This window comes from Marinobacter sp., from assembly GCF_034669625.1.
Taxonomy (GTDB): Bacteria; Pseudomonadota; Gammaproteobacteria; order Pseudomonadales; family Oleiphilaceae; genus Marinobacter.
The window spans coordinates 1-56,595 of the sequence record NZ_JAXMOY010000018.1 but is presented as its reverse complement, the minus strand read 5'-3'; the positions used below and the strand labels follow the sequence as shown (position 1 = coordinate 56,595).

Annotated in this window: 55 protein-coding genes and 1 tRNA gene (1 of these 56 only partly in view); 42 read left to right on the top strand and 14 right to left on the bottom strand. The window is 52.7% G+C overall.

What is annotated here, in order from left to right:
* Window positions 1-624 carry the 5' portion of a M48 family metalloprotease gene (locus tag VOI14_RS13640; RefSeq protein WP_323752602.1) on the bottom strand. The gene continues 615 nt to the left of window position 1, outside the view, so the window shows 624 of its 1,239 coding nt (coding positions 1-624); its start codon is at window positions 622-624; its stop codon lies beyond the left edge, outside the window.
* Between the two features lie 221 nt (window positions 625-845).
* Here VOI14_RS13640 and VOI14_RS13635 point away from each other — a divergent pair, with 221 nt between their 5' ends.
* From VOI14_RS13635 to VOI14_RS13605, 7 genes are all read left to right on the top strand, one after another.
* Window positions 846-1,586: a DUF599 domain-containing protein gene (locus tag VOI14_RS13635; protein WP_323752593.1), complete on the top strand. Its 741-nt coding sequence runs from the start codon at window positions 846-848 to the stop codon at window positions 1,584-1,586.
* A gap of 18 nt (window positions 1,587-1,604) precedes the next feature.
* Window positions 1,605-2,075: a PaaI family thioesterase gene (locus VOI14_RS13630; protein WP_323752592.1), complete on the top strand. Its 471-nt coding sequence runs from the start codon at window positions 1,605-1,607 to the stop codon at window positions 2,073-2,075.
* The gene (locus VOI14_RS13625; protein WP_323752591.1) at window positions 2,072-2,506 is read left to right on the top strand and encodes a PaaI family thioesterase; all 435 of its coding nucleotides are present in this window, start codon (window positions 2,072-2,074) and stop codon (window positions 2,504-2,506) included. The genes VOI14_RS13630 and VOI14_RS13625 overlap by 4 nt, the downstream gene beginning before the upstream one ends.
* Before the next feature lie 141 nt (window positions 2,507-2,647).
* Window positions 2,648-4,540: a molecular chaperone HtpG gene (gene htpG / locus VOI14_RS13620; RefSeq protein ID WP_323752590.1), complete on the top strand. Its 1,893-nt coding sequence runs from the start codon at window positions 2,648-2,650 to the stop codon at window positions 4,538-4,540.
* 13 nt (window positions 4,541-4,553) lie between these two features.
* Window positions 4,554-4,772 carry a DUF2835 domain-containing protein gene (locus tag VOI14_RS13615; protein ID WP_323752589.1) on the top strand — a complete coding sequence of 73 codons (219 nt, stop codon included), beginning with the start codon at window positions 4,554-4,556 and terminating at the stop codon, window positions 4,770-4,772.
* A gap of 297 nt (window positions 4,773-5,069) precedes the next feature.
* Entirely contained in the window at window positions 5,070-7,241 is a 2,172-nt protein-coding gene (katG, locus tag VOI14_RS13610; protein ID WP_323752588.1) for a catalase/peroxidase HPI, read from the top strand.
* A 135-nt stretch (window positions 7,242-7,376) separates the two neighbouring features.
* A complete protein-coding gene (locus VOI14_RS13605; protein ID WP_323752587.1) occupies window positions 7,377-8,354 on the top strand; it encodes a tRNA dihydrouridine synthase in 978 nt (325 codons plus the stop codon).
* A 30-nt stretch (window positions 8,355-8,384) separates the two neighbouring features.
* Here VOI14_RS13605 and VOI14_RS13600 read toward each other — a convergent pair whose 3' ends face one another.
* Window positions 8,385-9,404 carry a class I fructose-bisphosphate aldolase gene (locus VOI14_RS13600; protein WP_323752586.1) on the bottom strand — a complete coding sequence of 340 codons (1,020 nt, stop codon included), beginning with the start codon at window positions 9,402-9,404 and terminating at the stop codon, window positions 8,385-8,387.
* A 149-nt stretch (window positions 9,405-9,553) separates the two neighbouring features.
* On the opposite strand from VOI14_RS13600, the gene VOI14_RS13595 reads away from it, so the two are divergent.
* Window positions 9,554-10,432 (top strand): metal-dependent hydrolase, encoded by an 879-nt coding sequence (locus tag VOI14_RS13595; RefSeq protein WP_323752585.1) that lies wholly within the window; start codon window positions 9,554-9,556, stop codon window positions 10,430-10,432.
* On the opposite strand, the gene VOI14_RS13590 is transcribed toward VOI14_RS13595, so the two are convergent.
* The 7 genes from VOI14_RS13590 to VOI14_RS13560 all read right to left on the bottom strand — a co-directional run bounded on the left by VOI14_RS13590 (window position 10,395) and on the right by VOI14_RS13560 (window position 17,648).
* Window positions 10,395-10,901 carry a methylated-DNA--[protein]-cysteine S-methyltransferase gene (locus VOI14_RS13590; protein ID WP_323752584.1) on the bottom strand — a complete coding sequence of 169 codons (507 nt, stop codon included), beginning with the start codon at window positions 10,899-10,901 and terminating at the stop codon, window positions 10,395-10,397. The two genes, VOI14_RS13595 and VOI14_RS13590, sit on opposite strands and share 38 nt — an antisense overlap.
* Window positions 10,902-10,908: 7 nt before the next feature.
* On the bottom strand, window positions 10,909-11,394 hold the full coding sequence (locus VOI14_RS13585; protein WP_323752583.1) for a GNAT family N-acetyltransferase: 486 nt from the start codon (window positions 11,392-11,394) through the stop codon (window positions 10,909-10,911).
* 180 nt (window positions 11,395-11,574) lie between these two features.
* Complete coding sequence (locus VOI14_RS13580; protein WP_323752582.1) at window positions 11,575-12,273, bottom strand: NrdJb; 699 nt, start codon at window positions 12,271-12,273, stop codon at window positions 11,575-11,577.
* Between the two features lie 30 nt (window positions 12,274-12,303).
* On the bottom strand, window positions 12,304-14,442 hold the full coding sequence (locus tag VOI14_RS13575) for an adenosylcobalamin-dependent ribonucleoside-diphosphate reductase (RefSeq protein ID WP_323752581.1): 2,139 nt from the start codon (window positions 14,440-14,442) through the stop codon (window positions 12,304-12,306).
* A 455-nt stretch (window positions 14,443-14,897) separates the two neighbouring features.
* Complete coding sequence (locus VOI14_RS13570) at window positions 14,898-15,692, bottom strand: ABC transporter ATP-binding protein (RefSeq protein WP_323752580.1); 795 nt, start codon at window positions 15,690-15,692, stop codon at window positions 14,898-14,900.
* A gap of 9 nt (window positions 15,693-15,701) precedes the next feature.
* Complete coding sequence (locus VOI14_RS13565; RefSeq protein WP_323752579.1) at window positions 15,702-16,607, bottom strand: ABC transporter permease; 906 nt, start codon at window positions 16,605-16,607, stop codon at window positions 15,702-15,704.
* Window positions 16,608-16,673: 66 nt separating this feature from the next.
* On the bottom strand, window positions 16,674-17,648 hold the full coding sequence (locus VOI14_RS13560; protein WP_323752578.1) for an ABC transporter substrate-binding protein: 975 nt from the start codon (window positions 17,646-17,648) through the stop codon (window positions 16,674-16,676).
* A gap of 255 nt (window positions 17,649-17,903) precedes the next feature.
* Between VOI14_RS13560 and VOI14_RS13555 the strand changes: the two genes are divergently transcribed.
* Complete coding sequence (locus VOI14_RS13555) at window positions 17,904-19,571, top strand: AMP-binding protein (RefSeq protein ID WP_323752577.1); 1,668 nt, start codon at window positions 17,904-17,906, stop codon at window positions 19,569-19,571.
* A 71-nt stretch (window positions 19,572-19,642) separates the two neighbouring features.
* On the opposite strand, the gene VOI14_RS13550 is transcribed toward VOI14_RS13555, so the two are convergent.
* Both VOI14_RS13550 and VOI14_RS13545 read right to left on the bottom strand, forming a co-directional pair.
* A complete protein-coding gene (locus tag VOI14_RS13550) occupies window positions 19,643-21,331 on the bottom strand; it encodes an iron ABC transporter permease (protein WP_323752576.1) in 1,689 nt (562 codons plus the stop codon).
* Between the two features lie 159 nt (window positions 21,332-21,490).
* Window positions 21,491-22,504, bottom strand: coding sequence for a Fe(3+) ABC transporter substrate-binding protein (locus VOI14_RS13545; protein ID WP_323752575.1), 1,014 nt, complete (start codon window positions 22,502-22,504; stop codon window positions 21,491-21,493).
* A 189-nt stretch (window positions 22,505-22,693) separates the two neighbouring features.
* Here VOI14_RS13545 and VOI14_RS13540 point away from each other — a divergent pair, with 189 nt between their 5' ends.
* The 3 genes from VOI14_RS13540 to VOI14_RS13530 all read left to right on the top strand — a co-directional run bounded on the left by VOI14_RS13540 (window position 22,694) and on the right by VOI14_RS13530 (window position 25,105).
* Complete coding sequence (locus tag VOI14_RS13540; RefSeq protein ID WP_323752574.1) at window positions 22,694-22,972, top strand: PilZ domain-containing protein; 279 nt, start codon at window positions 22,694-22,696, stop codon at window positions 22,970-22,972.
* Window positions 22,973-23,031: 59 nt separating this feature from the next.
* Window positions 23,032-23,625: a hypothetical protein gene (locus VOI14_RS13535; protein ID WP_323752573.1), complete on the top strand. Its 594-nt coding sequence runs from the start codon at window positions 23,032-23,034 to the stop codon at window positions 23,623-23,625.
* A 172-nt stretch (window positions 23,626-23,797) separates the two neighbouring features.
* The gene (locus VOI14_RS13530) at window positions 23,798-25,105 is read left to right on the top strand and encodes an HD-GYP domain-containing protein (protein WP_416361430.1); all 1,308 of its coding nucleotides are present in this window, start codon (window positions 23,798-23,800) and stop codon (window positions 25,103-25,105) included.
* On the opposite strand, the gene VOI14_RS13525 is transcribed toward VOI14_RS13530, so the two are convergent.
* The gene (locus tag VOI14_RS13525; protein ID WP_323752571.1) at window positions 25,095-26,219 is read right to left on the bottom strand and encodes an organic solvent ABC transporter permease; all 1,125 of its coding nucleotides are present in this window, start codon (window positions 26,217-26,219) and stop codon (window positions 25,095-25,097) included. The genes VOI14_RS13530 and VOI14_RS13525 overlap by 11 nt on opposite strands.
* 247 nt (window positions 26,220-26,466) lie before the next feature.
* Between VOI14_RS13525 and VOI14_RS13520 the strand changes: the two genes are divergently transcribed.
* Genes VOI14_RS13520 through queF form a run of 3 tightly spaced genes read left to right on the top strand, consistent with a single transcriptional unit; the run spans window position 26,467 to window position 29,025 of the window.
* Window positions 26,467-27,417, top strand: coding sequence for an ABC transporter ATP-binding protein (locus VOI14_RS13520; RefSeq protein ID WP_323752570.1), 951 nt, complete (start codon window positions 26,467-26,469; stop codon window positions 27,415-27,417).
* Window positions 27,414-28,187 (top strand): ABC transporter permease, encoded by a 774-nt coding sequence (locus VOI14_RS13515; protein ID WP_323752569.1) that lies wholly within the window; start codon window positions 27,414-27,416, stop codon window positions 28,185-28,187. Before VOI14_RS13520 ends, VOI14_RS13515 begins: the two co-directional genes overlap by 4 nt.
* 19 nt (window positions 28,188-28,206) lie before the next feature.
* Window positions 28,207-29,025, top strand: a complete 819-nt coding sequence (gene queF / locus VOI14_RS13510; protein WP_323752568.1) for an NADPH-dependent 7-cyano-7-deazaguanine reductase QueF — start codon at window positions 28,207-28,209, stop codon at window positions 29,023-29,025.
* Between the two features lie 6 nt (window positions 29,026-29,031).
* Here queF and VOI14_RS13505 read toward each other — a convergent pair whose 3' ends face one another.
* Window positions 29,032-30,471 (bottom strand): adenylate/guanylate cyclase domain-containing protein, encoded by a 1,440-nt coding sequence (locus tag VOI14_RS13505; RefSeq protein ID WP_323752567.1) that lies wholly within the window; start codon window positions 30,469-30,471, stop codon window positions 29,032-29,034.
* 210 nt (window positions 30,472-30,681) lie between these two features.
* Between VOI14_RS13505 and VOI14_RS13500 the strand changes: the two genes are divergently transcribed.
* The 19 genes from VOI14_RS13500 to secF all read left to right on the top strand — a co-directional run bounded on the left by VOI14_RS13500 (window position 30,682) and on the right by secF (window position 48,519).
* The gene (locus tag VOI14_RS13500; RefSeq protein WP_323752566.1) at window positions 30,682-31,263 is read left to right on the top strand and encodes a nitroreductase; all 582 of its coding nucleotides are present in this window, start codon (window positions 30,682-30,684) and stop codon (window positions 31,261-31,263) included.
* Window positions 31,251-31,445, top strand: coding sequence for a hypothetical protein (locus VOI14_RS13495; protein ID WP_323752565.1), 195 nt, complete (start codon window positions 31,251-31,253; stop codon window positions 31,443-31,445). The genes VOI14_RS13500 and VOI14_RS13495 overlap by 13 nt, the downstream gene beginning before the upstream one ends.
* Window positions 31,446-31,482: 37 nt before the next feature.
* On the top strand, window positions 31,483-31,884 hold the full coding sequence (gene flgB / locus VOI14_RS13490; protein ID WP_323752564.1) for a flagellar basal body rod protein FlgB: 402 nt from the start codon (window positions 31,483-31,485) through the stop codon (window positions 31,882-31,884).
* Between the two features lie 32 nt (window positions 31,885-31,916).
* Window positions 31,917-32,366 carry a flagellar basal body rod protein FlgC gene (flgC, locus tag VOI14_RS13485; protein WP_323752563.1) on the top strand — a complete coding sequence of 150 codons (450 nt, stop codon included), beginning with the start codon at window positions 31,917-31,919 and terminating at the stop codon, window positions 32,364-32,366.
* A gap of 18 nt (window positions 32,367-32,384) precedes the next feature.
* On the top strand, window positions 32,385-33,062 hold the full coding sequence (locus tag VOI14_RS13480; protein WP_323752562.1) for a flagellar hook assembly protein FlgD: 678 nt from the start codon (window positions 32,385-32,387) through the stop codon (window positions 33,060-33,062).
* Window positions 33,063-33,090: 28 nt separating this feature from the next.
* A complete protein-coding gene (locus VOI14_RS13475; RefSeq protein ID WP_323752561.1) occupies window positions 33,091-34,938 on the top strand; it encodes a flagellar hook protein FlgE in 1,848 nt (615 codons plus the stop codon).
* A gap of 73 nt (window positions 34,939-35,011) precedes the next feature.
* Window positions 35,012-35,764, top strand: a complete 753-nt coding sequence (locus VOI14_RS13470) for a flagellar basal body rod protein FlgF (RefSeq protein WP_323752560.1) — start codon at window positions 35,012-35,014, stop codon at window positions 35,762-35,764.
* 83 nt (window positions 35,765-35,847) lie between these two features.
* Window positions 35,848-36,636, top strand: coding sequence for a flagellar basal-body rod protein FlgG (flgG, locus tag VOI14_RS13465; protein ID WP_323752559.1), 789 nt, complete (start codon window positions 35,848-35,850; stop codon window positions 36,634-36,636).
* Between the two features lie 3 nt (window positions 36,637-36,639).
* Window positions 36,640-37,341, top strand: a complete 702-nt coding sequence (gene flgH, locus VOI14_RS13460; RefSeq protein WP_323752558.1) for a flagellar basal body L-ring protein FlgH — start codon at window positions 36,640-36,642, stop codon at window positions 37,339-37,341.
* Complete coding sequence (locus VOI14_RS13455; RefSeq protein WP_323752557.1) at window positions 37,338-38,432, top strand: flagellar basal body P-ring protein FlgI; 1,095 nt, start codon at window positions 37,338-37,340, stop codon at window positions 38,430-38,432. The genes flgH and VOI14_RS13455 overlap by 4 nt, the downstream gene beginning before the upstream one ends.
* An 8-nt stretch (window positions 38,433-38,440) precedes the next feature.
* Complete coding sequence (gene flgJ / locus VOI14_RS13450) at window positions 38,441-39,433, top strand: flagellar assembly peptidoglycan hydrolase FlgJ (RefSeq protein WP_323752556.1); 993 nt, start codon at window positions 38,441-38,443, stop codon at window positions 39,431-39,433.
* Window positions 39,434-39,439: 6 nt separating this feature from the next.
* Window positions 39,440-41,512: a flagellar hook-associated protein FlgK gene (flgK, locus tag VOI14_RS13445; protein WP_323752555.1), complete on the top strand. Its 2,073-nt coding sequence runs from the start codon at window positions 39,440-39,442 to the stop codon at window positions 41,510-41,512.
* Window positions 41,513-41,528: 16 nt separating this feature from the next.
* On the top strand, window positions 41,529-42,761 hold the full coding sequence (flgL, locus tag VOI14_RS13440) for a flagellar hook-associated protein FlgL (RefSeq protein WP_323752554.1): 1,233 nt from the start codon (window positions 41,529-41,531) through the stop codon (window positions 42,759-42,761).
* 82 nt (window positions 42,762-42,843) lie between these two features.
* Window positions 42,844-42,930, top strand: a tRNA-Leu gene (locus tag VOI14_RS13435).
* A 40-nt stretch (window positions 42,931-42,970) separates the two neighbouring features.
* Window positions 42,971-44,071 (top strand): tRNA preQ1(34) S-adenosylmethionine ribosyltransferase-isomerase QueA, encoded by a 1,101-nt coding sequence (queA, locus tag VOI14_RS13430; protein WP_323752553.1) that lies wholly within the window; start codon window positions 42,971-42,973, stop codon window positions 44,069-44,071.
* A gap of 14 nt (window positions 44,072-44,085) precedes the next feature.
* Window positions 44,086-45,207: a tRNA guanosine(34) transglycosylase Tgt gene (gene tgt, locus VOI14_RS13425; RefSeq protein WP_323752601.1), complete on the top strand. Its 1,122-nt coding sequence runs from the start codon at window positions 44,086-44,088 to the stop codon at window positions 45,205-45,207.
* Window positions 45,208-45,248: 41 nt separating this feature from the next.
* Entirely contained in the window at window positions 45,249-45,611 is a 363-nt protein-coding gene (gene yajC / locus VOI14_RS13420) for a preprotein translocase subunit YajC (protein WP_416361429.1), read from the top strand.
* An 87-nt stretch (window positions 45,612-45,698) separates the two neighbouring features.
* Window positions 45,699-47,573, top strand: coding sequence for a protein translocase subunit SecD (gene secD / locus VOI14_RS13415; protein WP_323752552.1), 1,875 nt, complete (start codon window positions 45,699-45,701; stop codon window positions 47,571-47,573).
* Entirely contained in the window at window positions 47,566-48,519 is a 954-nt protein-coding gene (gene secF / locus VOI14_RS13410; RefSeq protein ID WP_323752551.1) for a protein translocase subunit SecF, read from the top strand. Before secD ends, secF begins: the two co-directional genes overlap by 8 nt.
* Before the next feature lie 82 nt (window positions 48,520-48,601).
* On the opposite strand, the gene VOI14_RS13405 is transcribed toward secF, so the two are convergent.
* Window positions 48,602-49,402: an inositol monophosphatase family protein gene (locus VOI14_RS13405; protein WP_323752550.1), complete on the bottom strand. Its 801-nt coding sequence runs from the start codon at window positions 49,400-49,402 to the stop codon at window positions 48,602-48,604.
* A gap of 192 nt (window positions 49,403-49,594) precedes the next feature.
* Here VOI14_RS13405 and trmJ point away from each other — a divergent pair, with 192 nt between their 5' ends.
* The 8 genes from trmJ to VOI14_RS13365 all read left to right on the top strand — a co-directional run bounded on the left by trmJ (window position 49,595) and on the right by VOI14_RS13365 (window position 56,504).
* The gene (gene trmJ, locus VOI14_RS13400; protein WP_323752549.1) at window positions 49,595-50,455 is read left to right on the top strand and encodes a tRNA (cytosine(32)/uridine(32)-2'-O)-methyltransferase TrmJ; all 861 of its coding nucleotides are present in this window, start codon (window positions 49,595-49,597) and stop codon (window positions 50,453-50,455) included.
* A gap of 4 nt (window positions 50,456-50,459) precedes the next feature.
* On the top strand, window positions 50,460-51,245 hold the full coding sequence (cysE, locus tag VOI14_RS13395) for a serine O-acetyltransferase (protein ID WP_323752548.1): 786 nt from the start codon (window positions 50,460-50,462) through the stop codon (window positions 51,243-51,245).
* 78 nt (window positions 51,246-51,323) lie between these two features.
* A complete protein-coding gene (locus tag VOI14_RS13390; RefSeq protein ID WP_323752547.1) occupies window positions 51,324-51,821 on the top strand; it encodes an Rrf2 family transcriptional regulator in 498 nt (165 codons plus the stop codon).
* 23 nt (window positions 51,822-51,844) lie between these two features.
* Window positions 51,845-52,993, top strand: coding sequence for an IscS subfamily cysteine desulfurase (locus tag VOI14_RS13385; RefSeq protein WP_323752546.1), 1,149 nt, complete (start codon window positions 51,845-51,847; stop codon window positions 52,991-52,993).
* A gap of 68 nt (window positions 52,994-53,061) precedes the next feature.
* Window positions 53,062-53,490, top strand: a complete 429-nt coding sequence (gene ndk, locus VOI14_RS13380; protein WP_114335588.1) for a nucleoside-diphosphate kinase — start codon at window positions 53,062-53,064, stop codon at window positions 53,488-53,490.
* A 62-nt stretch (window positions 53,491-53,552) separates the two neighbouring features.
* Window positions 53,553-54,662 (top strand): 23S rRNA (adenine(2503)-C(2))-methyltransferase RlmN, encoded by a 1,110-nt coding sequence (gene rlmN, locus VOI14_RS13375; RefSeq protein ID WP_323752545.1) that lies wholly within the window; start codon window positions 53,553-53,555, stop codon window positions 54,660-54,662.
* A 38-nt stretch (window positions 54,663-54,700) separates the two neighbouring features.
* Window positions 54,701-55,504, top strand: a complete 804-nt coding sequence (gene pilW, locus VOI14_RS13370; RefSeq protein ID WP_323752544.1) for a type IV pilus biogenesis/stability protein PilW — start codon at window positions 54,701-54,703, stop codon at window positions 55,502-55,504.
* Window positions 55,494-56,504, top strand: a complete 1,011-nt coding sequence (locus VOI14_RS13365; protein ID WP_323752543.1) for a RodZ family helix-turn-helix domain-containing protein — start codon at window positions 55,494-55,496, stop codon at window positions 56,502-56,504. The genes pilW and VOI14_RS13365 overlap by 11 nt, the downstream gene beginning before the upstream one ends.
* Window positions 56,505-56,595: the final 91 nt, after the last annotated feature.

The following is a 56,595-nucleotide window of genomic DNA, read 5'->3' as shown; positions in this document are numbered from 1 at the left end:
TAAAGATAAGAAGAGCTCTTGCAGCTCGACCGCTGCTTGCGGGTCGTAACCGGCGGCTTGCATATATTTTATGCCGTAGGCGTCAGATTCCAGCTCATCGCCCTGGCCGTACTGCGCTAAGGCAAGTTGCGCACCGACAGCCGCGCCGCCCATGATCACGCCGGCCCATTCATTGTCCGAAAGTGCCATTCCGATACCCGCCACGCCGGCGCTGATCAGCATGCCCTGTTGCATGCGTTGCACGCTGTGTCGTGCCGCGGCGTGAACGATCTCGTGACCCAACACGGAGGCGAGCTGAGCTTCATCGTCTAGCTTGGCAAGTAGCCCTCTGTTAATGGCTATTTTACCGCCGGGTAAGGCCCAGGCATTGGGGACGCTGCTATTGAGGACGACAAATTCATAGGGCAGGTCGGGGCGGTCGCTCACTTGGGCGATTTTGTTGCCAACTTCCCGCACGTAGACCGTGAGCTCAGCATCTAGATAAAACTGGCCACCTTGTGTTTGTTGCGTCGGGACGTACTGCTCAGCCCCCAGTGACAGTTCCTGGCTCTCCGGTATCAAGGACAGCTGACGTTCCCCGGTAACCGGATTAACCGCGCATCCAGTAAGCATTGCCAGGACCATGAGCAGGCTGGGGAAAATGACTGATTTCACGCACGACTCCTTGATGATGTGAATGTTCGTTCCTTTTGAACGGAATGTGGCAAAGTAGACCTCAATTTATAACACAATCGCTGCATTTGCCGTAATAGCGTGGGCTGTGAAGTGGCCGGGAAAGCTGCCATGACGTATCATAGAGCAACGTTTCTACCGCATTTCTACTAGCCCGGACGTGAAAACAGTCGATGACACATTACCTCGATATAATGGCGTTGCTTTGGTTTCTGATTTGTTGGGGTGGGTATACCTGGTATTCAAAAAAGCGCGCGAATACCCGGTCTTGCCTGTCCAACTCGCTCGATTTATATCGTGAAGACTGGATGCGGGTCATGCTTAAACGCGAAAACCGCATCGCCGATACTTCGGCGGTTGGCAACCTTGAGCGAAACGGCGCGTTTTTCGCATCCAGTTGCCTTCTGATTCTGGCGGGTCTTCTCACTGCTTTGGGTTATACCAGTGAGGCTATGGAGGTTTTTGCCACCATGCCGTTTAGCTTCGCGCCTACTCGTGAAGTGTGGGAATTGAGGCTGGTGGTGTTACTGGTGGTGTTCGTTTATGCCTTCTTTAAGTTCACTTGGGCGATGCGGATGTACAATTTTGTTGCCGTGATGATTGGCAGCGCCCCTTTGCCCAGTGACAGCAAAACCAGCCCTGCCGCTCGAGAGGCCTTTGCTCGCAACGCCGGTCATATCTGTAATCTGGCGGGCGATGCGTTTAACCTGGGGCTTCGTTCTTACTATTATGCGCTGGCTGTCATCGTTGGCTTCATACATCCTCTGGTATTTATTGCCGCTTCAACTCTGGTGGTCGTCGTACTGTACCGCCGGGAATTTAAATCCGATGCTTTAAACGCCCTGCGCGACGGTAAGGTTTTTGACGAAACCAAACCGGTGCCGGCGAGTACGGATACAAAATTGAAAAACTGATCTGCAGGACCTTCCTGAATGAATGATGAAACCCGAATTGACCGGGTAACCCGGTTTTTAGGCACTCTGAACCAGGCAAAGGAGCTGGGCCTGGTCGCGAAAGAAGTGGGTGACGGATATCTGGTAATGGAACTGCCCTACAGCGATAAGATCATTGGTAATCCGGATACCGGTGTTATCCATGGGGGGGCGATCACAACCTTGATGGACACCACGTCAGGTTCCGTAATGATCTGTGCTCTGGATGATTTTGAACTGTGTCCCACTCTGGACTTGCGTGTTGACTACATGCGCCCGGCTGAACCAAGGAAACCGGTGTTTGCGCGTGCAGAAACCTACAAAGTGACGCGCCACATCGTCTTTACTCGCTGTGTTGCCTATCAGGAAGGGGATGAGATTATCGCTAACTGTGTGGGGACGTTCATGCGTATCGGCAAAGAAGCCAGCCCGAAATCTTACCGTGACCTGATTACCGGAGGTGCAGAATGACCAGTCCGGAAATCCTGAAATACACGCAGCAAACGGGCGATTTCTCACGGATGCTTGATAGCGTTCCCTACGCTAAGTGGATTGGTCTGCAGTGTGACCGTTTCGGAGATGATTTGATTTTTCGTCTACCGGTGAAGGAGGAAAATCTGGGAAATCCTATTCTTCCGGCTATTCATGGTGGCGTTATTGGCGGCTTCATGGAAATGTCCGCCGCCATTTATTTGATGATGTCCCAAGACACACTGCGCATGCCGCGGATCATCGATTTCTCCCTGGATTACCTGCGTGCAGGCCTCAATCGCGAGACTTACGCCGAATGCCACTTGACCCGGCAGGGTAATCGGGTCGCGAACGTCATGATCAGCGCCTGGCAAAAGTCCCGTTCCCAGCCCATTGCCACCGCTCGGGCGCACTTCCTGCTCGAAGACTGATTTTGCTTTTGCCGGGGTTGAAATGCCCCGGAGGGCCCCCATTTCTGAGTTCAGTCCACGCTGTATTGGTGAAAGCCCACAATAGGGCCCAAGCACCGCACCGCTCCACCGAACGTTAAATAGTAGGAGATAACACAAGCCATGACGGTAGAAACCAATAAAGAGACCCTTGGGTTCCAGACCGAAGTGAAGCAGCTGCTTCAGCTGATGATCCACTCTCTGTATTCCAATAAGGAAATCTTCCTTCGTGAGCTGATTTCCAACGCTTCAGATGCCGAAGACAAACTGCGCTTCGCTGCGTTGAAAGATGATGCGCTGTTTGAAGGTGATTCGGATCTGCAAATCCGTCTGGACTACGACAAAGACGCCGGCACCATCACCCTGACCGATAACGGTATCGGTATGACCCGTGATGATGTGGTTGCCAATCTGGGCACCATCGCCCGTTCAGGCACCGCCGAATTTCTTAAGCAGTTGTCCGGCGACGAAAAGAAAGACAGCAAGCTGATTGGTCAGTTTGGTGTAGGTTTCTATTCTGCATTTATTGTTGCTGACGAGGTGGATGTGTTCACCCGCCGTGCAGGCGCTCCGATTGAAGAAGGCGTGCATTGGTCATCCAAAGGCGACGGCGAGTTTACGATTGAGCCGATGAGTCGCGAAAAGCGCGGTACCGAGATCGTGTTGCACCTGAAACCGGATGCCACAGAATTCGCTGATGGCTGGAAGCTGCGTAGCCTGGTGAAGAAGTACTCTGACCATATCTCCTTCCCGGTAGTTATGAAATCTGAGAGCGAGGAAGAGGATAAGAAGGGCGAAGATGAAACCATCAACGATGCGACCGCTCTGTGGACTTTGCCGCGTACCGAGATCAAAGACGACGAGTACAAAGAGTTCTACAAGCACATTGCCCACGATTTCGAAGACCCACTGTCATGGTCTCACAACAAAGTGGAAGGCAAGCTGGACTACACCAGCCTGCTGTACATTCCCAAGCGTGCGCCGTTTGACCTGTACAACCGTGAAGCGCCTCGTGGCCTGAAGCTGTATGTTCAGCGCGTGTTTATCATGGACGACGCCGAGCAGTTCCTGCCTTTGTACCTGCGTTTCACCAAGGGTGTGATCGATTCCAACGATCTGTCTCTGAACGTGTCTCGTGAGATTTTGCAGAACGACAGCACGGTAGAAAGTATTCGCAGCGCCATGACCAAGCGAGTATTGGACATGCTATCCAAGCTTGCGAAGAAAAACGATGACGAATACCAGAGTTTCTGGAATGAGTTCGGTGCAGTTCTGAAGGAAGGCCCGGCTGAAGACTTTAGCAATAAAGAGAAAATTGCTGGCCTGTTGCGTTTTGCGTCCACTCATACCGGCGAAGATACGCAAGACGTGTCTCTGGATGACTACATCAGCCGCATGAAGGAAGGCCAGAAGAAGATCTACTACATTACGGCAGATAACTTTGTGGCGGCCAAGAGCAGCCCGCACCTGGAAGTCTTCCGTAAGAAGGGTATCGAGGTTCTTATTCTCTCCGATCGTATTGACGAGTGGATGATGGGATATCTCAACGAATACGACAGCAAGCAGTTCCAGGACGTTGCTCGTGGTGATCTTGACTTGGGTGAAGTGGAGACCGAGGAAGATAAAAAACAGCAGGAAGAAGCCGCCAAAGAGCACAAAGAGCTGACGGAACGCATCAAGAAAGCCTTGGAAAGCAGTGTTCAGGACGTACGGGTTACCAATCGTCTGACTGACTCTCCGGCTTGTCTGGTGACGGGTGAGTTCGATATGGGCGCACAGATGAAGAAGATCATGGAAGCAGCTGGTCAGGCAGTGCCGGACAGCAAGCCAATCTTTGAAATCAATGTGGATCATCCACTGGTTCAGCGCCTGGAAAGCGAGCAGGGCGAAGAGCGTTTTGGTGAGCTTTCTGCCGTATTGTTCGATCAGGCTACGCTGGCCAGCGGCGAGCAGCTGAAAGATCCCGGTGCTTATGTTAGCCGTCTGAACCGTTTGCTGCTTGAACTGGCTAACTGAGCCGGACCCATAGATGCAGCAAATCATTGTGGACATCGCGATCAGCCCTGATGAATGGATTAAGTTCTATCAGGGCGTAGCATCGGATGTTCATACCACGAGCCGGGACGGGCGTTCCGTCCGATTCCCGGCGCGTATCCTCTCCAGGTTTTACTTCAGCGACGGTGTACGAGGCAGTTTTCGTATTTTGTTTGACGACTCCGGCAAGTTCTCCTCCATCGAAAGGCTCTGATGAGATTTAACTGTCAGGTTACGCCTTTGATTAATAAAAACTCTCACCTATCTGCTTTTAATTAATTATCTCTTGGTTTCCCCTGAGTGTAATCTGACGTTGTCTTAATCAAAGCGGGGGGATGACCCTATGTCAGCACCAAAGGTTGATCAGCGTCTTATATCGAGTGACATCTCCCGGGTTTTGTTCGATTACTGGCAGAGCTATGCGATGGCGCAGTAAGCGCACGAGCACCTGCTATATTGATAATTAGAATCAGCGCCCATTTCAGGCAACGATGCAGTGAAGGAGAAACGTATGTCTCAAAATAACTCGAGTGGCAAGTGCCCAGTGATGCATGGTGCAAACTCGACCATGAATCGTAATGTGATGGACTGGTGGCCAGAAGGGCTGAACCTCGATATCTTGCATCAGCATGACCGAAAACCTAATCCAATGGGCGATGACTTCAATTATCGGGAAGAGGTGAAAACACTCGACGTTGCAGGCCTTAAGAAAGACCTGCACGATTTGATGACTGAGAGTCAGGACTGGTGGCCGGCAGATTGGGGCCACTACGGCGGTTTGATGATTCGTATGTCCTGGCACGCAGCAGGGACTTACCGCTTGGCTGATGGCCGTGGTGGTGCCAGCAGCGGTAACCAACGATTTGCGCCATTGAGCTCCTGGCCGGATAACGTCAGCCTCGACAAAGCACGGCGGTTGCTGTGGCCGATCAAGAAAAAGTATGGCAACAAAATCAGTTGGGCGGATTTGCTGGTGCTGGCTGGTACGGTCGCTTATGAATCGATGGGGCTACCGTCTTACGGGTTCTCTTTCGGCCGTGAGGACATCTGGCATCCTGAAAAAGACATTTATTGGGGCTCCGAGAAGGAGTGGCTGGCACCGTCTGACGAGCGTTATGAAGACGTCAATAAGCCGGACACCATGGAAAACCCTTTGGCTGCGGTACAAATGGGGTTGATTTACGTAAACCCAGAGGGCGTAAACGGCCAGCCTGATCCGCTCAAGACGGGCGAACAGGTACGCGAAACCTTTGCCCGGATGGCGATGGATGACGAGGAAACTGCAGCCTTGACTGCCGGCGGACACACCGTTGGTAAGTGCCACGGCAATGGTGACGCCTCGGTGTTGGGGCCAGATCCAGAGGCAGCCGATCTTGAGGAGCAAGGGCTGGGGTGGAGCAACCCGAATATGAAGGGCCAGGCCAGTCGTGCGGTGAGCTCCGGTATTGAAGGCGCCTGGACGACCAATCCGACCCAGTTTGATATGGGGTACTTCAAGCTTCTCTTCGGCTATGAATGGGAACTGAAAAAGAGCCCGGCCGGTGCGTGGCAGTGGGAACCCATTGATATCAAAGAAGAAGACAAACCGGTCGATGCCAGCAACCCGTCGGTTCGACATAATCCGATCATGACCGATGCGGACATGGCGATGAAAATGGACCCCAAGTATCGCGCGATCTGCGAGAAGTTCATGGCAGACCCGCAGCACTTCAGGGATACATTTGCACGGGCTTGGTTCAAGTTGACGCATCGTGACTTGGGTCCCAAAACTCGCTATATCGGCCCGGACGCTCCGGCTGAAGAGCTGATTTGGCAGGACCCGGTTCCTGCTGGTAACACCGATTACAGCGAAGAAGTCGTAAAACAGCACATCGCGGCAAGTGGTCTGAGCATTGGTGACATGGTCAGCACGGCTTGGGACAGCGCCCGTACGTTCCGGGGCTCCGACTTGCGCGGCGGTGCGAACGGCGCTCGGATTCGCCTGGCACCTCAGAAAGACTGGGAAGGCAACGAACCGGCTCGTTTGGCGAAAGTACTCAAGATTTACGAGCAAATCTCTGCGGACACCGGAGCCAGTATCGCAGATGTCATCGTGCTTGGCGGTAGTGTTGGAGTCGAACAAGCCGCGAAAGCAGCGGGCTACACCGCACGAGTTCCGTTTTTGAAAGGACGGGGCGACGCTACGGATGAGATGACTGATGCGGAGTCCTTCGAGCCACTGGAACCGGTCGCCGATGCGTTCCGGAACTGGTTGAAGAAAGACTATGTGGTCAAGCCGGAAGAGCTGCTGCTGGATCGCGCTCAATTGCTGGGGCTGACCGCGCCGGAAATGACGGTGTTGATTGGCGGGATGCGCATGCTCGGCACCAATTACGGCGATAGCGGAGCGGGTGTATTCACCGATCGTGCCGGCGTATTAAGCAACGACTTTTTCGTCAATCTGACTGATATGGGCAACACCTGGAAGTCGGTAGGTAGCAATCTCTATGAGATTCGCGACCGCAAGACCGGTGACGTGAAGTGGACTGCAACGCGGGTGGATTTGATGTTCGGTTCTCACTCAATCTTGCGTTCATACGCTGAGGTGTATGCTCAGGATGACAACCAAGAGAAGTTTGTAAAAGACTTTATTGCGGCTTGGACCAAGGTGATGAACGCTGATCGATTTGATCTGCAAAAATAAGTCGTTACCCAGCTGCAGGGCACTCCTATAGGGGAGTGTCCTGCTATCAACTTCCCGCCAAATTTCTTACAATCCTCCCCGCCTGATTTCTAAACAGCCCATAGCGATTATTGTCATTTAACTCCTGGAGTCTTCATGCGAATCATCCTTGCCCCGATGGAAGGGCTGGTCGACGCACCTATTCGTGAAACCCTGACCAAAGTCGGCGGTATCGACCGGTGTGTTACTGAGTTTATTCGTGTGACTCAGGGCATGTTGCCGCCTCGCATTTTCTACAAGTACGCTCCGGAATTGCACAATCAATCCCTGACGGAGGTTGGCGTGCCTGTGGCGGTTCAACTGTTGGGGTCAGACCCCGAAATGATGGGGCGCCACGGTGCAAAAGCAGCGGAACTTGGCGCTATGCAGGTGGATATTAACTTTGGTTGCCCCGCGAAAACGGTGAATCGGCACAAAGGCGGCTGTGTGCTTATGCGCGAGCCGGAGCTCATGTATGAAATTGCGGCCAGCGTGCGTAGAGCGGTGCCGGCCAATATACCGGTGACCGCTAAAATGCGTTTGGGTTACGACGACCGCTCCATGGGCGTTGCTTGTGGGCAAGCTTTAGAGGCCGCAGGCGCATCGGAAATCGTTATCCACGCCCGTAGCAAGGTGGATGGTTATAAGCCGCCAGCGTACTGGGAAGAGATCGCCAAAGTGCGTGAAGCGGTAAACAGCCATGTGATTGCAAACGGTGAAATCTGGACGGTTAACGACTATTGGCGTTGCCGTGAAGTATCCGGTTGTGACGATGTGATGATTGGCCGCGGGTTGATCGCTCGCCCGGATTTGGCGGCACAAATCAAAGCATCCCAGCGGGGTGAATCTTTGGCACCTATGACGTGGCATGAAGCAGTGGCGTTGGTTCGAGAATACGCCGCAGCCTTGCAAACCCGATTGGAAGACCGGTTTGTCACGGGTCGCATCAAACAGTGGCTTAACTTTCTGAGGCAAGGTTTTCCCGAGGCCGAGTTGTTGTGGCCCGAAGCGCGAAAGCTTCGTGACGTTGCCCCTATGCTGGCCTGCCTCAGTCAGCCCGCTGCGGTTTCCGCCAAAGGCCCCCGGGCCGCCTGAAGGTTTGTATTTCGGTTTTCGGTTCTGGTGTTAGTTTTCGTTTTCCAACTTAGGGGAATAACTGCCTGACCGAGCCAGGCCATTCAATCGGGCGCGTTTTATCAGTGCAGCCTGAGCTTTTTCCTCATTAGACCGTTCCCCGGCCCAAGCCTTCTGAGCCGGCCCTTGTAATGCTCGGCCATAGGAAAAGCTTAATTCCCACGGTTGAGTTCCCATACTGTTAAGGGCATTGAGGTTCGCGGTAGATTCTTCCGGTGATTGGCCGCCCGATAAAAACATAATCCCCGGCACGGCCGCTGGTACCACGCGCCGAAACACCCGAAGTGTCGCTTCCGCAATTTGTTTGGGCGTTGCTTTACCCGCACCTTTACCGGGCGTCACCATGCTCGGTTTCAGGACCATCCACTCGCATCGGACGTGGTGGCGATGCAGTGCCCCGAACACGCTCCGCAAGACCTCTTCACTGACCTCCGCCGCTCGTGTGATCGAGTGATCACCGTCGATCAGCACTTCGGGTTCGACGATGGGTACGATGCCCAGTGCCTGACAGTCAGCCGCATAGCGTGCCAACACTTCGGCGTTAGAGGCGATTGCCTGATAGGAAGGCTGTACATCCGATATATGAAAAACGCTCCGCCATTTGGCAAAGCGGGCACCAAGGGCTTTGTAATGTTCCAGTCGGGTAGCCAGCCCGTCCAGCCCGTAAGTAATTTCATCGCCGGGTGCATTGACCAACGGTCCTTTGCCTGCGTCCACTTTGATGCCGGGCACTATGCCTTGGTTTTCAAGGAGTTTCGGGATGGGAATATCATCAAGGCTCAATTGCCCCAGCGTTTCTTCGTAAAGAATAACGCCGCTAATATGTTTGCCCAGATCCGGCGTGGCAAAAATCAAGCTCCGATACTCTCGTCGAGAGTCTTCGGTAGATTGAACATCAACGGCAGCAAACCGCTTGGCAATGGTAGGCGCGCTTTCGTCCGCGGCGAGTATGCCTTTGTTGGCGTGCACCAGATCGTTGATAGTTGCTTGTAACTCGTCCTCGATGCTCATGGTGTCTCCTTGGTTTTGTTCTTTGTTCAGTCTAGTCGGTAAATTCGACCTCCATGATATGAAATTGGCCTCTAAACACCTCACGTCATCTCTCCAGGGCGGCTAGCCTGTTGGTATACCGAAAAGCATATCGGGCATGGAGGTTTGTGATGAATATGGCCACGAACAAGATTAAGGCTGCAAAACAGAGGGTTTATCAATCTTTGGCGCCGCAAGGCTTTCTGCCGGTGGTGCGCAGTCCGGATTTCGAGTTTCCGCAAGACTTGCCTAAATATTGGTGGGACAACGACCCCGCCAAGACACTGCTGTTGGCAGCGTTATCTGCCAGCTTTCCTCCCGGTGAACGATTCTTTATTGATTCCGTCCGTTACTATCAGGACCAGATTACTGACCCGGATCTTCAAAAGTCGATCCGCGCTTTTATTGGGCAGGAAGCCCACCATTCCAAAGAACACAAATTGATGAACGGATGTTTGGAAGAAAAGGGCGTTGGCCTGGCGCGAATTGAGCGTGAAATTCAGTGGTTCATGGATTGGATGCGAAAGAATTTGAGCCCCGAGCGCCAACTTGCCCACACCGTAGCCGTCGAGCACTTTACTGCAATGATGGCGGAAGAGTTTCTGCTTAAATTTGATGCGTTGGAAGAAATGGACCCCCGTATCGCGCCGGTTTGGGCTTGGCATGCGATTGAAGAATCAGAGCATAAGTCAGTGGCTTTTGACGTATACAGAACGGTGGGTGGCAGCGAATTTACTCGCATCACGGAAATGATGTATGTCAGTGTGATGTTTCCGTTCTACACCAGCCTTCATTTGTTTCAGCTAATGAAGGAAGAGGGCGAGCTGGGTAATCTGAAGTCCTGGCTGGGTGCGTTGAATTATATGTGGGGGAAACCGGGCATTTTCCGCAAGATGATTCCATCGTATCTGAAGTATTACAGCCCCAATTTTCACCCTTGGAATCAGGATGTTCGCGAGTTACTTGAAAACGCTAAGAAACGATGGCTGCCAGCTTCGCTTCACGATTAAGTAAGGCCTTTTTGCGTTCGATACCCCAGCGGTAGCCACCCAAGCCACCGTCAGACCGGACAACGCGGTGGCATGGAATAATGACCGCCAGTTTGTTCGCCCCGCACGCATTAGCCACCGCGCGCACTGCCTGTGGTTTGCCGAGCGTGTTTGCGAGCTCTGAATAGGTGGTCGTCTGTCCTGATGGGACGGCCTGAAGAGCCCCCCAGACTGTTTTCTGAAACTCAGTGCCTTCCAGTACCAGAGGGTAGTCGAGATGGCTTTCGGGGTTTTCCACCGCCTGTGCAATTTGCTTTAGCAGTGCAGTACCTTCTCCGTTTACCGGTTCTATGGCTTGATTGGGAAAGCGCGCCTTGAGCAAGGGTAATAGCTGCTCCTTGCGATCGCTCAGCTCAACCCCATAAAGGCCCCGTTCGCTCCAGACTGCAAGTAACCAGCCTACGGCGCTGTAAGTAATGCCATAACGCATCGCTCTGTTAGCCCTGCAGCTCTTTGCGCATGTTGAAGCGCAGGAAATGAGTGCCTCGAATGGTTACCTGCTGCTCTTCAAGAACTTCAAAGCCGTGCTTTTCGAAGAACGGACGTGCCACGACGCTCGCCTCGGTTCGGAGCTCTTTGACGCCTTTGTTCTGAAGTTGCTGTTCGGCTTCTTGGTAAAGGGCCGAAGCAATGCCTTGGCGGGCGTAATTTGGTGCTGTGAATACCAAATCTATGACGCCGCTTGGTTCGTAAGAAATAAAGCCCGCAAGCGCGTCACCGTCTTCAGCAACGAGTGTTTCCAGTGAGGCCAAGCGTCCCTGCCATGTGTCGAGGTTAGGCGTTCGGGAGGCCCAAGCATAGCGTTGGGTTTCGTCGTACGCGGCTGCCGTCAGTTCGTGGACAGAATCGGTAAACAGGCGAACGACCGGACTCAGGTCTTTAATTCGATAGTTGCGAATGACGATGGATGTATCTGTGGTCATGATGATTCAGTGCGCACCTGTGTTGGAGGGTGGGTAGGCGTACCCATACGCGAGTTACCCTATCAGCATACCGCTCACGTACAGAAAATCCACTGTTTCGCGTTAAGTGTCTTGCGCCAGAACAACAAAAAGCCCGACAGAGAATCTCTGCCGAGCTTTTTGTTTTGCGGTTGAGTTACCTCAGCCGCATTTGCTATCACCGCAGGACAGGCAAGTAGCACAGCCATCCATGACAATCACAGCTTTGGTGTTGCACTTGCCACACATGGTGGCATTGGCAGGGTAGTCGCTGCTGGAATCGTCGTTAGTGGCGGTAGTGTGCGATGCTTCAAATTCAGCACGCTTTTCCGCCAGGATACGCTTGGTGGTTTCGCTCATCTCGTCGCTTTCCAACAGGCCAATGGCCTTCAGGTGTTTCTCGATGACCGCGCCGATTTCGGCAACCAGCGAGGGCATGAACACGCCGCCTTTCTTGAAGTAGCCACCGTTGGGGTCGTATACGCTTCGCAGTTCTTCAACCAGGAACGTAAGGTCCCCGCCTTTGCGGAATACCGCAGAAATAACCCGGGTCAGCGCAATAACCCATTGGAAATGTTCCATCGACTTGGAGTTGATGAACACCTCGTATGGTTGGCGGCTTTCATGATCCGTATCTTCGTTCAGCAGGATGTCATTGATGGTGATGTACATCGCATGCTCCGCCACTGGCGGTTTGATCTTGTAGGTGGTGCCTAGCAAGAAGTCAGGCCGTTCGATGTATTCATTCATCTGAACCGGCTTGTTATCTGGCTGAACAGCGGCCTGTTGATCGTTGTTGGTTTCTGTGTCGGCTTTTTTCACTCGGTAGCCGACAATCTGATTGCTAATTTTAACTGTCATGTTCGTTGTCCTATCTGTCGGGTTCCGGGATCAATACTTGCCGTAAGTGCCTTCTTTGAGTGCGTCAAACAGGTTGGCGGCAGTATGAATTTCACCGTCGTATTCTACCTGTTCGTTGCCCTTCAAGGTGACTTTACTGCCGTCGTCCAGGGTAAACTCGTACAGAGTGTTCTCAAGATCTTTCTCTTTGACCAGTACGCCCTGGAAGGCTTCCGGGTTGAAGCGGAAGGTGGTGCAACCTTTCAAGCCTTGATCGTAGGCATACAGATAAATGCCCTTGAAATCCTGATATGCGAAATCCTGAGGCACGTTCGCGGTCTTGGAAATGGACGAATCTACCCATTTCTGTGCGGCGGCCTGGATGTCTACGTGTTGCTTCGGTGTGACATCATCGGAAGTCGTGAAGTAGCTTGGCAGTTTTTTGTCTTCTTCTTCGGAGAAGGGCATTGCACCTGGGTTGACCAGATGGCGGTATGCCAACAATTCGAAGGAGAAAACATCAACTTTCTCTTTGGTTTTTCGGCCTTCACGAATGATGTTACGAGCGTAGTGATGCGAGAAGCTCGGCTCGATACCGTTACTGGCGTTGTTCGCCAGCGACAAGCTGATAGTGCCGGTTGGTGCGATCGACGTGTGGTGGGTGAATCGCCCGCCTTTTTCCGCCAGTTGTTCGATCAATTCCGGTTCAACTTTGCCAATTTCCTGCATGTAACGGCTGTACTTGGCGTGCAGCAGTTTACCTTTTAACTTGTCACCAATTTTGTGGCCGTCTTTGGCCAGCTCCGGACACTTGGCTAGCATCTTCGGTGTGACTTCAAACTCATCGTCCATGATGGGAGCAGCGCCTTTTTCTTCCGCAAGAGCCAACGACTGGCGCCAACCTTCAACGGCCATCTCGCGAACAACTTCTTCGGTAAAGGCTACCGAATCATCAGAGCCGTAGGGCATGCGCAGCATTGCAAGCGTGGAGCCTAGCCCCAGAATTCCCATGCCGTGACGGCGCTTGTAGGTGATTTCATGGCGCTGTTCTGGCAACGGCAGGCCATTGATCTCAACAACATTGTCCAGCATGCGGGTGAACGTGCCCACAACCTTGCGGTATTTTTCGTAGTTGAAGCTGGCCTTCTCGGTGAACGGGTAGTCAACAAACTTGGTCAGATTCACAGAGCCCAGCAGGCAGCTACCGTACGGAGGCAGCGGCTGCTCGCCACAAGGGTTAGTGGCACGAATGTCTTCACAGAACCAGTTGTTGTTCATCTGGTTGACCTTGTCGATCAGGATGAATCCCGGCTCGGCGTAGTCGTAAGTGCTGGTCATGATGGTGTCCCAGATGAACTGGGCTTTCACCGTTTTGTAGATGCGGCAGGCCACTTTGCCTTCATCGTTCACCACATAGCTGTCCTGTACCGGGAAGTCGCGGTAGAGGAATTTGCTGGTGTCGGTCAGGTCGAGTTCTTCCTGTTCTGCTTCTTTGCGGCTGACCGGGAAAGACAGGTGCCAGTCGTCGCCGTTGCGGACCGCTTCGATGAAATCTTCGGTAATGAGCAGAGACAGGTTGAATTGACGCAAGCGGCCATCTTCGCGCTTGGCTTGAATGAACTCGATGACGTCAGGGTGGTGAACGTCAAAGGTCGCCATTTGAGCACCGCGACGCCCGCCCGCGGAAGAGACGGTAAAGCACATGCGGTCAAAGATATCCATGAACGACAGCGGGCCAGAAGTTGTTGCACCTGCGCCAGCCACGTAGGCACCACGGGGACGCAAAGTTGAAAACTCATAACCAATACCACAGCCGGCCTTGAGGGTTAGGCCTGCTTCGTGGTTTTTCTCCAGAATGTCATTCATGGAGTCCTGGATGTTGCCGGAAACGGTGCAGTTAATGGTGGAAGTTGCCGGTTTGTGCGCTTCGGCTCCAGCATTTGATGTGATCCGGCCAGCGGGAATTGCGCCATTCTGCAAGGCCCACAGGAATTCTTTCATGTACTTGTCGCGTACATTCTTCTTTTCGACTTCAGCAAGGGCTTTTGCGACCCGCTCGTAGGTTGCATCAATGTCTTTGTCTACGGACTCGCCCGTCTTGGTTTTCAGCTGATATTTGCTGGCCCAGATGTCGAGCGAAGCTTCCTGCATGGGAATCGTTGTGATCACTGCCTGTGCCTTAGCGTTCATTGCCACCCTCTGCTTTTTAAAAAACTGTCTTCTCGTCTTTAACCCTATATATGGGTTAATTTTCGATGAGTATAACAGGATATAGTGTTTTGTGAATAAGAGAGATCCTATGAGTTGAGAGGGGCACGCAAAGAAAATCAATGAAAGAAGACTTGAAAGTTCGCAATCCCGTGTGGGACATGAGCTTATGGCTGACTCGGGAAAATCAGTCTGAATTCTCAGGCTTTCAGCGCTGACTTTTTGCTGAACAACTTGGAGGTTTTGTGACCATTGCCCGTATCTGTTTGCCAGGTATCGATAAAGCGGGGGGGGGGGAGGGCTACTGACGGGTGCGACCGCAAAACGCGAGTAGAACTTATTAGATGATCTTGCGATGACCAACACCCGACTGCGCGTTTGTGGGTATTGATTGGTGGTGCAGTAAATAAAAACGGGAGCTGAGCTCCCGTTTTTATTTAACCAAGCAGCAAGCTGTCGTCATCCACGGAAATTCCTCGCTGTTTTTCGAACAGTTCGAGGAGATCCTTCACTTCCAAACCTTCACGTTCCTTGCCGCCAATATCAAAAACGACCTGACCTTGGTGGAGCATCACGGTGCGTGTGCCGACTTCCAGAGCCTGTTTCATGCTATGGGTAACCATCAACGCCGTCAGCTTTTGCTCTTCGATGATCTGGGTGGTGAGCTCAAGTACGAAGGCAGCCGTTTTAGGGTCCAGCGCTGCGGTGTGCTCATCCAGCAAAAGGATAGAAGAGGGCGTCAAGCTCGCCATCAGCAAACTGACGGCCTGACGTTGGCCGCCGGACAGAAGTCCCATCTTGTCGCCAAGACGGTTTTCCAGACCCAGTTTCAAGGTCGACAGGCTTTCCCGGAATTGTTCAAGGTACTGTCGTTTAACAGCACTGGTCAGACCCCGACTTTGGCCGCGTTTGATGGCAAGCGCCAGGTTTTCCTCAATGCTGAGGCCTTCGCAGGTACCTGCTAAAGGGTCTTGGAACACTCGTGCCACGCGACCCGCCCGTTTGTGAGTGGGGAGTCGTGTGACATCAAGATTGTCGACGACGATTTTACCACTATCGACCAAAACTTCGCCGGACAGGGCGTTCAGGAAGGTCGATTTGCCGGCGCCATTGCTGCCAATTACGGTTACGAATTCACCCTGATTGACCGTCAGGCTCATGCCACGCAAGGCAGGGTTCTCCAAAGGCGTTCCCTTGCCAAAGGTGAGCTTAAGATCGGTTGCGCTGATCATAGGGCCTCCTCAGGCTTTCTTGCGGCTAAAGCGGTTTGTAAGGTTGGTACGTACACCCGGCAAAACAATCGCCAAGGTTACCAGAACCGCTGTAATCAGGTTGAGATCTTGTGCCTGAAGCCCGAGAACATCAGCATTCAGCGCGAAGGCAATGGCCAGTCGGTAAATAATGGCACCAATCACGCAAGCAATCAGTGCGCGCATAACCGTTGAAGGGGTAATGACCGCTTCGCCGCCAATGAGCGAGGCCAGGCCGATAACGATGACGCCGACCCCCATGGTTACGTCTGCAGCGCCTTGGCTTTGAGCGAAGAGCGCGCCGGCAAGGCCGACCAGACCGTTTGAGAGCGCTACACCAAAAATGATCATGCCACCTGTGGCGATACCTTGCGCGCGAGCCATTCGCGCATTGGCGCCGGTCGCCCGCATCGCAAGGCCGGTTTCAGACTTCATGAATCGCCATAAAAGTATCAGGGATACCACCGCGACAATCGCGAAAAGCACAACCGATACCTGGTGATACTCCAGAAACTCAAGGTTGTACCAGGGGGTTAGTACCGTTTCCTCGGTTAACAACGCGAGATTAGGGCGCCCCATGATGCGCAGATTAACGGAGTAAAGCGCGATCATGGTCAGGATGGACGCCAGCAGGTTCAGAATGTTGAGTTTTACATTCAAAATGGCGGTAACTGCACCGGCTGCCATGCCTGCGAGGACGGCCATGCCGGTAGCAAGCCATGGATTCCAGCCTGAGATAATGAGAACGGCTGCTACCGCAGCGCCTAAAGGGAAGCTGCCGTCGACCGTTAGATCTGGAAAATCCAGAACGCGGAAAGAAATATAGATACCAAAAGCAACCAGACCATAAATGAGCCCGGTTTCAAGAGCACCGTAGAATGCGATTTCGCTTAGCATGGGTAATGGTTCACCGTGAAAGAAAACGGGCGGGCCCTTGTGAGGCTCGCCCGTATTGGTCAGGCATTATTTGTCGCTGTTGACGACTTCTTTGGCGTCTTTGATTAGATCTTCAGACAAGGTGATCCCCATACGCTCTCCGGCGGCAGGGTTCACGAACAGATCCAGTTCTTCCATGGTTTCGACCGGCATGGTGGCCGTGTCAGCACCTTCCAGGATTCGAACGACCATCGCACCGGTTTGGCGGCCGTGCTTGTAGTAGTCGAAGCCCAGCGCAGCAACCGCGCCGCGAGCAACCGTGGCGGTGTCAGCTGCAAATACCGGGATCTTGGAGCGCTCACCTACGGAAACGACCGCTTCGGCCGCGCTGATCACGGTGTTGTCTGTGGTCAGGTAGATGGCATCAGCCTTACCAACCAGAGAACGGGCAGCGCCGAGGACTTCGGAGGTCTTGGTGGCTGCACCTTTAACCAGTTCCAAGCCGCGAGCCGCGAGACGCTCTTCAAGCAGTTCGATCAAAGCGACAGCATTGGCTTCGCCTGGATTGTAAACCGTGCCGATGCGCTTGGCTTCGGGCAGAACACGTTGCAGCAGGTCAATGTGCTTTTCGATTGGGAGCATATCGCTGACGCCAGTGATGTTGGCGCCCGGTTCTTCCCAGCTTTTAACCAGTTTGGCCGCAACTGGATCGGTAACCGCTGAAAATACCACGGGAATTTTGCGTGCAGCCGCAGCGACGGTTTGCGCGGAAGGTGTTGCAATGGCAACGATCACATCGGGACTTTCGCCAACAAACTTACGGGCGATCTGAGTCGCAATAGCGGAGTTGCCCTGAGCACTTTCATGCATTAGGCGCAAATTTTCGCCGTCAATGTATCCGTGCTCTGCCAGTTCGTCTTTCACGCCTTGGTGAGCAGCGTCGAGCGCGGGATGCTCAACAATCTGTGTGATGGCTACAACACGGGTGTCGTCAGCCTGTACCAAGCTTGCAGCAGCCAGCAGCGAAGCTCCGAGCAGGGTGCGCAGGGTCTTTTTGGCCATATGCCCATCTCCGGTTTTTGGGGTTGTTTTCCCTTGTGTGCAGGGACGAAAACTCAAAGTTGGCCAGTTTAACACAGGCGTATGGCATTGAGGGTAGTGACTATCGACAGTTTTGGGGGTTAAAGTGTTACTACGTTGATGAAATCAAAGTGTTTGTAATGACAACATTTGAATATACACTCATGTGTTGCAATGCTCGACTAAAGTCTAATAATACGTAAGTCATCTAACTATAAAGACAATACAGGAAGATCCATGGACTCCACCCAAAAACTCCCGCTCGATATGGTCTACCACTGGGAGGCCACAAACGCTGACGCACTGTATATGACCCAGCCAATTGGTAATGGCAAGGTTGTTGAATATACTTGGGGGCGCGCGATCGATGAAGCTCGCCGGATGGCGGCGTACCTGAAATCTCTCAATCTTCCGGAAAAAAGCCGCATCGGCCTTATTTCCAAGAACTGCGCCCACTGGGTGATGACGGATTGGGCCATTTGGTTGGCCGGCCACGTTTCAGTGCCCCTTTACCCGACCTTGAATGCCGACACCGTCAATTACATTCTTGGCCACGCGGAGTGTGATGTTCTGTTCGTGGGCAAGCTGGACGATTGGGACATGATGAAGCCTGGGGTGCCGGATTCCGTTCGCTGTATTTCTTTCCCGTCGAGCCCGCCTAACGATTTCGAAACCTGGGACGATATCGTGGCGAAGTATCCGCCGCTGGAAGGCAAGCCTCAGCGCGAAGCCGGCGAACTGGCGACTATCGTATACACCTCCGGCAGCACAGGGCGCCCGAAAGGTGTCATGCTGAGTTTTGGTAATATGGCATTTTCTGCTGTTGGTGGTACCCAGACGTTGGGTGTGGGGCAAGATGAGCGTATGTTGTCATACTTGCCTTTGGCACACGTTTTCGAGCGTACGTTTGTAGAACTGGGCTCGCTGTATGCCGGCTTTGAACTGTATTTTGCCGAATCGCTGGATACCTTCGTGGCTGACCTTCAACGTGCCGAACCGACTCTGTTCTTGTCAGTGCCGCGCCTGTGGGTGAAGTTCCAGCATGGTGTACTGCAGAAGCTGCCCAAGAAAAAGCTGGAGCGTCTGCTTAAGGTTCCGCTGTTGAACAAGGTGATCAAGAAGAAGGTGCTCAAAGGTCTTGGTTTGAGCAAAGTGAAGCTGGCGGGTTCTGGCTCTGCGCCATTGTCTCACGATGTACTGGACTGGTACCGCAACCTTGGGTTGGAGCTTCTTGAAGGTTACGGCATGTCTGAAAACTTTGCCTATTCCCACATGAACAAGCCGGGCCGTACTCGTACCGGCTATGTTGGTGAGGCATTGCCGAGTGTTGAAACCAAAATCAGCGAAATTGGCGAGATTCTGGTGAAAAGCCCGGCGACGATGATGGGCTATTACAAAGATGAAGAGAAGACGGCAGAAGCCTTTACTGAAGACGGTTTTCTCCGGACCGGCGATAAAGGTGAAATTGATGAGATGGGTCGCCTGAAACTGACCGGTCGAATCAAAGAGATCTTCAAGACCAGCAAAGGTAAGTACATTGCGCCGGCACCGATCGAAAACAGCTTGATGTCACACGACGCGATCGAGATGGTTTGTGTTTCTGGTGCGAATCAGACTCAACCGCACGCTCTGGTGGTGCTGTCTGAAGAAATTCGTCCTAAATCTGCCGATGCGGCTTTCCGCGCTGATATTGAAGAAAGCTTCAAGAAGCTGATTGACGACGTTAACAAAACAGTCGATCCCCACGAACAGCTGGCATTTATTACCGTTGTGAGTGATGAGTGGTCGATCGAGAACAGCTTCCTGACCCCGACGCTGAAGCTTAAGCGTAATGTGGTTGAAGATGCCTATGAAGCGAAGGTTGATGCCTGGTACGCTCAGAAGCAGAAGGTGATTTGGCAATAACTCTGTTGCTGACAGCTTAAACAAAAAGGGCCCGACAATGTCGGGCCCTTTTTGTTTCTACCGAGTGTAAATCAACTCATGGCGCGAGAGCTGGCAATTGAGCGGCTCATTAGAATAATCGGGATGATACCGGCCAACACAATGATCAGGGCAGGCAAGGCACTGTGGTACAGCTGCTCATCGGAGGCAAATTGGTAGACGTAGGTTGCCAGAGTCTCGTAGTTGAAGGGTCTTAGAATCAGGGTCGCGGGGAGTTCCTTCATGCAGTCGACAAAGACCACGAGCGCTGCCGTCAAGAGTGTTCCTCGTAGCATGGGAAGGTGAACGTTGAGAAGCGTTTTGCCAGGGCTGTGGCCCAGAGATCGTGACGCCATGTCCATGCTGGGGGTGATTTTCTGCAGTGCACTTTCTACGCTGCCTGCCGAGACGGCCAGGAAACGAACGGTGTAAGCGAACACCAGGGCGAAGGCCGAGCCGCTTAACAGGAGGCCTGTGCTGATACCGAAATAATCCCGTATCAGTGAATCAAACCAGTTATCAAAACCGGCGAGCGGAACGATAACTCCGACCGCCAGAACGGCGCCGGGCATGGCGTAACCGAGACTGGACAGGCGCATCAGTACTTTCATGCCTTTGGTGTTATGAAGGCGTCGACTGTATGCGAGGGTCACACCGATGACCAGAGTGGTCAAGGCGGCGGTGCCGGAAAGAAACAGACTGTTCATCGTGTTGTGAACGAAATCTGGATTCCAGCTTACATCGAAGTATTCCCATGCGTAGTACCCAAGGGTGGCGCCGGGAATCAGGAAGCCGAAAAGTAGTGGGATGGTGCAGACAGCCACACAGATCAGCTGGCGCGGAAAGGACATACTAAAGCGACGAATCGGTTCTCGGTTATCGCGGGCGGCAAACTGCTGTTGGCGCCGGCGGGAATAGCGTTCCAGTGTCACCAGAATAACCACGAAAATAAGCATGGTGGTGGCTATCTGTGCGGCACCGCCGAGATTCCCAAGATTCATCCAGGTATCAAACAGGCCTCGGGTGAGGGTTTGTACCGCAAAAAAATCAACGGTGCCAAAATCGTTCAGTGTTTCCATTAACACCAGCGATAGGCCAACGGCGATGGCGGGGCGGGCAATGGGCAAGACAACTTTGAAAAATGTACTCAAAGCCGAGTGGCCGAGACTTCGGCTAACGGCAAACAGCGAAGGCGACTGCTCGAGAAACGCGGCTCGACCCAATAGATACACGTAGGGGTAGAGAACCAGGCCAATCATCAGCGTGGCGCCTTCGAGACTTCGGATTTCAGGGAACCAATACTCGCTGGCATTTTGCCAGCCAAACCACTCTCGCAGTGCTTTCTGCACCGGACCGGCATAGTCCAGCAGACTGGTATACACGTAGGCGATAACGTAGGCGGGTACGGCAAAGGGAAGCAATAGCGCCCATTCAAAAAACTTCCTGCCGGGAAAATCACACATGGTCACAGCCCAGGCAGTCGATAGGCCGATAACCAAAGTAAGTGCGCCTACGCCGACCATGAGTTGAACGGTGGTGACGAGGTAGCGGGGCAGAGTGGTGCTTATCAAATGCGGCCAGATATTTTCTTCAGGGAATAAGGCAAGAAAAACAACGGCAAGAACAGGCAACGCGACAATGGCGGTAGTGATGATGGCGCTAACGAGCCATCTTTTCGAGGTGCGTTTTGCCAGTAGGGGTTGTGAAAGCCCGGGGTCGGCACTGCTAACAACCTCAGTCATGGCGTTCCTGTATTTGATAGTGGTGATGAGAAGTGTTGCGATTTTAGATACTGAGCCAGCTCCCTGCAATGACTCGAGTCATCTTGTTGTTCGTCAATAACGAAAAAAGGGCGCATTAATCATGCACCCTTTTTATCTCTCGTGAATGAACAGTGCTGCTTAGCTGTCGTAATCCACTCGATCGACCAACTTCACTGCTGCATTACGATTCTCTGCAATTTCCTGCAGAGACAGGTCGTCAGGGTGGATCTCGCCCCATTCTGCAACCAGGCCGGATGGCTTAACTTCCGGGTTGGCAGGGTATTCGGTATTGGCTTCTGCATAGATGCGCTGAGCTTCCGGTGAGGACAAGAACTCCATCAGTTTGATGGCGTTGTCTTTGTTCGGTGCGCTCTTGGTCAGAGAAATGCCGCTGATGTTAACGTGAGTGCCGCGGCCTTCTGCGTTCGGGAAGACCAGGTTCACTTGCTCGGCGACAGGGCGCTGGTTTTCATCTTTCAGCATGTTGCCGTAGTAGTAGCTGTTGCCAATGGAGATGTCGCACTCACCTTCTGCGATGGCTTTAATTTGATCGCGGTCGCCGCCTTGAGGTTTGCGGGCGAGATTGTTTTTAACGCCTTTCAACCAAGCTTCCGTTTCAGCTTCGCCGTGGTGGGCAATCATCGAGGAGATCAGGGCAATGTTGTACGGGTGCTTGCCGCTGCGGGTACAAATGCGATCTTCCCATTTTTCATCGGCCAGTTCTTCGTAAGTCGTGATCTCGCCTTCTTTTACACGGTCTTTAGAGGCAAAAATCAGGCGTCCACGGGTGGTGAGCGCGTACCATTTACCTTCAGGGTGGTGCAGGTGTTCAGGGATGTTATGGGACAGTGTTTCTGATTTAACGCCCGCTACCAGATCTCTTTCGACCAGTTCGTTGATGCGGGAGATGTCGACTGTCATGACAACGTCAGCCGGGCTGTTACGGCCTTCACGTTCAAGGCGCTCTGCAAGGCCTTGTTTGGCAAATACGACGTTGGCTTCAATGCCGGTTTCTTTGGTGAACGCGTTCAGCAAAGGTTCGAGCAGGTATGCTTGGCGATAGGAGTAGATGTTGACTTCGCCATCGGCTGAGGCGCTGAGCGGCATGGCGGCGAGTGCCATAGCGGCGGTTGCGACTAGTTTCATACGCATAGGTGCTTTCCTTTGGTTTTGATGCAAGTGAATGCGTTTCTGTAATTGGGTATCAACAGCATTTCAGAACGACAACAATTCTCATTCATGGTGGGCGCTGAGTCAATAACTCTCTTGGCATATTCTTATAAAAATGGTGCTATGCTTCTTAACGTCATAAAAAGACGTAACTTCTTAGGAAATCCTCGAATGTCGACAAGTGATCGCAGGGAGCACAGTCGCACAGCGATGAGTGCAAAGGTAAAGGTCATCCACGAAGAATTGGGCGAGTATGTTTTTCCTACGCGTGATATTTCTGATGGCGGCATATTCATTGCACTCGAAGGTGCGTCGTTTGCGCCGACGCTGGGTGATCGAGTGATTGTTCAGGTTCAGGGCTTGCCGGTACCTGCGCCAATATTAGATATGGTGGTGGTCCGGAAGACGGACGAGGGATACGGACTTCAATTTGCCTCTGAAACTGAATAGGTTATACGCCTGCTAAACATGCTAGTGATGGATTAATGCGCATAGGAAGGCCTGCTTTCATGATTTCGTTTGATGCTTTTCGTATAAAAAACCTTGTTATCGGTTTGACCTTCCTGCTGCTTCAAGGGTGTGCCAGTTATTACACCCATTACGCCATGTTTCCCGGGGAGAACTCATCGGGCGAATCACGCCAGATAAGGGTGTCCTGGCAAACAGCAGACTATCCGGGGTGGTGGTTTATCCGCGACCAATCTACTGCTATGAAAGTAGAAACCCAGTGTAGTGATCGGGTGTGGCGTCTCGCGGATGACAGTCATGAGCAAGCTGGTATCTGTGCGAAAGGCGTGAGAGGTTGTGGTGACCCAGCACTGGATGTGAGTGCGTTTAGCGGCGACTCGGCCGGTGATGTTGCGTGCATGAAAATAGTAGGGCCCGAGCCTGTGGAACGCATTGCGGATATTGAGGCCAGGTTCCTGTTATCAGTGGCTTGTCGGCCCTCGGCGACAGACGTATCTAAAGGCGATGAAGTGGTGAACGTGGATTATCTTCGCGCTTCAACAGTCGCCTATACGGTGTATTCCCGCAAGGTGCCTCGAGGCACGCTGAACGCCCGGTTACCGGCGTTTGATGAATCTGTGTGTAAAGCGGATTGATTCTTCGCTAGTGTCTGCGTAACTGGGTTCTCATCAAAACATTTTGTTGCGAATCGATGATCAGCGTTACTGTTTGCGTCGTTTTCGTGACCGTTCTCTACAAAATCGTAACGGCAGCTAGGCACAGGCGTGCCACACTTAGTACTCTCAGGTATTTGTAGCTTAGGGGATAATGGTGGGCGTTCAGCAACGGAAACTAGCGGTTCATGATCTTGAGGTTGGCATGTTTGTGGCCGATCTGGATCGCCCGTGGCACCAAACTCCTTTCCCTGTTCAGGGTTTTTACATTCGTTCGCAAAACGACGTGCGAGCTCTCGTTTCTCACTGTAAATGGGTCATGGTTGATGAGCCGGAAACCCGAGGTTCTGTCGGTGTTGAATCCGGGAGTGTTTTGGGCTTTCGGGCACGCTCAAAATCAAGGGCTAACGGTCGTAAAAAGTTAGAGCTTCCGCCACTGAGTATTCGTGAGCCGGTGAACCATCAGGTGGTCACCACGTTAAAGAAAGAACTAAGAATCTCTAAAAAGATTCTGGGTGATGCCGAAGTTGCACTCGACAGAATGTTTGACGCTGTTCGTTCGAGAGGAGAGCTGGATGGCCGTCTGATCGCCGACGTTACGAAAAAAATGGTGAAGAGCGTCTGCAGGCAGCCAAACGCAATGTTGTGGCTGAGCCGAACCTGGCAATACGATGACTTCGTCTATCGCCATGCATTGAATACATCGGTCTGGGCGTTGGTGCTGGGACGCCAGCTAGGGCTGAATGAAGGCCTTTTGAATCATTTGGGTACCGGTTGTTTGCTATCTCAAGTAGGCAAGACTGCGCTGCCCGTAGAGATCGTTGAGCAGGAACAGCGGTTGTCTGCCGAGGATTACGAGATTTTCCGGACCTATGTGCAACGAGGTGTTGAAATTCTGAAGCCTTCAGGCATTTCCAAGGCCGTGCTCAGTGTAGTCCAAGGGCATAGGGAGCGTCACAATAGTTCGGGTTTCCCGGCCGGAGTGGGCGGAGAAAAGATTCCGCTGTTAGCAAAAGTGGCAGGCATTGCCGAATTTTTCGAATCGTTGATTGCGCCCCGTAACGGACAAGAGCCCATGACGCCGGCCAAAGCCGTAGGCTTCCTCTATGAAATGCGCGACTTCGAGTTTCAGAAGGATTTGGTCGAGGCGTTTATTCAGGCCATAGGAGTGTACCCCGCTGGAACTTTGGTCGAGCTATCGGATGGATGTCGCGGTGTGGTGGTTTCACACAGTCCGGAACGTCGGTTATGGCCAAGTGTTATGGTCATGCAGGCCTCTGACGGAAGCCCGCTCAAAAGTGGAAAGGTGGTTGATCTGGCTCGGTATAACGAGTCTAAAGCGCAAGGTGAAGCGCTAGCGGTGCGTGAGTGCTTGCCGCACGGCACGGACGGGCTTGAGCTGACGGGCTGGGGAGCGACCAATGAGTATCGCTGGCCGCTCGGTAAGCTGTTTAATCGTTGATTAGAACCCGCAGCGACTTCCGAACCCAGCGGTAATCGTTTTCTGGTTTGAAATTTATAAGGATTTCAGACTCTCCACCGGCGTCCCCGCCGACAAAATATTCGACTTCTGCCTCGTCCCAGCTCCATGAATGCACCGCGACATCCTGTGGCCGGGTGCTGATAGCTTCTACTCCGTGCTTGGTGATGGCGATATTGCCATCCACTTTCTTAATCGAAATCGTTTTTAAAGCGGTGTCGCTCGGTGGGTGTGATGCAATATGATTCGAGAGATAGTATTGCCGGCCAATGGCATTGGTGATGCCTGAAAGTTCAGCTGTCAGGTATTCTTCGGCGCTTTGCTTGTCGATGTCTTCGATGCTTCGAACGGATTGCAGAATGCGTTCACGTAATGACTTGAGATCCTGCTTGTAGCGGGTATTCGGGTCGATGTCGCTGGCATTTTCGGGGCGTTCCGGCGCACTCTCGATGTCTGCGAGAGTGGGGGGCTGGTCACACAGCTGGTCGCCCTCTTCGTGGAAACAGATGGTGGCCAGTAGTTGGTTTGCTGTGGATTCGGGTGCTTCAAAATTACTGGACGGCACGCTGAAATCTACACCAGAGGGGAGGTCAGAATCGTCGAGGGCTGCGTTTAACTGATCAATCACTCGAGGGCGAATATCGATGCCTTCGTTGTCCTGAATGGTCTCTGTCCAATTCAGTGCCATCAGGAATCGGGTGCGGTTGATCAGCTCTTGGTTATTGAAAAGCGAGGATTCCGTGAGAGCGTGGTCTTTAAGGGATTGGCTATCAACTTTTGCCGTCTTTAAGGCTTCACGGAGTTCCGGTTGAAAATCAAGAAAGCTGACAAACTCATTTGCCGGTACATTCTCCGCGACCGGCAAGGTACCAACGTTTAACGTTAAGGTTTCGCCGGGGTAGTAACGAAACGTGCCTTGCGCGTCGGTGGTACCTGTCTGGCTGGCTGTTGTATAGGTGAGCCCGCTTATCCCGCGGTTATGGATTTGCCCCGTGTTGGTGTCATCGGAACCTGAGCTCCCTCCGTCAGAGCATGCAGACAGTGCGAGGGCAGTGGCGAGTGACAGTAGTAAACGGCGCAGATGAACGAGTTCCATGGTGTGTCGTACAATCCCTTCGCGATCACCTGATGTGCCAGAGGCAGTTCCAGGCTTTGTAAGTTGTTGTAACGGCATTATAAGGAGGGCGGTTCGTGTATATCGGGAAACCTGTCGCAGTTTGGATCTTTCGTGTACAGCTGATGAATATCGTGCACTGCCTTGAATTTTGACGAATTGCCTCAATCCATAGCGCACTACATATTTTCCGTTCACGCGGTGCATTTATTTAACAGCGGTTCCACTTATGACCTATGCATTGGAAATCGAAGGACTTGAGAAACGCTACGGAGACGGCTTCTACGCTCTGAAAGGGATTGACCTTCAGGTCGCTAAGGGCGATTTTTTTGCCTTATTGGGGCCTAACGGGGCCGGTAAGTCGACCACGTTAGGGATTGTGTCCTCTCTGGTGAATAAGTCCGGAGGCGTGGTCCGGGTATTCGGGAAGAATATCGACACTGAGCTTTCTGATGCCAAACTTAATCTTGGTGTGGTGCCTCAAGAATTCAATTTCAATCAGTTTGAGAAAGTGTTTGATATCGTCACTACTCAGGCTGGCTACTATGGCATTCCGTTGAAGAAAGCGAGAGTCTCCACTGAAAAATACCTGAAAAAGCTGGGGTTATGGGACAAACGCAACACACCGGCGCGGATGTTGTCGGGGGGGATGAAGCGGCGCCTTATGATTGCGCGGGCTTTGGTGCATGAACCCCAATTGTTGATACTGGATGAACCGACCGCCGGCGTTGATATCGAATTGCGCCGCTCTATGTGGCAGTTTCTTGAAGACATTAACCGGCAAGGCACCACCATTATCCTCACCACTCATTATCTGGAAGAGGCCGAGGCTCTGTGTCGGAATATTGCGATCATTGATCATGGCGAAATTATCCGCCACACCAGCAAGCGGGAGCTGCTCCAGCAATTGAGTGTTGAAGCCTTTATTCTGGATACCGAGCAAGCCTTGGATGGTGCGCCGGAGTTGGAAGGTTTCAAGTGTCTGATCAATGACGACGGCGCCTTGGAAGTCGAGGTCGCGAAAGGGCAGGGGTTAAATGCTCTGTTCAAGGAATTGGAAAGTAAAAACATTAAGGTCAGCAGTATGCGCACTAAGGCAAACCGCCTGGAGGAATTGTTTGTGCGGATGGTTGAGCAGAACGCCACTGAAACCCAAAAAGCGAAGGAGGGTTCGGTATGACGCCTATCGCTCTTTGGACGGCATTTCAGACCATTGTTCTGCGTGAAATTCGTCGGTTTACTCGGATCTGGCCCCAGACGCTGCTGCCGCCAGCGGTCACCATGACCCTCTATTTCATTATCTTCGGGAATTTGATCGGGTCTCGCATTGGCGATATGGGTGGCTTTGACTACATGCAGTTCATTGTACCGGGTCTGATCATGATGTCGGTGATCACGAGCTCCTATGCCAACGTGGTGTCATCGTTCTTCTCCATGAAGTTTCAGCGAAGTATTGAAGAATTGCTCGTGTCGCCGGTACCCAATTGGACCATTCTGGCCGGATATGTGGTCGGAGGAATGTCCAGAGGGCTGATTATCGGATTGATCGTTACCTTGTTGTCACTGGCGTTCACGCAGCTTGCGATCCATAACCTTCCTATGGTGATCATTACGGTGTTCCTCACGTCGGCGCTGTTCTCGCTCGGTGGCTTTATTAATGCCATGTTAGCGACCAAGTTCGATGACATCTCCATAGTGCCTACGTTTGTGCTGACGCCGCTCACCTATCTCGGCGGGGTGTTTTACAGCATCGATTTGCTGCCTGCATTATGGCAAAACGTGTCGTTGGCCAATCCGATTCTGTATATGGTCAATGGCTTCCGCTTCGGCATACTGGGTGTTTCGGATGTTAATCCGTTCGTTTCGCTTGGTATGATTCTGGTGTTTATTGTTCTGCTTACAGCCATTGCTCTGCGCATGCTGGCGCGCGGCAAAGGCATTCGACATTAACTGGGTTCCGGTACGATTTATGGCACTTGATAATGCTCCGCTGGGTAAATCCAGCGATTACCCGGATCAGTACGATCCTTCGTTGTTGTTTCCGGTGGCCCGAGAAGAAAACCGTCGACGTATTGGTCTTGAGGATGGACGTTGGCCCTGGTTCGGGGAAGATATGTGGCAGGCTTGGGAGTTGTCCTGGCTGCGCCCCGGTGGTGTGCCGGTGGTTGCTTGGGCTGAGATTCGGTTTCCCGCCGCATCGCCTTCGATTGTTGAGAGTAAATCATTAAAATTGTATCTCAATTCGCTGAATCAGCACGTTTTTTCCTCCGAAGGTCAAGTTGCTGAGACGATCACTCGGGATTTGTCCAAGGTGTGTGGTGGTGCCGTTCATGTGCGCATGCAGAGTGTGGATGTCTCCTCGGCAGCGGTTGGTCGGCCAGAAGAGTACGAGTTGATCGATGACGAGACGGTGGAGGATGTGGTGTATGAATACGCTCCGGACTCCCTGTCAGCAGAAGGGCCGGAGGTAACGGAGGGGCTGTGTTCCCACTTATTGAAGAGTAATTGTCCGGTCACCGGTCAGCCAGATTGGGCTACGATTTTCATTCGATACACGGGCCCGGCAGTCAAGCGGGCCGGACTGCTTCGCTACATTGTCAGTTTTCGCCAGAAGCAAGATTTCCATGAGCACTGTGTCGAAACGGTGTTTACGGATTTGATGCAGCGTTGTCAGCCAACGGAGCTGATGGTTTGTGCGCGTTACACTCGCCGGGGCGGATTGGATATTAACCCTTGGCGAAGCACCAGCCCTCAAGAAGGGTTGGGGCCGAGGTTGGTTCGGCAGTAGCGGGGGTTACTCTGTATCGTCTTCTTGGCGAAGACGATCAGCAGCGTCTTCGAGCGCTGTGAGTATGGCGGTGCGCTCACGCTCGGTGATCTTGTCCGAATCCAGGTACATGGCAAAGCCGCTATGTTCGTGTTCAAGGAAGCTGCGGTTTGGCCCCATGTCTCGACGGAAGTCGACCACTTCGTAGATCGGTACTGGCTTGCCGAAACCTTTAACGGTGATTTCGCCTTTGTCGCGACACATGATGCGGTCTTTGATCAACGAGAAGGTCTCGTAGGAAATCAGAATCTCGCCAGCCTCGGCCAGTGACTCCAGCCGGCTGGCCAGATTCACTTCCTTGCCGATAATGGTGTAGTCCATGCGGTTCTCTGCGCCGAAGTTACCGACAGTGGTGTAGCCGGTGCTGATGCCCATGCGGATTTCCAGAGGGGTTTTAATGCCTTGGCTGCGCCACTTTTGCCGCATGATTTTCATGTGTTTACGCATGTCGATCGCCATCGACACGCACGCAAACGCGTCCTCGCGCTGGCCGCGGCTGGTCGGGTCGCCAAAGAACACCATGATGGAATCACCAACGAATTTATCAATGGTGCCGCCGTAGCGCAGAGCCACTTGAGACATTTCGTTGAAGTAGTGGTTCAGCAGCTCGGTAAGGGCTTCAGGTTCCATCTCTTCAGACAGCTCTGTGAAGCCTTTAATGTCAGAAAAGAATACCGCCAGCTTTTTGCGCTGGGTCTCCAGCCGGACATCTCGTTCACCGGTAAAAATAGATTGCCAAACCTGCGGCGAGAGGTATTTTGACAATTTGTGAGAGAGTGCGATGGATTGCTCTCGCTGGTTCTGGATTTGTGATTTCGCGTAGAGCAACGCTCTTGCCTGCACATGCGAGTAATAGGCCGTCACGCATATATACACACCGGTTGCTAACAACGCTATTACGCTGGTCAAAAGAGGGGCTTGCAGATTTTCAGCGGTGCCAAATGCCGCAATGCTTGCGGATAGAGAGGCGCCTGTTAGCGCTGTGCCAAAAAACCATTGACGAACGCCGCCAACAATCAAGCAGCTGAACATCAGCATGATAACGATCGCGGTGGCGGGTATGGCAATCAGCCCCATTGCCCCAATTAATGACCCGCCCAGTATGCAGTCCAGAAGTAACATTTTCTGGCGAATCCGAGAGGAGTTTTTCAAGAACGTGCGCCGAGTGATTAAATGGGCAAGATGGGGCCAAATCATGGCGATCGCCACTAACCACAGAAGCCAGTGCGCAAAAATATCCTGTAAAACACCAGTAACAATGACCACCGACGAGGACATGTAAGCCAGAATTCGGCCACTGTAATCTGGCATTGGAGGGATAACGACCGTGTTATCGTAAGGGTCGTTTGTTGCGGCTTTGCCGGAATTAGCTGAAACGTTGCGAAGCTCTGCCGGAGCACTCATCATCTTACTGGCGCACCCATACAGTCACGCTGAGCAGAAGCGTTTTGTTTTTCAGCGTTGTGATTTTGTTGAGTGTGGCTCATGGGGAGTGCCGAATGTTTTTTATTGGTAGTATCTGCGACTAAAGGTTAACAGTATTACGTATTAGCCACAATTAACCCATGTCAACAGAAACGATGATTTTGCACACACCTTTATGAATAGCGAGAGTATATGAGTTCTATTACCCAGTTTCTTATGGAGCGCTCTTCAGAACCGCGGCTGGAGGCTCCGGCTCCGCCCCGAGATGTGGTTGATCTGGCGCTTCAGTGTGCTGCCCGTGCGCCAGACCATGCGCTGCTGCGACCATGGCGCTATCTCGTGATTGAAGGGGGAGCTTTGGTGGCTCTTGGGAATCTGTTCGCGCAATCTTGCGCTGCGGACGCCACCGAAAAGGCGCGTGAGAATGCCCGCAACGCACCACTCCGGGCGCCGATGGTCATCGTGGGTATTGCTTCACCTAAACACCATGAAAAGGTGCCGGACGTAGAGCAGGTTATGTCTGCGGCGTCGGGTATGTCTTTCCTGTCACTGGCGTTATCTGAAGCTGGCTATGGGGTCATGTGGCGGTCAGGCTCGTTTGCCTACGACCGTGCCGTGCTTGAAGGTCTGGGGTTGGCTGAAGGGGAGACGATTACAGGGTTTCTGTATACCGGCACTGTGTCTTCTGAGAAGCCTCCGGTTCCGCGCCCATCATGCACGGATTATGTTGAGGAATGGATCGGGCCGAAGCAAACTCGGCCTTGGCGCGTCTGATCATAGGGTGGCAAGGTGGGGAAACAGCTTGCCGCCTTTCCTCTGTTTTCTCCAAATTGCCGACCGGAACTGACGTCAACACTTCCTTCTATCCCCTTCAAAGCCTGCGCCCTGCAGGTTTTGTTGTTTTTGGCATCCTGCTTGCTTTAACCCTTTCAGAACGCAAAACCGGCAAACACTGAGTTAACAGAAAGCCGGAGCAGATTTCCGGAGGCAGTCATGGCAATTTCATTCGATAGCGCACTAGGTATTCATGAACAGGCCCTTCAAGGTCGAGTCAAACGTGCAGAAGTGTTGGCTAACAATTTGGCGAATGCCGATACCCCAGGCTACAAAGCGCGAGATGTCGACTTCCAGGCCATGATGCAGCAAGCGCAGAATGAAATGAGCGGTGTTCAGGTGGTCACGACTCACAGTGCGCACCTAGACACTTCAGGTACAGGTGGTGGCGAGGGTGAGTTGTTGTACCGAACGCCCCACCAGCCCTCCGTTGACGGGAATACCGTAGATGCGCAGCAGGAACAAAGCCGTTTCATGCGTAACGCGATGGACTACCAGGCCAGCTTTCAGTTTCTCAGTAGCAAATTTTCCGGTCTGACCAAAGCCCTGAAGGGCGAGTAAGCCGCAGCCATTTTTGATTGAAGGAGAGAGTCATGTCACTGGGTAACATTTTTGACATCGCGGGTTCAGGCATGACCGCGCAGTCCCTGCGGCTGAATACCACCGCGTCGAACATCGCTAACGCGGAAACGGCCAGTTCAAGTACAGAGGAAACCTATCGCGCTCGCAAACCCGTATTCGCGGCGATCCAGCAATCCATGTTGAATCCTGACCAGCAAACATTTGGTGTCAGCCAGTCAGAAGGCTCGGGTGCCGGCGTTCGGGTAGAGGGAATTGTCGAAAGCGACGCAGAGCTTCAGATGCGATATGAGCCTAACCACCCAGCTGCGAATGAAGATGGCTACGTGTTCTATCCGAACGTCAACGTGGTTGAGGAAATGGCAGACATGATGTCGTCATCCCGAAGCTTTCAGATGAATGTGGATGTGATGAACACCGCAAAATCCATGATGCAGCGTATCTTGACGCTGGGTCAGCAGTAATAGGGCGAGGAGAGAGAGATGAGTGTAGTAAATTCAGCGTCCGTCGCCGATGTGTTGGGCCAGTATCAAGTTCAGCAAGACAGCAGTGCGCAGGGGGGCAGTGAGCTTGGCAAAGACGCCTTCATGGAGTTGATGCTGGCACAAATGAAAAACCAGAACCCGCTAGAGCCGCAAGACAACGGCGACTTTATCTCGCAGTTGGCGCAGTTCAGTTCCCTGGAAGAAATGCAGAATCTGACCGGCACGGTGGACGAGGTGGCAGGACAGTTCCGTTCAAGCCAGGCGTTGCAGGCATCGGCCATGGTAGGCAAGACCGTTCTGGCTCCGTCCAGTGTGGGTATTCTGGGGGCTGAGGGTGAGGTGACTGGCACCATAGAGGTTCCGGCTTCCACGGGCGGTTTGAGGTTGTCGGTTATGAATCAGTCGGGTGAGCTTGTGCGCCAGATCGATATGGGCAGCAGTGAGGCGGGTGTGGTCTCCTTCCGTTGGGATGGTGAAGACGGCAACGGCAATGCTTTGCCGTCTGGCCCTTATGAAATCATTGCGCAAGCTAGCTATCCCTCCGGTCCTGAGCAGCTGGGAACGATGGTGAGCGCGAATGTCGATAGCGTCTCTCTGGCTAACGGTGGATCTATCACGTTGAATCTCGCCGGCATGGGCTCGATCGCCCTGTCTGACGTCAAGCAAATTAACTGAACCGGTGTTGGACCAGGAGGTATAAGTCATGGCATTTAATACAGGATTAAGTGGTCTTCGGGCTGCATCGGTGGAACTGGACGTTACCGGCAACAACATCGCCAACGCCAGTACAGTCGGTTTTAAGAGCAGTACGGTGCAGTTTGGCGACTTGTATGCCAGCGGTTTTTTGAGCAGTGGTACAAACCCGGTTGGCGACGGTGTTCAGGTGCAGGATGTTAAGCAATCGTTCGGTCAGGGGAATATCAGTTTTACCGATAGCGGGCTGGATATGGCCATCAGTGGCGATGGCTTTTTTATTCTGAGCAATAACGGCGAAACTCGTTACTCCCGAGCCGGCCAGTTCGCAATCGATAACGAAGGTTTTGTGGTTAATAATCAGGGCATGAACGTTCAGGGTTATTTAGCCGACGAAGACGGCAATCTGTCTGGCGTCCGTGGGGGCCTGAGCATCGATACTGGAAATTTGGCGCCGCGCAGGACGACGAGCCTCGTAACGGATTTGAATTTGGATTCTAGAGAGACGGTGTTAGCAAGTACAGTGCGAAACTGGAATGATTTGACGCCTGCCGATTTTGAGAACCAAAGTTTTGCATTTCAATATTCAGATGGTTCGGCAGATTATCCTGTTGGTCCTTTTGCTGCTGGAGTTACTGCGTCAGAGGTTGCAGCGGAGTTAGCTGCAGCGCCCGGTGTATCGGCTTCTGCATCGACTTCTGCGAATCTCGGTAGCCCGGCGATTGCTGATTACGGGACATTTACACTTGAAGTGGTTGGGGATACTCCGCCAGGCCGGACAATTGATTTGTCTGGGGTCTCATCGCTCTCTGAGCTAGCGGTCAGAATTAATGACATCTCCGATAGTTCGATATCTGCTTCATATACAGGTGGCGAGCTCAGTATTCAGCATAGCTCGGGGGAGTCTCTCGAGGTGTCCTTCGATGGCGGTTCCACCGTCTATCCAGGGACGGTATTCGTGAATACAGATCGGACCGTGGCTGGGTTGGATTCCGCGCCGACGAGTGTTCAGGCCGCATTCAGTGTTACTGCCGATGTAATTAATGCCTTCAATCCAATAGACCAGCGCACCTATAACCACGCCACCTCTACAAAGATCTATGACAGCCTCGGTAACACCCACGAAATGACTCAGTTTTTCGTGAAAGAGCCATCTCCGGGTAACGGTGTGGGTCAAAGTCAGTGGTCGGTTTATATTGAGATCGATGGAGAGATGGTGGCGGGCACTGACCAGCAGCCATATACCGCACTGTTTAACCAGGACGGCCAGCTGGAGTCTATTAACGGCGACATTAACGGCGAAATTATCATCGCTGATTGGGTGCCGAAAGACCCGAATGGCGACCCGAATGGTGCCGATGGCCCGCCCGCGGACCCTTCGAGTGTCGTTAGCCCTATTCCTTTTCCGGCTAATAGCTCTGCCTTTGTTTTGGATCTTGGCAGCACGACCCAGTATGGCGAGACATTTGGCGTCAATAATCAGCAGCAGAACGGTTATACAACCGGGCGGCTTTCTGGGTTGGACGTGTCTGAGGAGGGGGTGATCTTTGCCCGCTATACCAACGGTCAATCCAAGGCGTTGGGGCAAGTGGCGCTGGCATCCTTCAATAATACGAATGGCCTGTCTCCGGTGGGGGATACCACTTGGGTTGAATCCTTTGAGTCTGGGCAGCCAGTGGTAGGTGCGCCAGATACCGGAACCCTTGGTTCGATCAAGGCAAGTTCTGTTGAAGAATCCAACGTCGATCTTTCGGCCGAGCTAGTGAACCTGATCATTGCCCAGCGCAACTATCAGGCGAACGCCAAGACCATTGAAACTTCTGATGCAGTCACCCAGACCATCATCAACCTCCGTTAATCCTTCCAAGTAAACATGGCATGACTCCTGCAGGAAGACTGGAAACAGTCAAAATTCCGGCAGGAGTTTGCCCATGGACAAAGCCCTCTACATTGGAATGTCTGGCGCCAAGCAGAACATGCTGGCCCAGCGTGCCCACGCCAACAACCTCGCCAACGTGAACACCACGGGGTTCAAGAAGGATTTTGCTCAGGCCCGCAGTATGCCGGTGTTTGGTGAGCATCATCCGACCCGAGCTTATGCCATGACCGAACGGCCCGGCACAGACCTTTCCGCCGGTGCTTTGATGGACACCGGGCGAAAGCTCGACGTTGCCGTTGAAGGCGATGGTTGGTTGGCGGTTCAGAACAATCAGGGCGAAGAAGTTTTCACTCGCAGCGGCAGCCTTCAAGTGGATGTTAATGGCTTGGTTCGTATGCCCAGTGGTGAGCTTGTTCTGGGTAACGGTGGGCCGGTTGCTTTACCGCCGTTTGATGATCTGTTGATCGGAGCCGATGGCACGGTTTCTGTTGTTCCAGTTGGTGGGCCGCCAGATCAATTGGTTGAAGTAGACCGCCTGAAATTGGTGAACCCTCCGGCGGACGCGTTGGAAAAGGGGCTGGACGGGTTTATTCGCCGGAAGCCGGACCAGGCTCTTGGCGGAGTCGAGCCTGCGGATGCAAATATGCGAGTTGCTACCGGATTTCTGGAAAGTTCCAACGTAAATGCGGTGGAAGAGATGATTTCCAACCTGCAGCTATCTCGTCAATACGAAATGCAGGTGAAAGTTATGTCCACCGCTAACGAAAATTCCGAGGCGACGGCACGTCTGTTGCAGAACCTCTGATAACGCTGAATTAAGCATCACCGGCCGGCATCAAGCGGCAAACAATGGCCGCTTCGGCAGCTGGCAAGGTAAGGAGTAGACACATGCATCCAGCACTATGGGTCAGTAAAACCGGGTTAAGTGCGCAGGACACCAACCTGTCGACCATTTCCAACAACTTGGCGAACGTGAATACCACAGGTTTCAAACGGGACCGAGCGGTGTTTCAGGATCTGCTGTATCAGATCAACCGCCAGCCTGGGGGGATGAGTACTGAGAACACTGAGCTGCCTTCGGGCTTGCAGTTGGGTACCGGTGTGCGAGTCGTGGGTACGACCAAACAATTCAGTCAGGGTAATCTGCAGATTACGGAACAGCCGCTGGATTTAGCCGTGGACGGTCGGGGCTTTTTCCAGATTGCGATGCCCGATGGCCAGATTGCTTATACCCGTGACGGCCAGTTCCAGCTTAATTCAGATGGCGATGTGGTTACCCCAGACGGCTATCCACTGGAGCCGAATGTCAATGTGCCCGAAGACACCACTAACGTAACGATTGGGCGCGATGGCACCGTCACTGCGGTCACGAATGATCAGGCGGCTCCCGTCAACCTGGGCCAAATCACGTTGGTGAACTTTATCAACCCGCAGGGTTTACAGGCGATTGGCAACAACCTGTTCAAGGAAACCAATGCCAGCGGAGATCCCCAGGAAGGGGAGCCGGGATTGGCCGGAATCGGCACCATTGAGCAGGGCATGGTGGAATCCTCCAACGTGGAGGTGGTGGAAGAGTTGGTGAATATGATCACCACTCAACGCGCCTACGAGATGAACTCGAAGGTCGTTTCCACAACCGATCAGATGCTTCAGTTCATTACCAACAACATCGGGTAAGTCATGAAACGCATACATCGAACCTGGACAGCTAAGCGCGCGGCCACACTGGCATTGGTGGGAGGCCTGATCATTCTGCAGGGCTGCACGGCCATGACCCGCCCTCGTGCAATGCCAGATGACCCGGCGTATGCGCCCGTGCGCGCCCAGGCCATGATGCAGCGTGATCCGGATTCCGGTTCCATTTACCAGGTGTCCCGTAACTACAACATTTATGGAGATACCAAGGCGCTGAATGTCGGAGATGTGCTGACGGTTTTGTTGGAGGAATCTACCCGCGCCAGCAAAAATGCTGAAACGACCATTACGAAAGATCAGGAGTTGAGCCTCCCAGAACCGAATTTATTCGGAAAGAACAATATCGGCCTGAATGCTTCGGCCGATCTGGAACGGGATTTTGCAGGTTCTGCCGAAGCGGATCAAAGCAATAGCCTGGCCGGCAGCATTACCGTAACGGTGACTGAAGTATTGCCCAATGGCGTGTTGCGCATTCGCGGAGAGAAGTGGCTTTCCCTGACCAATGGTGATGAGTTCATTCGCCTGACCGGTATGGTTCGTCCGCAGGATATCGCACCGGATAATACCGTTGCTTCCAATCGCATTGCCGATGCCCGCTTTGCGTATGGCGGCACCGGTGACTTTGATCAAGCCAATCAAATGGGCTGGCTGGCCCGCTTCTTTAACAGTGAGTGGTGGCCGTTATGATCCGTAAACTTTGTGTTGTTTTTACGATGCTGGCGGTGATGGCATCGCCCGTCATGGCGGATCGGCTGAAAGATCTGGCGAAGGTAAAGGGTGTCCGGAACAACCAGTTGATTGGTTATGGTTTGGTGGTGGGGCTAGACGGCACGGGTGATAACGCACCGTTCACCAATCAGACCTTCCGTAACATGATGAACCAGTTCGGCATTACACTTCCTGACGGTGTTAACCCAAAGCTTGCTAACGTGGCTGCGGTCACCGTCAGTGCCACGCTGCCGGCCTTCGCAAAATCCGGTCAGGAACTGGATATTACGGTGTCATCGATTGGGAATGCGGATAGCTTACGGGGCGGCACTTTGTTGATGACCCCGCTGAAAGGCGCGGATGGGCAAGTGTACGCTATGGCCCAAGGCAGCCTTGTTGTGGGTGGTTTTGGTGCCCAAGGACTGGACGGTTCCCGTATAACCGTCAACGTGCCCAGTGTGGGCCGAATTCCCAACGGGGCAACCATCGAGCGGGAAGTGGCTTCACCGTTCAATCGAGGCGACACCATTACCTTTAATCTGCTGCGGGCCGATTTCACCACGGCTCGTCGGGTGGTGGAGGCTATCAACGGCCGTTTGGGGCCGGATATGGCCTATGCGCACGATCCTACCTCTATTTCAGTCAGAGCGCCCAGGGATCCATCCCAGCGAGTGAGTTTTCTATCGATCGTGGAAAACATCGAAGTCGACCCGGCGGAAGAATCGGCCAAAGTTGTCATTAATAGTCGTACCGGCACCATCGTGGTTGGCCAGAATGTAAAAGTGAGCCCGGCGGCAATCACTCACGGTAACTTGACGGTCACCATTCAGGAAAATCCAGAAGTGGTACAGCCCAACCCGTTTTCGGGTGGTAGCACGGAAGTGCAGGCCAATACCCAGATTGCGGTAACCGAGGAGCCGGCAAGGATGTTCCAGTTCGGCCCAGCGACCACGCTCAATGAAATTGTTCAGGCGGTTAATCAGGTCGGTGCGGCACCCGGTGATGTTATGGCCGTGCTGGAAGCTCTCAAGCAGGCCGGCGCATTGCGAGCCGAGCTGATTGTGATCTAGGGGTAGCCATGCAGGATCATCGCGTTCAACAAGCTCAGGTATACACGGATTTCAGTGGCCTTAATGCCCTTAAAACCCAAGCGCGCACCGACAAGACAGCAGCGCTGGAGCAGGTGGCGAAACAGTTTGAAAGCCTGTTCCTGTCGGAAATGCTCAAATCGATGCGTAAAGCCGGCGAAGTGTTCGCGGAAGGCAATTACCTGAACAGTAACGAAAGCGAATTCTATCGTGACATGTTCGATAGCCAGATCAGTTTGAGTATGGCGAGTGGTTCCGGAACCGGCTTGGCTGAGGCTCTGGTCCGGCAGCTGGGCGAGAGCGTTCCGGGCGTGGCGTCGAACGGCGAAAAGCTGGCAGGCCATAAGGCATCGCTGGCGGATTACGATCGCACGTTGCCTGCGATTTCTCCGGCGTTGCCGGAACGCATGAAGGCGGTAGAGGAAGTGGTACAGGCTTTGCCCGGCGGTGTTTCCGAATTGAGCCCAAATAAAGACTTGCCTGCCACCTTTGAAAACCCAGAGCAGTTTGTCAGCGAGCTGATGCCGTTTGCTCAGCGCATCGGGCAGGAAAGTGGTATTGATCCACGCTTGATGATTGCCCAAGCCGCGCTGGAAACTGGGTGGGGCAAACACATGATCGAAGGTGACGGCAATGAGCCGAGCTTTAACCTGTTCGGCATCAAGGCGGACACCCGTTGGAGTGGAGAGGCGGTCACCATTACGACCACAGAGTTCCGTGGCGGTGTCGCGATTAAAGAGCGTGCAGACTTCCGAGCTTATTCGGATTATGAAGCAAGTTTCCGTGACTATGTGGAGTTTCTTCAGAGCAACCCACGGTATCAAGAGGTGCTTTCTTCAGCCGGCGAGCCTGAAGTATTCGCAGAAAAGCTGCAGCAAGCCGGTTACGCCACCGATCCGGAATACGGTTCCAAAATTCGCCGGATTATGAATCGTGATTCCCTGATGACGTTGTCCATGGGCAACGGCGGAATAAAGGAGTAAGAGGTCATGGCAGGATTAATCGGTATAGGTCTGACCGGAGTGCTCAGTCACCAGGGCGCGCTGAATACCACGGCCAATAACATTACCAACGCCAATACGCCGGGCTATAGTCGTCAGGAAGTGCAGTTTGCCACCCAAGAAGGCAATCGTACGGGTGCCGGAACAGTCGGTACCGGGGTGTCGATCGAGAATATCAGTCGGCTCGCAAATGAGTATCTGACGCAGCAGCTGAGGGAAGACAGTACGCTGTTTGGTGAGCAGAGCGCGCTCAATGCGGAGCTGACACAGTTGGATAACTTGCTCGGTGGTGAAAGTACCGGGCTTAATAGTGCGCTAAACAACTTCTTTGCCTCCTTGCAGAACGCTGCGGAGGACCCGACGTCTTTGCCGCAGCGCCAATTGGTGCTGAGTGAAGCGCAGCAGTTGGTGAATCGTTTTCAGGCCCTGAACGAACAGTTCATACAGCAGCGGGAATCCGTCAAAACGCAAATGCAGCAGGGCGTGAATGATGCCAACACACTGCTGCAAAATATTGCCGATCTGAACCTGGCCATTTCCGAGTCCCCCGGCCTTGCTCAGGGGAAAATGCCTCTAGAATTGATGGATAAACGGGACGAAAACCTGCGTGAGCTGTCAGCACTGGTTGGCATTCGGGTTACTGATGCCGGTGGCAGTCAAGTCAATGTGTCGCTCGCCAACGGCCAGTCTTTGGTCACCGGTTCTGATGCCGCACAACTTGGTACTCGGGTCAGCGCGGTAGACCCGACGCAACTGGAATTCACATTGACCGCCGGTGGCCGAATACTGCAGGTCGACGATCAGATTCAAGGTGGCTCTTTGGGCGGATTGCGCCGATTCGAAGAAGAAGCCTTGACGCCGGCTTTTGCTGAGTTGGGCCTACTGGCAATAGGAATATCGGACGCCATTAACCAGCAGCATCAAATCGGCATGGATTTGGAAGGCGATTTGGGTGGCAACTTCTTTGCTGACATAAACAGTGTAGAGCTTCAGAACGGCCGTGTTATCGCGAACGGAAATAACGCAGAACCCCAAAATGCTCAGTTGGCTGTCGAGATTACGGACAGCAGTTTGCTGTCGGCGGGTACCTGGGCATTGAAGTTCAGTGGTGATGGTCGAAGTTATCAGTTAGTGGATGCATCTACCGGTGAAGTGGCAAGCCAAGGGCGGTTGCCTGACCCTGTGCAATCTGAAATCAGCATGCCCGGGTTTAATATCCGAATTGAGGGCGGAGATTTTAATCCGGGAGATGAGTATCTGATTCAGCCCAGTCGAAACGCAGCGTCGAATATTGAGCTGAACGTTCGTCGGGAAGAAGACCTCGCGTTTGCTAGCCCGATTCGGGCCAGTGCGGGTACGTTGAATACTGCCACCGGCGAGATTAACGATAATAACCTTGGGACCGGTGAAATTAGTCAGGGTACGATGCTGAATGTTCGTAACCCAAATACCAATGCGCTGCTGCCTGGCTTTCAAGCTCAAGGGGAGCTGGCAAATGGTCCCATGAAAATCGCTTTCGAAAACGACGGGGCAGACATTGTTTACCGGGTTTTTGATGGGGCTGGTACAGAGATTAGCTCTTCTGAGTATCCGAACGGGGTGCCCTACAATGCAAACGGCATCAACATCGCTTTTGGAGGTGACCCTTCGGCAGGAGATCTATATCAAGGCTATCAGTTCGAGATAACGGGCGAGCCTGCAGAGGGTGATGAGTTTGTCATCGATTTCAATCAGAATGGCGTTTCTGATAATCGAAATGCCGAACTGCTGGCAGGGCTTGGCACGGCAGATATCCTGAGCGGTGGCAGTCAGAACTTCACCGAAGGTTACGCAGGGTTGGTGGAAGACGTGGGTGTGAAAACCCGTCAAAGCCAACTCGATAAAGCTGCGAGCCAAACACTATTGGAACAATCCAGTAATCAGCGTGAATCGTTGTCCGGGGTGAATCTGGACGAAGAGGCTGGCAAGCTGATTCAGTATCAGGCCGCCTACAACGCTTCGGCCCAAGTTATGTCGGTGGCCCAGGACTTATTCAATACGTTGCTGCAGAGCTTCCGATAAGGTGAGGTAAGGTAAAATGGTCCGTATTTCATCACAGCAAATCTTCTCCAGCGGCATTAGCCGGATGCAGGATATCAATAGTGATCTGCTGAAAACTCAGCAGCAGATTTCCACGGGTAAGAAAGTTAACAGCCCGTCTGATGACCCAGTAGCGGCGGCTCGAATCCTCAAACTCGATCAGGACCTGAGTCGCATTGAAACCTATCAGCGTAACGCCGACCTCGCGGATAATCGGCTGCAACAGGAAGAGAGTGCACTGTCGAGTGCCATCGACATCATTCAACGAGTGCGTGAATTAACGGTTCAAGCCGGTAACGGCTCGTTGGCTGCCAATGATCGCGAGTCTATTTCGTCTGAACTCAAAGAGCGATTGGGGCAACTGGCGGACATCGCCAACACTCGCGATGCCTCGGGCGAGTATATATTTAGCGGCTTTCAGGGAAATACGCCGGCTTTTGGTCAGAATGATGCCGGTGCCTGGGTCTATCAGGGGGATGAAGGTCAGCGTGTTCTGGAAATTGATGATGGTGTGACGGTGCCGATCAGTGATCACGGCAAGGGGATTTTCAGTAATGTGCCATCTGTAATTTCGGTGACGGGGAGCAGTTCAGCGAACGGTTATATTTCCGGATTGTCGCTTGCTAGCAACAGTGCGCTAGAAAATGCATTTTCGCCTGCGCTACCGAATGATCTGAGCATTACCGTAGTGGATGATGTAGGTACTTTGTCGATTACAGCAAATGATGGAGCATTGGATCTGACGCCAACGCCACCGCCTCTGGTGGGTGACGCATTTCAAGTGGCTGGAATCGAGCTTACGGTTAATGATGCGGAATTTGATGCAGGCACTGGGACTGGTGATTCATTTACTATCGGCATCAACGACAAACAGTCCATTTTCAGCACCATCGAAACCTTGATCAACGGCCTCGATACCCTGTCGAAGGATTCTCCCAAGGCCAGCGCTGAATATGATGCTCTGATCGCTGAATCCTTGGCCAATCTGGATAACGGTCAGGAGTCCATTCTCTTGAAGCAAACTGAATTGGGTGGGCGCATGAACGCGGTGGAATCAACCAGTGCGTTCCTCGAAGATTCCGCACTCTATACCAATGAGATTCGGTCCCAGCTTCAGGATGTTGATTATGCGGAGGCTATCAGCAATCTGAGCTTCCAAAGCTTCGTATTACAGGCTGCGCAGCAGTCGTTTGCCCAGATATCCCAGTTGTCATTATTTGATCGATTGTAATTGTTTGAGGCAGTAGGAAATTTTTTTTCTGTGCGTGTTGCTTTCAGACTCAGGCTCAGTATAATTCCCACCACTTCTTGATGGCGGCGTGGTGAAATTGGTAGACACGACGGATTCAAAATCCGTTTCCTTAACGGGAGTGGCGGTTCGAGTCCGCCCGCCGCTACCACTTATTGGCCGTATCCTACGGCATCTTATATAGCCGGCCCATGAACGTCTCCGATTTTCATTTTGACTTGCCGGACGAGTTGATTGCTCGTTACCCGCTCAAACAACGCAGTGCCTCTCGTTTGCTGACCCTTGAGGGTTCTTCCGGCAATACTAAACATCTTCAGTTTACTGATCTCCCGGATTTGCTTGAACCCGGCGACCTTCTTGTTTTTAACAATACCCGTGTCATCCCTGCGCGCTTGTTTGGTCAGAAAGAGACCGGTGGTCGTGTTGAGATTCTCGTGGAGCGCTTGTTGGGCGAGCGCGAGATTCTTGCTCACGCACGAGCCTCCAAGGCACTGAAAGAGGGGCAGAAGGTTGTTCTCGAGGATGGTTCATCGTTGACCATGGTGGGTCGAGAGGATGCGCTGTTCCGATTTGTGAATGAGGGCGATGAGGCCATTCTCGACCTGCTCGAACGCATCGGTCACATGCCGCTTCCTCCGTATATGGAGCGTGACGACGACTTGTCCGATCGTGAGCGTTATCAAACTGTGTACGCTCGAGAGGCAGGGGCTGTTGCTGCGCCCACAGCAGGTTTGCACTTTGATGATGCTTTGCTCGAAACCCTCAAGGCCAAAGGTGTTGAATTTGCCTACGTGACCTTGCACGTGGGGGCTGGTACGTTTCAGCCGGTTCGAGTCGACAAAATCGAAGAGCATGTGATGCACAGTGAAGTGGCGCATGTGCCCGAAGAGACGGTCGAAGCCGTCCGTCAGGCTCGGGCAAGAGGCGGGAGAGTGGTCGCTGTCGGCACTACATCCGTGCGCTCGCTGGAGTCTGCAAGCCAATCTGGCCAGCTCGGTACCTTTCGGGGCGAAACGGATATATTCATCTTCCCGGGCTACCGGTTTAATACCGTTGATGCCATGGTGACCAATTTCCACTTGCCCGAATCGACATTGATCATGCTCGTCAGCGCGTTTGCCGGGTACGACAATATTATGAGTGCCTATCGGGAAGCGGTAGAGCAAAAATATCGCTTTTTCAGCTACGGCGATGCTATGTTCCTGACGGCTCAGGAACCGAGCCGTGGTAGGCTGGCAGGCTCAGGTCAAGCTGATACAGCCAGTTCCGATTCCAGTGGAGAAATCTTGTGAGTGATACCTGTTTTATGTCCTTTGAAAAGCTGGGTGAAGACGGCAAGGCCCGTCGAGGTCGCCTGACTTTTCCAAGAGGCACCGTAGAAACACCGGCCTTTATGCCTGTGGGCACCTACGGCACAGTTAAAGGCATGCTGCCCCGTGATATCGAAGAGATTGGTGCCGAGATTATTCTGGGCAACACCTTTCATTTGATGTTGCGCCCCGGTACTGAGGTGGTGAAAGCGCACGGCGACTTGCATGACTTTACCCAGTGGCACGGCCCGATTCTTACGGATTCAGGCGGCTTTCAGGTGTTCAGTCTTGGTGAAATGCGCAAGATCACGGAGCACGGCGTTACCTTCCGCTCACCGGTGGATGGTGCAAAGGTAGAGCTTAATCCTGAAATTGCCATGCAGGTTCAGCGGGATCTGGGGTCAGACATTGTTATGATTTTCGACGAGTGTACGCCTTACCCGGCTACCGAAAAGCAGGCGAAGGACTCTATGGAGCTTTCGTTACGCTGGGCAGCGCGAAGCAAAAAAGCTCACGAAGGCAACCCGTCTGCACTGTTCGGTATTGTTCAGGGTGGCATGTACGAATCCCTGCGTGATCGTTCCCTCGAAGGTTTGACGGATATAGGCTTTGATGGCTACGCCATTGGCGGGCTGTCTGTGGGTGAGCCCAAAGAGGACATGATTCGGATTCTTGATCACTTGCCGCCTAAGATGCCGGAAGATAAGCCGCGGTACTTGATGGGCGTGGGGCGCCCGGAAGATATCGTTGAAGCGGTACGCCGTGGTGTTGATATGTTCGACTGCGTGATGCCTACACGCAACGCCCGCAATGGCTACTTGTTTACTTCAACTGGCATCGTGAAAATTCGTAACGCCAAGAATCGTCATGACGCCGGTCCTCTGGATGAGCGTTGCGATTGCTACACCTGTAAAAACTTTTCAAAAAGCTATCTGCACCATTTGGATAAGTGCGGAGAAATGCTCGGTTCCCAGCTTAATACCATCCACAATCTGCGTTTCTATCAGAACTTGATGAGCGGATTGCGTGGTGCCATTGAAGCAGGTACATTGTCCAACTTTGTAAGCGAATTCTACGCCTTACGCGGTGAAGGTGTGCCGCCGTTGGGTGATGAGTGATCAATTCTGACTAAAGAATAGTCTATAAACGGAGAATCTGAATGAAATCAATCAAACTGCTAATCGCTGGCCTGCTGTCTCTTCTGCCGACCCTGGCCATGGCTCAAGGCGCTGAAGGCCAGTCCATGGGTGTTATGGGTCAGGTTATCTTTTTCGCAGGCTTCATTTTGATTTTCTACTTCTTGATCTGGCGCCCGCAGTCCAAGCGCGCGAAAGAGCACAAGAACCTGATGTCTAGCCTGAACAAAGGTGACGAAGTTGTGACTTCTGGTGGCATGGTTGGCCGTATCACTAAAGTTTCTGATGACTTCATCGTTTTGGAAGTTGCTGACAACATTGAAATCAGAATTCAGAAAGTTGCTGTTGCCGGTGCTCTGCCCAAGGGCACGCTCAAGGATATCTGAGCTGATTCCTGGCCGGCGCGTTGCGCCGGCTGAATCATTTTGGCTGAAACACCAAGGCTGGCGGCTTAGCCGGCTCAAAGGGATCCCATGCTAAATAAGTATCCTCTCTGGAAAAATCTGGTGATCGTGTTCGCTCTGATCATTGGATTCATATACGCCTTACCTAATTTTTTTCCTGACGATTACGCCATTCAGATCACTGGTTCCCGAGGTAGTACCGAGGTCGACCAGCGCATACTGGATCGTGCTATAGGTGCACTCGAAAGTCAGGGCATTGAAGTGAAATCCAGCGCTGTTGAAGAGCGCGACGCTTTGATTCGACTGAATAGCTCCGATGCGCAATTGCGTGCGCGCCCAGCGGTGCAGTCGGCGTTGGGAAATGATTACCTGGTTGCGTTGAATATGGCTCCATCGACACCTAATTGGCTACGTAGCCTTGGTGCCGGTCCCATGAAGTTGGGTCTTGATCTCCGTGGTGGTGTCCACTTCCTGTTGGAAGTTGATATGGAAACGGCGGTGACTCAACGACTGGAAGCGCTTTCAGGTCAGATCAAGCAGGATATGCGTGAAGAGAGGATTCGTTACCGTGGTGGTGATGTTCGCAACAGCCGTGACATTGTCCTGAGTTTCCGGGATTCGGACACTCGCGCGGAGGCATTTTCGCTGGTTCGTGATCAGTACAACGAGTTTTTGTTGGATGAGACTTCAGAGGGTGGGGAGTTTCTCCTGACTCTGACTTTGTCTGATGCAGAAATTCAGGGGATTAAAGAATATGCCTTGGAGCAAAACCTGACCACCATCCGGAACCGGGTGAACGAGCTGGGTGTTGCCGAGCCTTTGGTGCAGCGTCAGGGGTCTGATCGAATTATTGTTGAATTGCCAGGTGTTCAAGACACCGCGCAAGCGAAACGGGTATTAGGCGCGACGGCCAACCTCGAGTTCCGCATGGAGGCCCGTCAGGACGCTTCTTCTTCGGAAACCGAGCAGTTCAGCTTCCGTGATACGCCCCAGCGCACCGCTCGCCTTCAGCGAGATGTGATTGCCACCGGTAATAATGTGGCGAACGCGCAACAAGCTTTTGATGAAAACGGCCAGCCTCAGGTCAACATTACCATGGATTCGGTGGGCGGAGATCTGATGAATCGGGCGACCCGCAATAACATTGGTCGTCGTATGGCTGTGTTGTTTATTGAATTCCGCACTGAGATGGAGTCCCGCGAGGTTAACGGCGAGCTGACGCAGGTTGAGAAGCGCGTTGTTGAAAAGGGGTTGATCAGCCTTGCTACGGTGCAGTCAGCGCTTGGGAGCAGTTTCCGCATCACCGGTTTGGATTCGATACCGGAGGCGGCTGAATTAGCGCTATTGCTGCGAGCAGGTGCCTTGGCTGCGCCAATGTACTTTGTTCAGGAACGCACCATTGGGCCAAGCCTTGGTCAGAAAAACATCGACGCCGGCATTATGTCAGTAGCGTTGGGTTTTGGTTTGGTGCTTCTCTATATGCTCGCGTTCTATCGCGGCTTCGGCGTGATCGCCAATATTTCTCTGACTTTGAACTTGATGCTGCTCGTGGCCTGCATGTCCATTCTTTCTGCCACACTTACGTTGCCGGGTATCGCCGGGATCGTATTGACAGTGGGTATGGCTGTAGATGCTAACGTACTCATCTTCGAGAGGATCAAAGAAGAGCTAAGGGCAGGCGTGCCGCCTCAGAGCGCAATTAACGCGGGTTACGGACGGGCGTTCGTTTCGATTTTCGATGCCAACATCACGACACTTCTGGTGGCGATAATCTTGTTCGCCATGGGTTCAGGTCCAGTGAAAGGCTTCGCGGTCACTCTGTGTATTGGCATACTCACCTCTATGTTCAGTGGTTTGATGGTCAGTCGAGGTCTCGTCAATCTGGTATACGGCGGCCGTAGGGTCGAGAAACTTTCGATCGGGGGTAAGCTCGCCAATGTCTGATATGAAGAAGCAACCGTTTGATTTTATGGGCCTTCGAAAGGCTGCGTCAGTGTTATCGTTGGCGATGGTTATCGGTTCCATTATTTTGTTGGGGGTTCGTGGTCTTAATTTTGGCATGGACTTTACCGGCGGCACGTCGGTTGAGTTTGAATATGTCGAAGCCCCGAGCCTGGATAATGTTCGTAACCAGCTAACTGAAGCCGGATATGAGCAGTTCTCGGTTCAGAACTTCGGAGCTGATACCACGGTTCTGATTCGCATGGCTGAGGCTGGGAATGATGAGCTGGCCGGGGAAGTAGCGGCCATCCTCTCTGCAGCCGGCGAAGATCTTGAGCTGGTAAGCTCGGAATTCGTGGGCTCTCAGGTTGGTGAGGAGCTTAAAGAGGATAGCGGTCTCGGTCTTCTGATTGCTCTGGCGGTCGTGTTGATCTACGTCGGTATGCGTTTCCAGTTCAAGTTCGGGATCGCTTCGGTCGTTCCTCTCGCGCACGATGTGCTGATCGTTCTGGGTATGTTCGCGTTGTTCCAGTGGACCTTCGACCTCACCGTACTGGCGGCTATTCTGGCGGTTATCGGTTACTCCCTGAACGACACTATTGTTGTGGCGGACCGAATTCGTGAGAACTTCCGTAAGCTGCGGGTGGGCGAGTCATGGGATGTGATCAACCAGTCCATCCATGAGACGATTTCGCGCACTATTAACACCTCGGGCACGACTCTGGTCGTTCTGATCGCGCTTTACTTCCTGGGTGGTGAGGCCATTAACAACTTCGCTCTGGCGTTGATCATCGGTGTTGTTGTCGGTACCTATTCTTCTATTTACGTGTCTGCGAACATGTTGATGGTGATGGGTGTTACCCGAGAAGATCTGATGGTGCCAGCCAAAGAAGGTGCTGGAGACGAAGCTGAAGAAGAGCAGCCGCCTGAGTGGTTGAACCGAATGTAATGTGTTTTGTGCCGGTGAATGCCGGCGCACAAAAAAACCGCCAATCAGAAATGATGGCGGTTTTTTTTGTCCGGAAGAACTTTTAGCGAGGTAGTCGGCCGCGGAACGGATTCATTACCTTGAGGATTTCCCGGAACAGTTTAGGGTTGGCAACAATCAGCTGTCGCGCAGTACCCATCGATGGGTTGCCAGAGAAATCGCCGGTCAATGCGCCGGACTCCATGGCCAGAGTTACACCCAGGTCGAGGTCCGCGGCGGATGGCCGGAAAACAACGGCGGCGTCCAGCAGGCCTGCAGAAACGCGGGCAATATCAAGCACGACACAGCCGGATGTACGGAATATGGCCGTATCACGAGCCAGAGTGGCAGCCATTTCGCCCCAGATCATCGGGTCATCGCCTTGGCGGCTTTGCTCGAGAAGGTTGGAGGCCAGCGCTGATTTGGCCGGCATTTTCACGTCTGACGCGCGTACCCGGCGGCTGTTCAAAGCGGCACCATGACCACGGCTTGCAGAGTACTCTTCGCCGGTAATCGGGTTAACGATTAGCAGATTCTCGGTGCGGTTGTTCTTCTTCTGGGACAGTGCCAGAGCAAACTCGGGGATTCCGCGAACAAAGTTGTCCCGGCCAAGAATTGGAAATATATGCCAGCTTCTGTCGCTGCCATTGGCGTCAGCTTCACCCATCGGCGCGATGGTGTGATCTTTATAGGCTTTGGTCAGCTGCTCTGCGAAGTTGTCGTAGATAGATTGCTCTACCCGTTCCAGCTGTCGGTAACGGTCGGCATCGTCTTTGCCGTTGGGTTCCTGACGCTCGAAATGGGCTTTGAGGTAGTCAGACCCTTGGCGGCCAACGCGCAGGGCCATTTTAATTGCTGGTTGCATCTGAGAGTTCATTATCCGAATGTGTGAAGGGCCGCCATCATAGCAAAAACTTGCCGTCCTTGTATGCTTTTTGCCTCAGCAAATGCACTCATACCACAGGGTTTCGGGATATTCTGAGAACCGTTCTTTTCGGGTTTCTGGTATGATTCGCCTCTTTTTTCAAAATACTGATGAGTAACAGGCCCAGATATCATGCATGAACCCGCGCTGTCGCCGGAAAGTAATGACTCTTTCAATGAGCAAATTCGTATTGTTCTGGTAGAAACATCCCACTCCGGGAATATCGGAGCCGTCGCGCGGGCCATGAAAAACATGGGGCTTGGAAACCTTTGTCTAGTGAACCCGGCCTCGTTTCCTGATGAGACTTCGTACGCTCGTTCAGCAGGGGCGAGCGATGTCCTGGATAGGGCGCAGGTGGTCTCTTCATTGGATGAGGCATTGGCCGATTGTGTGATGGTAATGGGTACTAGTGCACGAGGCCGTAAAGTGCCCTGGCCGGTGATTCCACCACCTGATGCTGCCGCAACGGCAGTGCAGCATGCGGCTAATGGCAAAGTGGCTCTGGTTTTTGGTCGCGAGAATCACGGACTTTCTAATGAAGAGTTGCAGCGTTGTCATTATCACATCCATATCCCATCGAATCCGGATTACAGTTCGTTGAATCTGGCCATGGCTGTTCAGGTGATTTGCTATGAGCTAAGGATTTTTCATCTGAGAAGTCTCGAAGAAGGTGAGTCTCGCCCATTCCTCGAACCCATGGTTGCGCCGGGAGATGAAGGTTGGGATTCCCCTCCCGCTACCGCCGGTGAAGTGGAAGGTTTTTTCGGGCATTTCGAGCAGACGCTTGTCGACGTGGATTTTCATCGACGGGATAATCCCCGTCATTTGATTGCTCGTATGAGACGATTGTTCCAGAGGGCGCGCATGGACCAAATGGAAGTAAACATTCTTCGTGGTGTGCTTTCTTCGGTCCAAAAAGCGGCTGGTGTTCAGATCGGCAAGAAGCGGGGCGCCGGGGATTCTGCGGACACCAAAGATAAAGGCCAGGAGTAGAGTTATGCTTGAACGTTTGAGAGAAGATATTAACAGCGTTTTTCATCGAGATCCCGCGGCACGAAATACCTTTGAGGTTTTGACGAACTATCCGGGCTTGCACGCACTTTTGTTGCATCGTTTGGCTCACTGGATTTGGGGGCTTGGGATGAAATGGGTGGCCCGCACAATCTCTACGTTGGCCCGTTGGTTTACCGGTATTGAAATTCATCCGGGCGCGACCATAGGTCGGCGATTTTTTATTGACCACGGAATGGGAGTGGTTATTGGTGAGACTACGGTTATCGGTGATGATGTCACGCTATACCAGGGGGTGACTCTTGGCGGGACAAGTTGGAATAAAGGTAAGCGGCATCCCACTATTGGAGATGGCGTAGTGGTCGGTGCTGGCGCCAAAATCTTGGGGCCGTTTGACGTGGGTGCCGGTGCCAAGGTGGGCTCTAACTCAGTCGTGACCAAGGCAGTCCCCGCTGGCGCAACCGTTGTTGGTATTCCGGGGCGGATCATCGTGAAACGTAAAATAGAAGAGACGGATGACGCTCGCCGCAAAGTGATGGAAGAGCGAATGGGCTTCGACGCATACGGTGTGACCGAAGAAATGCCGGACCCTGTGGCCCGTTCTGTCCGTGCACTGCTTGATCATATGCACGCCGTGGATGAGCGGTTAGAGGTTATGTGCAAAGCGCTGCGCAAGGTGAACAGCGAATATCAGAATGGGGACCTGCCGCAATTGGATGACAAGGACTTTGATTGTGTGCGCGATGAGCCCGAGAGTGACGGCAAAGTCTGAATACTTGACTGTTTTAGTAGGTCAATTCATACTCGTCGATGGAATCCGATATTCAAACCCATTGTCGGGGCTGAGAATATGAAGCTCACCACAAAAGGCCGCTATGCCGTTACAGCAATGCTGGATCTGGCGCTGCATGGTAGTGAAAGGCCGGTGAGTCTGGCCGATATTTCGTCGCGTCAGGAAATCTCGTTATCCTACCTGGAACAGCTTTTTTCCCGTTTGCGCCGGCAACAGCTTGTCGTGAGTATCCGCGGACCCGGTGGCGGGTATCGCTTGAGTCGGCATGCGGACGAGGTCTTTATCGCCGAAGTGGTCGATGCCGTCAGTGAGTCGCTCGACACCACGCGTTGTGGCAATAAAGGCGATTGTCAAAATGGTGAGAAGTGCCTGACTCATCACCTGTGGTCCGATCTAAGCGACCAGATTCATCAGTTCTTAAGCGACATCAGTCTCGGTGATCTGATGCGCAAGCGTGAAATTCAATTGGTTGCTGACCGCCAGAATCGTAAGCAGTCAGAGGCCGATGCGGATACGATCAATACCCGCCAACTGACAGACCAGGCTCCTGCCTGACAACAGTGTACTCCCGTTAAATTATGAAAAAGCCTGTATATCTGGATTATGCGGCGACGACGCCGGTTGACCCCGTTGTTGCTGAACTAATGGCAAAACACCTCACGCTTGACGGTGTTTTTGGTAACCCTGCCTCGCGGACCCACGGATTCGGGTGGCAGGCTGAAGCTGCTGTGGAAAATGCTCGACGGCAGGTGGCTGGCTTGATCCATGCTAACCCTAGAGAAATTGTCTGGACATCAGGCGCTACCGAGTCCGATAACCTCGCGATAAAAGGGGCGGTGGATGTTGGTAGCAAGCCGCACATTGTCACCTCGCTTATTGAGCACAAAGCCGTGGTTGATACCTGCAAGTGGTTGGAGGAACAGGGTGTCGAGGTTACCTGGTTGCGCCCTCAAGCCGATGGTCGTGTTTCTCCCGAATCGGTTCAGCAGGCGTTAAAAGACAATACAGTGCTCGTTAGTCTAATGTTGGTGAACAATGAGCTGGGGTGTATTACCGACATAGCAGCCATTGGCTCCCTACTAAGAGCGCGGGGCGTGCGTTTTCATGTTGATGCAGCCCAGGCGGCCGGAAAGATACCTGTCGATGTGACGCAGCTCAACGTCGACCTTCTATCGCTTTCTGCTCACAAGGTCTATGGGCCGAAAGGTATCGGTGCATTGTATGTGCGGCGCTCGCCGGACGTTCGTGTTGAGGCCCAGATGCACGGCGGCGGTCACGAGCGGAATATGCGCTCTGGCACTCTTGCTACCCATCAGATTGTGGGGATGGGCAAAGCGTTCGAGTTGGCAGGCCAAGGGCTTGAAGATGAGATGGCGCGACTAGAAGATTTGCGCCAGAGTTTCTTGTCCGGTCTGGAATCTTTGGAAGGGTTGCATTTTAGCGGAAGCGATGAATATCGCGTGCCAGGTATCGTGAACCTTTCATTTGAAGGTGTCGAGGCGGAGTCGCTCATGCTTGGTTTGCGAAATATGGCGGTTTCTTCCGGTTCCGCTTGTGCATCGGCCTCGGTCGAGCCGTCTTTTGTATTGCGCGGTATTGGACTTAGTGACGAGCTTGCGCATCGAGCGTTGAGGTTTTCGTTTGGTCGTTATACAACGAACGAAGAAATCGAAAGCGCAAGCAGCCAAATTGTTGATGTAGTGACGCGACTTCGCACGGTGCGGTAGGCAGTAGGCCATTGACTGCGTATAATCTACGCCCTGATTTTTACCCCTAACCAGACTGGAGAAATAACATGGCAAACGAGCGCACGCTCTCTATCATCAAGCCCGACGCGGTTGCTAAGAACGTAATCGGTGAAATCTACAGCCGCTTTGAAAAGGCAGGCCTGCAAATTGTTGCAGCCAAGATGATGCACCTGACTCAGGAACAAGCTGAAGGCTTCTACGCTGAGCACAAAGAGCGTCCTTTCTTCAACGACCTGGTTGCGTTCATGACCTCTGGTCCTGTTGTTGTTCAGGCTCTGGAAGGCGAAGGCGCCATCCTGAAGAACCGCGAACTGATGGGTGCTACCAACCCGAAAGAAGCTGAAGCTGGCACTATCCGTGCTGATTTTGCTTCTTCTATCGATGCCAATGCCGTTCACGGCTCCGACTCTGCAGCTTCTGCAGAGCGCGAAGTGGCTTATTTCTTCAACGACAACGAAATCTGCCCACGCGGCTAAAGTTGTCTGTTCAGGGGTGACGATCGTCACCCCTGAATTGGTTATCTGATCGAGGTTATGCCATGACTGCCCCTGCTGAAAAAACCAATCTTCTCGGACTGCCAAAAGCAAAGCTGGAGGCCTTTTTCGAGACTCTGGGCGAAAAGCGCTTTCGTGCGCAGCAGGTCTTGCAGTGGATTCATCAGCGTGGTGTTGATGACTTCGATCAAATGACCAATATGAGCGTAGCTCTGCGCGAGCGGCTCAAGGAAATTGCCGAAGTGCGTGGCCCTGAGGTTGTTTATGATGAGACCTCCAAAGACGGAACCCGTAAATGGGTGATGCGGATGGACAACGGAAACAACGTTGAAACCGTTCTGATCCCTGACGGTGAGCGGGGCACCCTTTGTGTATCTTCGCAGATCGGCTGTAGTCTTGATTGCACCTTCTGCTCAACCGGCAAGCGTGGTTTCAACCGGAACCTTACGGCCTCTGAAATCATTGGGCAGGTGTGGGTCGCTCGAAAGGCATTCATGCCTTATGAGCCCAGCAACCGGCCGATCACTAACGTTGTAATGATGGGCATGGGCGAGCCACTGCTGAATTTCGACAACGTAGTGGATTCCATGAACCTGATGATGGAAGATCTTGCTTACGGTATCTCCAAGCGTCGGGTCACGATAAGTACATCAGGCGTGGTTCCGGCACTGGATCGTTTGGGTGAGGTTACCGATGTTTCACTGGCCATCTCGCTTCATGCACCTAATGATGAATTGCGTAACCAACTGGTGCCGCTGAATAAAAAGTATCCTATTTCTGAGTTGCTGGCGGCCACTCGCCGTTATCTTGCACGATTGCCGGATAAGCGTAAGGCAACTATTGAATATACGGTCATTCAAGGTGTGAATGACAAGCTTGAGCATGCCGAAGAGTTGGCGGTTGTGTTGAAAGGATTGCCTTGTAAGATCAACCTCATACCGTTCAACCCATTCCCCGAGAGTGATTTCGAGCGTCCGAGCATGAATGCGACAAGGCGGTTCCAGAATGCTTTGACCGAAGCGGGTTATGTGACCACAGTACGCACGCCGCGCGGTGATGATATCGATGCCGCATGCGGTCAGTTGGTCGGTCTTGTTGAAGATCGTACGAAACGAAGTCAGCGTTATATTGCGGTGCAACAAGTGAACCCCTGAATCGAGGGGCAGTCAGTCATAACAAAAGGTGTTTGTAGATGGTTAAAAACACAGCCGTAAAACTGGCCACTCTGTCCCTATTGATTTTGGGATTGCTTGTTTCAGGTTGCGTAACCACTACAGACAGCCGGTTTTCCCGGGAAGCCGATCAGGAAAAAGCGCTTGAGAATTATGTCAAACTTGCTTCTCGATATATCGCTCAGGGCAACCTAGCACGAGCTCGCCATCATCTGGAGCGAGCCTTCGAAATTGAAGACGACTATGCGCCAGCCCTAGCGGCTATGGGCTTGGTGTACAGTGCAGAGGGTGACGAACGGTTGTCGGAACAGAGTTTTAAAGACGCTGTTTCCGCAGATGGTAGCTACACTCGTGGTCGGGTGTATTATGGCGCTTTCTTATACAGTCAGGGTGATTACGACAAAGCTCAGGCCCAGTTCACCAAAGCATCTGAAGATACCGCCTATAAAGACCGTGGTGGCGTTTTTTACAATATGGGCATGACTCAGGAAAAGCTCGGTAATCTTGAGCAAGCAGAGCATGCCTATCGTAGAGCGGTAGAGTTGAGCCGGGGTGAGGCGCGTACATTGTTATCGCTATCACGTGTGTTAGTGGAGCAGGGTGATTACTCGGCGGCTTCCCGTTACTACTCTCGGCTTCAGGTAATGATCCAAAATACTCCCAGACTAGTTCATTCTGCCGAAAGCCTGTTTACGGGTATTCGTATTGCGCGATATTTTCAGGACCGTGATCAGGAGGCCAGCTTGGCACTCTTGCTGAAAAATGAATTTGCTGAGTCCGAGGAATACAAACAATATAAGGTGCTGATTACGAATGGTCAGTGAACAGCCAGAAAACTACACCCCTGCAGAGCCTGTTGGCCAACAATTAAAGCGAGCTCGGGAAGCGAAAGGCTTGTCCGTCTCGGCCATTGCGGATCAACAGCACTTGCGCTCCTCTGTTGTTCAGGCGATTGAAACCGGGGACTATGAGAAAATTGACACTGAGTTGTTCCTGAAAGGCTACGTCAGAGCTTACGCCCGTCAGGTCGGCCTGAATGCGGACTCGGTAATACGCGACCTGGATGTGGAATTGGCACCGGCTCGAAAGAGACGGGAGGAAGCACTCCAAGCCAATCCGTTGGTCGACATTGAGCGACGCAAGAAAAGAAAGCAGCGAATAGCTAAAGCCATTCTGTGGCTCGTGTTAATTGGTTTTGTTGCGTTTATCGCCATACATTTCGTTATTAGGGAACAGGTGGCCTCTGTAGACCGCGTTGGGCCCGACGAAGCTGTTGCGCCTTCCGCTGAGAGTGCGCCAAAGGTCGATAGTGATGCCAATGAGTCACTCGCTGAGCCGGTAGCTAATGGGCTGGTTTCTGATTCACCGTCGGTTGAAAGTACAGAAGAGCCAGAGTTAACGGGAAATCCAGAAAGCTCTGATGCTTCATCAGGCAATGCAGAGCTACTTTCGAATCAGGAAAACGATTCGATACAGGCGGAAGTGTTGCCAGATGGCCTCATCTCGGTTGAGCAGAACGAGGTGCCGATGGAGCAGCCTCAAACGCCAGACTCTGTGGAGCCAGTGGCAGTGTCTTCTATTGGCCGGCTGCAAATGACCTTTAGTAATGATTGCTGGATAAGAGTTACCGATGCCACCGGCCAGCGTTTGGCTAGTGGTTTGCGCCGTCAGGGCGATCGATTAGATGTGCGTGGCACACCGCCATTGAAAGTGGTTGTTGGCGCTATGAATGCAGTGGAAGTTATCCAGTTTCAGGATGAAACGCTTGATAAGGATAATTTCCGTGTCGTGAACAATCGGTCAGAGTTCACACTCGAACCCTGAATTAAACGTCCGGATATAGTGTTGGTTCCTGTCAATGAAACAAGATTCCCCGATCAAAAGACGTAAATCCCGGCAGATCATGGTTGGTGAT

Bases quoted from the DNA above. Each gene is read 5' to 3' on its own strand.
- VOI14_RS13520 (WP_323752570.1), top strand. From the start codon at position 26,467: ATGACCTATGCATTGGAAATCGAAGGACTTGAGAAACGCTACGGAGAC.
- VOI14_RS13390 (WP_323752547.1), top strand. From the start codon at position 51,324: ATGAAGCTCACCACAAAAGGCCGCTATGCCGTTACAGCAATGCTGGAT.
- ndk (WP_114335588.1), top strand. From the start codon at position 53,062: ATGGCAAACGAGCGCACGCTCTCTATCATCAAGCCCGACGCGGTTGCT.
- yajC (WP_416361429.1), top strand. From the start codon at position 45,249: ATGAAATCAATCAAACTGCTAATCGCTGGCCTGCTGTCTCTTCTGCCG.
- tgt (WP_323752601.1), top strand. From the start codon at position 44,086: ATGTCCTTTGAAAAGCTGGGTGAAGACGGCAAGGCCCGTCGAGGTCGC.
- cysE (WP_323752548.1), top strand. From the start codon at position 50,460: ATGCTTGAACGTTTGAGAGAAGATATTAACAGCGTTTTTCATCGAGAT.
- VOI14_RS13385 (WP_323752546.1), top strand. From the start codon at position 51,845: ATGAAAAAGCCTGTATATCTGGATTATGCGGCGACGACGCCGGTTGAC.
- flgH (WP_323752558.1), top strand. From the start codon at position 36,640: ATGAAACGCATACATCGAACCTGGACAGCTAAGCGCGCGGCCACACTG.
- VOI14_RS13405 (WP_323752550.1), bottom strand. From the start codon at position 49,402: ATGCAACCAGCAATTAAAATGGCCCTGCGCGTTGGCCGCCAAGGGTCT.
- queA (WP_323752553.1), top strand. From the start codon at position 42,971: ATGAACGTCTCCGATTTTCATTTTGACTTGCCGGACGAGTTGATTGCT.
- VOI14_RS13600 (WP_323752586.1), bottom strand. From the start codon at position 9,404: ATGAGCATCGAGGACGAGTTACAAGCAACTATCAACGATCTGGTGCAC.
- flgC (WP_323752563.1), top strand. From the start codon at position 31,917: ATGTCACTGGGTAACATTTTTGACATCGCGGGTTCAGGCATGACCGCG.
- VOI14_RS13580 (WP_323752582.1), bottom strand. From the start codon at position 12,273: ATGACAGTTAAAATTAGCAATCAGATTGTCGGCTACCGAGTGAAAAAA.
- VOI14_RS13365 (WP_323752543.1), top strand. From the start codon at position 55,494: ATGGTCAGTGAACAGCCAGAAAACTACACCCCTGCAGAGCCTGTTGGC.
- VOI14_RS13530 (WP_416361430.1), top strand. From the start codon at position 23,798: ATGGTGGGCGTTCAGCAACGGAAACTAGCGGTTCATGATCTTGAGGTT.
- VOI14_RS13570 (WP_323752580.1), bottom strand. From the start codon at position 15,692: ATGATCAGCGCAACCGATCTTAAGCTCACCTTTGGCAAGGGAACGCCT.
- htpG (WP_323752590.1), top strand. From the start codon at position 2,648: ATGACGGTAGAAACCAATAAAGAGACCCTTGGGTTCCAGACCGAAGTG.
- VOI14_RS13590 (WP_323752584.1), bottom strand. From the start codon at position 10,901: ATGCGTTATGGCATTACTTACAGCGCCGTAGGCTGGTTACTTGCAGTC.
- trmJ (WP_323752549.1), top strand. From the start codon at position 49,595: ATGCATGAACCCGCGCTGTCGCCGGAAAGTAATGACTCTTTCAATGAG.
- VOI14_RS13505 (WP_323752567.1), bottom strand. From the start codon at position 30,471: ATGATGAGTGCTCCGGCAGAGCTTCGCAACGTTTCAGCTAATTCCGGC.
- flgJ (WP_323752556.1), top strand. From the start codon at position 38,441: ATGCAGGATCATCGCGTTCAACAAGCTCAGGTATACACGGATTTCAGT.
- VOI14_RS13565 (WP_323752579.1), bottom strand. From the start codon at position 16,607: ATGCTAAGCGAAATCGCATTCTACGGTGCTCTTGAAACCGGGCTCATT.
- VOI14_RS13545 (WP_323752575.1), bottom strand. From the start codon at position 22,504: ATGCGTATGAAACTAGTCGCAACCGCCGCTATGGCACTCGCCGCCATG.
- VOI14_RS13475 (WP_323752561.1), top strand. From the start codon at position 33,091: ATGGCATTTAATACAGGATTAAGTGGTCTTCGGGCTGCATCGGTGGAA.
- VOI14_RS13525 (WP_323752571.1), bottom strand. From the start codon at position 26,219: ATGGAACTCGTTCATCTGCGCCGTTTACTACTGTCACTCGCCACTGCC.
- VOI14_RS13515 (WP_323752569.1), top strand. From the start codon at position 27,414: ATGACGCCTATCGCTCTTTGGACGGCATTTCAGACCATTGTTCTGCGT.
- VOI14_RS13470 (WP_323752560.1), top strand. From the start codon at position 35,012: ATGGACAAAGCCCTCTACATTGGAATGTCTGGCGCCAAGCAGAACATG.
- flgG (WP_323752559.1), top strand. From the start codon at position 35,848: ATGCATCCAGCACTATGGGTCAGTAAAACCGGGTTAAGTGCGCAGGAC.
- secD (WP_323752552.1), top strand. From the start codon at position 45,699: ATGCTAAATAAGTATCCTCTCTGGAAAAATCTGGTGATCGTGTTCGCT.
- VOI14_RS13535 (WP_323752573.1), top strand. From the start codon at position 23,032: ATGATTTCGTTTGATGCTTTTCGTATAAAAAACCTTGTTATCGGTTTG.
- queF (WP_323752568.1), top strand. From the start codon at position 28,207: ATGGCACTTGATAATGCTCCGCTGGGTAAATCCAGCGATTACCCGGAT.
- flgB (WP_323752564.1), top strand. From the start codon at position 31,483: ATGGCAATTTCATTCGATAGCGCACTAGGTATTCATGAACAGGCCCTT.
- VOI14_RS13585 (WP_323752583.1), bottom strand. From the start codon at position 11,394: ATGACCACAGATACATCCATCGTCATTCGCAACTATCGAATTAAAGAC.
- VOI14_RS13630 (WP_323752592.1), top strand. From the start codon at position 1,605: ATGAATGATGAAACCCGAATTGACCGGGTAACCCGGTTTTTAGGCACT.
- VOI14_RS13555 (WP_323752577.1), top strand. From the start codon at position 17,904: ATGGACTCCACCCAAAAACTCCCGCTCGATATGGTCTACCACTGGGAG.
- VOI14_RS13480 (WP_323752562.1), top strand. From the start codon at position 32,385: ATGAGTGTAGTAAATTCAGCGTCCGTCGCCGATGTGTTGGGCCAGTAT.
- VOI14_RS13540 (WP_323752574.1), top strand. From the start codon at position 22,694: ATGTCGACAAGTGATCGCAGGGAGCACAGTCGCACAGCGATGAGTGCA.
- VOI14_RS13595 (WP_323752585.1), top strand. From the start codon at position 9,554: ATGAATATGGCCACGAACAAGATTAAGGCTGCAAAACAGAGGGTTTAT.
- VOI14_RS13605 (WP_323752587.1), top strand. From the start codon at position 7,377: ATGCGAATCATCCTTGCCCCGATGGAAGGGCTGGTCGACGCACCTATT.
- VOI14_RS13575 (WP_323752581.1), bottom strand. From the start codon at position 14,442: ATGAACGCTAAGGCACAGGCAGTGATCACAACGATTCCCATGCAGGAA.
- flgL (WP_323752554.1), top strand. From the start codon at position 41,529: ATGGTCCGTATTTCATCACAGCAAATCTTCTCCAGCGGCATTAGCCGG.
- VOI14_RS13625 (WP_323752591.1), top strand. From the start codon at position 2,072: ATGACCAGTCCGGAAATCCTGAAATACACGCAGCAAACGGGCGATTTC.
- katG (WP_323752588.1), top strand. From the start codon at position 5,070: ATGTCTCAAAATAACTCGAGTGGCAAGTGCCCAGTGATGCATGGTGCA.
- secF (WP_323752551.1), top strand. From the start codon at position 47,566: ATGTCTGATATGAAGAAGCAACCGTTTGATTTTATGGGCCTTCGAAAG.
- VOI14_RS13500 (WP_323752566.1), top strand. From the start codon at position 30,682: ATGAGTTCTATTACCCAGTTTCTTATGGAGCGCTCTTCAGAACCGCGG.
- VOI14_RS13615 (WP_323752589.1), top strand. From the start codon at position 4,554: ATGCAGCAAATCATTGTGGACATCGCGATCAGCCCTGATGAATGGATT.
- VOI14_RS13455 (WP_323752557.1), top strand. From the start codon at position 37,338: ATGATCCGTAAACTTTGTGTTGTTTTTACGATGCTGGCGGTGATGGCA.
- VOI14_RS13635 (WP_323752593.1), top strand. From the start codon at position 846: ATGACACATTACCTCGATATAATGGCGTTGCTTTGGTTTCTGATTTGT.
- VOI14_RS13560 (WP_323752578.1), bottom strand. From the start codon at position 17,648: ATGGCCAAAAAGACCCTGCGCACCCTGCTCGGAGCTTCGCTGCTGGCT.
- pilW (WP_323752544.1), top strand. From the start codon at position 54,701: ATGGTTAAAAACACAGCCGTAAAACTGGCCACTCTGTCCCTATTGATT.
- VOI14_RS13550 (WP_323752576.1), bottom strand. From the start codon at position 21,331: ATGACTGAGGTTGTTAGCAGTGCCGACCCCGGGCTTTCACAACCCCTA.
- rlmN (WP_323752545.1), top strand. From the start codon at position 53,553: ATGACTGCCCCTGCTGAAAAAACCAATCTTCTCGGACTGCCAAAAGCA.
- flgK (WP_323752555.1), top strand. From the start codon at position 39,440: ATGGCAGGATTAATCGGTATAGGTCTGACCGGAGTGCTCAGTCACCAG.